Origin of the sequence: Saccharothrix sp. NRRL B-16348 (assembly GCF_001280085.1) — a bacterium.
Lineage (GTDB): Bacteria > Actinomycetota > Actinomycetes > Mycobacteriales > Pseudonocardiaceae > Actinosynnema.
In genome coordinates this window covers 1-55,706 of record NZ_LGED01000226.1, presented here as the reverse complement: position 1 = coordinate 55,706, position 55,706 = coordinate 1, and the positions used below count along the sequence as shown (strand labels likewise).

The window sequence follows — 55,706 nt, the reverse complement described above, 5'->3', positions numbered from 1 at the left end:
TGTTCGCCTACCCCGGTGAGACGCCGGTGCTGAACTTCTCCGCGCAGGCGGAGGACCCGGCCAACCGGGGGCTGGCGGTGAACGGCGCGTACTGGCACGTGCGGGGCATCGTGGTGGAGCGGGCCGGGGACAACGGCATCTTCGTCGGCGGCAGCAACAACGTCTTCGAGCGCACGGTCACGCGCTTCAACCGCGACACCGGCCTGCAGCTGTCGCGGATGCTGTCCACCACCCCGAAGGACCAGTGGCCGGCCAACAACCTGATCCTGAGCGCCGAGTCGCACGACAACGCCGACTCCGACGGCGAGGACGCCGACGGGTTCGCCGCGAAGCTCACCTCCGGGCCGGGCAACGTGTTCCGCTACGCGGTCGCGCACAACAACATCGACGACGGCTGGGACCTCTACACCAAGACCGACACCGGCCCGATCGGCGCGGTCACCATCGAGGACTCCCTCGCCTACGGGAACGGCACGCTGAGCAACGGCGGCCAGGCCGGCAACGGCGACCGCAACGGCTACAAGCTCGGCGGCGAGGACATCGGCGTCAACCACGTCATCCGCCGCAACATCGCCTACGACAACGGCAAGCACGGCTTCACCTACAACCGCAACCTCGGCACGATGACCGTGTCCGACAACGTCAGCATCGACAACACCGAACGCAACTTCAGCTTCGACGGCGGCTCCTCGGTCTTCCGCGGCAACACGTCCTGCCGCAGCGGCAGCGGCACCAACGACAAGACCGTCGGCAACGTCGACGGCACCAACCAGTTCTGGACCGGCACCAACGGCTCCCGCTGCGCCTCCTACAGCGGCGCCCTGCGCTGGTCCTACGCCTCCGACGGCCGCCTCGTCGTCACCTTCGGGTAGTAGGCCACGGGGTAACGGCACCGCAGCGTGGCGGTGTCGGGTGATCGGGCGGGCACACCGCAGTGCCCGCCCGATCACCCTCATGGACCACGCCTACCGTTGAGCGCTAGTCGCGGTCACCGGGACTGGTCCCAACGGTGACCGGACATGCTGGACGGATGTCGTTTCTCCGGTCAAGAGCGAGGATCCCGATGACACGGACTCTTGGTGTGCTCCTGGTGGTGTTGCTCGCGTCGGGCGTCTCCGCCGCGTGGTGGCCCGCCACGTCGGGGGCAGCCAGCCCACCGCCGGTCGCCGGCGGGCCTGACAGCCGGTGGTCCGCCGGCCACGGCGTCGACCGCACGGTCAGCGTCACCGACTCGACCCAGCTCCAAGCGGCCCTCGCCGACGCCAGGGCCGGGGACCGGATCGTGGTCGCCGACGGTCGTTACACGATAGGAGGGATGACCGGCAAGAACGGCACCGCGGCCAAGCCGATCACCGTCGTGGCGGCCCACCGCGGTCGTGCGGTGGTCGACGACGGGCAGTTGGAGGTGGCGAACTCGTCGTACGTGACCTTCGAGGGCTTGAGCTGGACGAACCGCTCGACCCTGCGGATCACCGGCTCGAACCACGTGCGGTTGACCCGCAACCACTTCCGGCTCGCCGAGGAGTCGAAGCTGAACTGGGTGCTCGTCGACGGCGCGAACAGCCACCACAACCGGATCGACCACAACCTGTTCGAGGAGAAGCGCCAACTGGGCAACTTCATCACCATCGAGGGGTCGGAGACCGAGCAGTCGCGGCACGACCGCGTCGACCACAACCACTTCCGCGACATCGGCCCGCGCGCGGTCAACGAGATGGAGGCCATCCGGGTGGGCCGGAGCACGATCTCCCGCTCCAGCGGGTTCACCGTCGTCGAGTCCAACCTGTTCGAGGACTGCGACGGCGACCCGGAGATCATCTCCGTGAAGAGCAACGACAACACCGTGCGCTACAACACGTTCCGGTCCTCGCAGGGGACGTTGTCGCACCGGCACGGCAACCGCGGCACCCTGCACGGCAACTTCTTCCTCGGCGAGGGGAAGCCGGGCACCGGCGGTATCCGGATCTACGGTGACGACCACAAGATCTACAACAACCACTTCGAGGGCCTGACCGGCTCCGGCTACGACGCCGCGCTCCAGCTCGACGGCGGCGACGTGGACATCTCGGGCGCGTTGAACGCGCACTGGCGCGTCTACCGGGCGACCGTCGTGCACAACACCTTCGTGAACAACGTGTCGAACATCGAGATCGGCGCCAACTACACGTTCCCGCCGATCGACTCCACCATCGCCGACAACGTGGTGACCGGCGCCCAGGGCAAGCTGTTCAACGAGCTGAAGACGCCGGTGAACCTGACGTACGCCGGGAACGTCGCGTGGCCGACCGGAACCGCGACCGTCGGCGTCGACCAGCCCGCCGAGGCGATCCGCGCGGTCGACCCGCTGCTGCGCCGCGAAGGACCGGTCTACCGGATCGGCGCGGGCAGCCCGGCGATCGACCGCGCCGCCGGCCGCCACGCGTTCGTCACCGACGACATGGACGGCCAGCCGCGGGCCGGTGTCGCCGACGTCGGTGCGGACGAGAGGTCGACTGCCGCAGTGGTCCGGCGACCGCTCTGCGCGACCGATGTCGGTCCGAACTCCCGGTAGCACGACGACGTGCCACAACGGGGCCAGCGGGTGCGGGTTCGCGCTCGCCGGCCCCCGGCACGGTCAGGAGGGCAGCTTCGCGGCGGCCACCGCCGCCAGGCGCGTGGCCCGGTCGCAGTACTCCTGACCCGGCCGATCGCCGCTCACGGTCAGCACCATCATGTCGATCTGCTCCCGCGGCGGCACGTTCGCCGGCCGGTGCGGCACGTTCACGGTGCAGCTCGTGCCCGTGTCCAGCTGGAGGTACCCCGGGCGGCCGTCCAGCTCGACCAGCTCGCCCGCGACCACCTGCCCCGCCGGGTGCTGGTCGAAGCGCAGGTTGATCCCGGGCCCGCCGACCGTGCTGAACCACTTGCACGCCCAGTTCCCGAACACGTTCACGGCCGAGTCGCCGTTGACCGCGGCCAGCGTGACGAGCGTCTGGTCGTCCAGCAGCGCGCAGGCGTCGACGTGGGCGAGCGAACCGGCGGGGAACGGGGTGGCGCGCCGGGGGACGGGACCGCTGCGGAGCACGTCCAGCACGGTGTCCGTGGCGACCTCGGCCACGGCGCAGAGGTCCAACGGCGGGTTCTGCAGCTTCGCGGCCACCCGGACGGCGTACTTGTCGTCCACGACCACGGTGCGGTCGCACTCGCCGCTCTGCAGGGCGCCCTCGACCACGTCGAACGGTTGTCCCTGGACCGTGCGCGAGGCGCGGGTGATCAGCTGGACCTCGACGTCCACCGGTGCTTTCGCGCCGACGTCGACCACGACGTCACAGCGGTTGAAGTTGCCGTAGGTGGTGACCAGCCGCGTCGGACCGAATCGGCTCAGCTCCTCCTCGTCGAACAGCGCGCACGGGTCGGCGCTGCGCTCGTCGCCGACGAGACCTGCCGGTGGCGGCTGCTGCGCCGCGGGCGCCTGGTGCTGCCAGGTGAACACCACCGCGCTGATCGCCACGACGAACGCGACCCCCGCGGCCACCCGGAGTGACGCACGGCGCCGTGCCGTGACGCGGGCGGGGCGTGGGACCGGCGCCGGTGGCGGCTCCCAGTCGCCGACGATTTCCTTGAGCCGTAATCGGACCTCATCGGCGGTCGGTCTCCGCTGGGGGTGCCGTCGCAGCATCTCGGCCAGCAGCGGGGCGAGCGGACCCGCCTGGCGCACCGGCAGGGTCTCGCCGCGCCGGACGCGCTCCAGCACCTCGTGCGGTTGGCCGTTGCCGAACGGCGGCGTGCCCTCGACCGCGGCGAACAGCGTGGCGCCGAGCGAGAAGACGTCCGAGGCGCGGCTCGCCGGGTGCCCGCCGGCGACCTCGGGCGAGGTGTACGCGGGTGTGCCGGTGACCTTGCCGTCGTCGGTCCGGGTCACGTCCCGCCAGATGGAGATGCCGAAGTCGGTCAGCTTGGCCAGGTCGTCGTCGGTGACCAGGACGTTGCCCGGCTTCACGTCGCGGTGCACGATGTTCTTCGCGTGGACGGCGGCCAGCGCGCCCGCGATCTGCACGCCGATCCTCGCCACCCGCTCGGGCGGCAGCGGCCCGCTCGCCGCCAGCGTCTTGTCCAGGCTCTCCGCCGGCATGTACTCCATGACGAGCCAGCAGTCGTCGGCGTCGACGGTGTCGAAGATCGAGACGGCGTTCGGGTGCTGCACCTGCGCGGCGGTCTCGGCCTCGCGGCGGAACCGCGTCCGGTCGGTGTGGTCCGCCGCCGCGTGGGGCCGCTTGAGCGCCACCCGCCGCTTCAACTTCCGGTCGAACGCGCCCCAGACGACGCCGCCGGAGCCGGAGCCGCGGGCGTCCTCCAGCTCGTACCGCCCGCCAACCACATCCCCCGTGCGCACGGTGCGTAGTGTAGTGACCACGGTTGCGCGCCGTCATGGGCTTCGCCGGGCCGAGGCGCCGTGAGCTGGCCGATGCCCCGGACTTTCACCCGATAGGCGGCCGGTCAGGACAGCGCGTCCAGCAGTGCCAGGTCCGGCGGCACGAGGGTGGTCGACAGGACGAGTTCGCGCAGCAGGTTGTCGTTGAGCGCGTTGCCGACGGGCTCGCCGACCTCCTCGCGCAGCAGGCCGTGCACACCCGCCGCGGACAGCCTGGCCCGGACGTCGGCGACCATGTGCTCGACCCGCTTGACGCCCCAGCCCGCGTCCGGCTGGAGCTCGTCGAGCACCTCGGCGACGTGCTGGCGCGACACCGGCTGCGGGTTGGCCTCGTGCAGCAGGTAGCGCTGCCCCAGCACGACCAGCATCAGGTGCTCGTCCGGCGTGAGCCGCCACCGCTTGGGCGGCTGGGTCACGGCGGCGTGGCGGGTCGCCGGGTGGCCGCCGTCCTCGCCGGCGACGTACAGCTCGAGCAGGTGCTCGCGCTCGTGCGAGCCGCGGATGAACAGCGGCGTGTAGCCGTCGGCCAGCGGCACCGGGTCCTCGTCGCGGAACAGCCACCGGGTCTTGGGCAGGCGGATGGGCAGCCGCCCGGTGTTGGTGACCCACCACCGGCCGGCGTGGCGGGTCAGCAGGCCGTGCTGGCGGCTCACCCGCGGGTCGGTCTCGCCGACGCACACGTCGACGTCCGGCCGGTTGCGGCCGAACCTCACCCGGCGTCCCTCGACGGGGGTGACGCTGATCTTCCCGCTCAGCGCCAGTGCGACGACGGCTCCCGGCGCGGCGCGCGGCACGTCGCGCGCCAGGCTCTCGGTGTTCATGCCGGCCTCCTCGTGTTGTCGCGCAGTGTCGCCGGACCGGCCCGGGACCCCTCCCGGCCCTCAGGATTCGATGGTAGGGACCGATCTCGTCACGAGGGGCGATGCCAACCGGACCGGACTGCGGCGTTCGCCGCGAGTGAGGCGGGAGGGGTCCCCGGCGGCTCCCGCCACGCTGCGTCCATGGGCGATTTCGAAGTGACCATCGACACTCTCCAAGAGGTGGTCGGCAGGCACGGCAAGGTGCGTGACGAGCTGTCCGCGACCAACCAGCAGAGCCAACTGCTCGCACAGATCCAGCCTCCGATGCAGGACCCGGCGACCACCGCCTTCACCACCGCGGCCTCCCAGGCGGGCCAAGCGCACCTCGACTCGGTCTCGGCGATCGAGCGGGAGCTGCAGACGCGGATCGAGGAGCTGAAGGCGTCGGTCGAGCAGTACGCGAAGACCGATCAGGGCATCGAGGGCGGAGTGGCGGTGAAAGGCCGATGACAGGGCTCAGCGGATATGAGATCTACCAGATGGTGTCGCAGGGCGCGGGCCCCGAGGGGCTGAACCAGGCGGCGGATGTCTCGAAGGACGCGCGCACGCGCATCCAGGCCCTCGGTGACGAACTGCGTCGGCTCACCGCCGAGCTGCAAGCCGCGTGGCAGGGCAAGGCGTCGGAGCGGGCGGCGCAGGCCGTGCAGCCGATCGAGCAGGCCCTCCAGCGCGCGCAGGAGACGCTGGACAAGGCCGACGCCTCGCTGCGGACCCAAGCGCAGAGCTACGGCCAGTTCAGGCAGCGGGTGATGCCGATGGCGACGCCGCAGCCGCCGGAGCTGACCCTCTTCGACGAGCTGACGCCGTGGGACACCGACAACGAGATCGCGCGCAAGGAGTGGTTCGAGGCCGACGCGAACAACCGCCGCGTCTACGCGGAGTACGCCACGGCGACGGGCCAGAACCAGGCGACGTTGCCGCAGATGCCCCAGGGGGCCGGCGGCGTGCTGGCCGCGGACACCGCGGTGCAGGCCGTGAGCGGACCCGGCGTGCAGGCCGCGCCGTCCGCGCCGCCGCAGGTGGGGGACGCGGGTGCGACTTCGCCGTCGTCGGCGGCGGGAGCGGCGGGCGGTGACAAGACCTCCGCACCGCCGTCGGTGGGCGGTGGTGGCGGCGGCAAGACTTCGGCCAGCGGCGCCGTCGGCGGTGGCGAGGGCGACCTCGGCGGGCGAGCGCCCGCCGTTCAAGGGCCCGCCGCACCGAGGCAGCCGGGCGACCGGACGGCGGTCGCCGACTGGTCCACCGGTGTGCCCGGCGGCCTGCCGATCGCGTCGCGCCCGCCGTCGGCCAGGGACACCGCGCACACGTCGAACCTCCCGAAGGGCGACCACCTGTCCGGTGTCGCCCCGGTGCTCCCGGGCGGGATCGGCATCGGCGACCCCACCGGCACCAGGGGGCAGCGGGGCGCCCTCGACGCGGGCGACCGCTCCGGCGTCCTGGGTCGGACGCCGCCGCCCAACGTGCCTGCCGCGGCCGGTGCCCGTGGCGTGGCGGGCAGGGTCGGTGTGGCGGGCATGGGCGGCTTCGCCCCGCACGCGCCGCACATGCGCGAGGAGGAGGACCGGGAGCACCGGCGCACCGTGTACCTGGAGGAAGAAGCGGACGCGCTCGTCGGCCCGATGCCCGACAGCGTGACGCCCGTGATCGGGGAGGACTGATGCTGCGAGAACCGGTGGTCTTGTCCGACACGGAGTTCGACGTGCTGTGGCACCACGACGACCTCGGCGAGCACCACACCGTGCTGCACGTGCCGCCCGCCGAGGCCAACACCCTGGAGGTCGAGCACGCGCTGTACCGCGAGGGCGTGCGCGTCGACGAGGCGCTGGAGGCGTTGCGGCTGCTCGCGTTCGCGGACTTCGAGTGCTTCGGCTGGATCGCGTTCAACCGCGAGGTGACGCTGCCGGTCGTCGCCGCCACGGCCGGTCGGCACGGCGTCTTCGCGTTGCGGGACAACGGTCACGTGCGGATCGACGCGTTGCACGGTGACCCGTCGGACCGGCTCGTCGCGTGCCTGCCGGAGCTGCGGCCGGGCCGGGGTTCGTCGATCAACGCCCGTGCCGAGGAGGCGTCGACGTCACGGCCGCTGGTCGAGCTGATGCAGCGTTCGCGCACGGGCGTCGCGAAGCTCTACGCGGCCAAGCGCGACCGGTACGGGCGGCGCCGGCGCTCGGAGTCGTTCCTCACCACGATCGACTGCCCGGACGGCCGCTGGCTGGTGGTCCGCTACGTCGACAACCGGGGCCAGGGCTGGGTGCACGCCACGCCGGCGGCACGTCCGATCATCAGGGAGTGGCTTGGCCGCATCGGCGACTGACCGGGACCGTGGAGCGGCAGGCCGCCGGTGAAGCCGGCCTGCCGCTCCTTGCGTTGCGATCCGAACGGAGGTTCCGCCCTGCCCGAGGACACCGGCCGGGCGTTCGCCACAGGTCACGGCGCAGTTGCCTGTGGTGGTGCGGTGAGCCGTGGGTTGTCCGGGGCGGGGACCACGGAGTCGGCCCGCAGCGGCAGCAGTCGGCCGGCGACCACGTGCCGAGGGGTGAAGTGGACGCGCCGCCCGGTGTGGTCGTCGTCGCCGGGGGCGCCCGGACGGGTCCACTCCACCTCGGCCCGGCCGGACAGGTGCAGGGTGTGGCCGGTGGTGAAGTCGCAGAAGAGCAGCGCGGCATCGGGGTCGGCGTGGATGTTGCCGAGCGTGGTGAACATGTTGTTGCCCGAGTAGTCGGGCCACCACAGCCCTCCGCCCTCGACGCGCACGAACCCGGGGGCTCCGCCGCGGTGCGAGGCGTCGTTGCCGCGGGTGGGGTGGGTGGTGCCGACCAGGAACGTGTCGGAGCGGCGGATCAGGTCGACGTCGTCCGGCGCGAGGCTCGTCCCGCGTCGGACCGGCGCGGCGCTCCGGAGCGCGGCGGGTGTGCCGCGCAGGCGCCGTGCCTGGATGTACTGGGGGCAGTTGCCGAACGCCTGGTGCACGTCGACGCGTAGCCCGTCGTCCCCGGAGTCGGCCAGGGTGCCGTTGACGCGCAGGCGCCTGCGGAGGGCGAACTCGACCGCGATCAGCCCCACCGGCTGGTCCGCGGGCAGGTCGTGGAGCGGATCGCCCTCGGCCGGCGACGTCCGCGCCGTGAGGGAGGCCGGGGAGTCGACGTGGAGGAACCCCGGCGGGCCGGTGAGCGGGGAGAGCCACAGCGTGCCGTCGGTGTCGCGTGCGGTGATCGCGGCGAAGGTCCGCTCCGCGAGGAACCGCGCCGCCCCCGCACCCAGTCGGGCGGGGGCGACCATGGCCGAGAGCCGGGCGGCGTCCCTGGAGACGCCCGCCCGGCGCTGCACGGCCAGCTCGCCCGCGTGGAAGCCCGCGGTGTCGACGCGTGCCGGGTCGGTCATCGTGGATCAGGCCGTCCCGCGCGGGGTGACCACGGGCCAGTCGTTGTCGACCCGGGCGAGGATGTTGAAGTAGTTGGTCAGCACGTTCAAGGCCAGGTGGCCGACGACCTCGCCGATCTCGGCGTCGGTGGCGCCGGCGTCACGCGCGGCCTGGAGGACCCCCTCCTCGACCCGTCCGCGACCGCGGGCGACGGCGTCGGACAGGGCCAGCAGCGCCCCGGTGCGCGGGTCGGACGACTTGGCGTCCCGGGCCGCCTCCAACTCGTCGGCGTCGACCTTGGCGATGTGCGCGCCGATGTAGGTGTGGGCCGACAGGCAGTACCCGCAGCCGTTGTACTCGGCGGTGGCCAGCGCCAGGCGTTCGCGGACCGGAGCGGGCAGCACACCGCCTGCCAGTGCACCGGACAGGGCCAGGTAGCCCTGGAGCAGCGCGGGGCTGTTGGCCATCACCTTGGTCATGTTCGGCGTCACGCCGAGGGCTTTCTGCACGTCGGCGAGCAGCTCGGCCGCCGTGCCGGTCGCGGTGGCGGGGTCGACGGGGGTGAAACCGGTCATGCGGGCAGCACTCCTTCGGGCGGTGGTTCTGACGCTTAGGTGGGTCAGTAACCGTTAGAAGGACCATGGCACGCGCCCGCGTTCGTTGTCAAACGGATGAAGGCTGCTTCAACCGTCAGAAGTGCGCTAGCCTCGACCGCATGGACACGGATGCGCCGCTGTTGGGCGAACCGCTGCCGGTGGAGTTGATGAACACCGTCTGGGCCGACCGGGACGGCGTGCACGACGCGCTGCGCGATCGCGACCACACCCGGGCCTGGCTGCACGCCGTGTGCGCCCGGACGGACCTGCTGACCCCCGGCGACCTGGACGGGCTCACCGCGTCCGACCTCGACGGCCTCGGCCAACGCCTGGTCGGCCTGCGTGACGCCCTGCGCCGGCTGGCCGCCGAGGCCACCGAGGACCGGCGCCCGGCGGCGGCCTCCGGGGTGCGCGACCTCGAAGCGGCCGTGACCGCGCTCAACCGGGCCGCCGGTGACACGCCGCGCTGGTCGGTGCTGTCCTGGACGCCGGGCCAGGCGCCCTCACGTCACGTGCGCACCAGCGGGCAGGCCGCGTCCGCCGCCGTCTCCGCCATCGCCGAGGACGCCGTCGCGCTCTTCAGCCGGGACGACCGGCTCCAGCTGCGCGCCTGCTTCGGGCCGGGCTGCGTCCTGTACTTCGTCAAGAACCACCCCCGCCGGGAGTGGTGCTCGGCAGGCTGCGGCAACCGCGCCCGCTCCGCCCGCCACTACCAGCGCCACCGCGGCACGACGGCCTGACCGTCGCGCCGCGGCGGCCGGCGTTCAGCGGCCCATGGCGGCCAGTAGGTGCTGCAACTTGTCGTGCAGCAGGTCCACGGCCTCGTGGTAGGTCGCCGCGTTCGCGTCGGCGTTCACCGGCGTCCCGTTGACGTCCAGCGACGCGTGCGCCACCACCAGCCGCGGCCCGTCGGTGCTCAGCCGCACCTTGGCGTAGGAGATGTCGGCGGGGGAGTACTTGGCGATGGCGGTGACCTTGGTCCGGGCGTACTCCGCGGCTTCCCCGGGCAGCCCGGTGGCCAGGTCGACCCGGATGTTGGCGATCTCGTGCACGTGGCTCATGCCTCCACCCTCCTCCTCGCCGTGCCGGTCGGCAGTGCCCGAGGCCCGCACGTGGACCGGCTCGGCCGTCGGTGCCATGTTGTAGAGTTGAAGAACTCTTCAAGTCTTCAACTCGCCGGAGGCCGTCGTGCCCCTTCCGCTGCACCAGGCCAAGGCGGAGTTCTTCCGGATGCTCGGGCACCCGGTGCGCATCAGGGTGCTCGAACTGCTCCAGGACGGCCCCAAGCCGGTGCGCGACCTGCTGGCCGACATCGGGATCGAGGCGTCCAGCCTCTCGGCCCAGCTGGCGGTGCTGCGCCGCTCGGGGATCGTCACGGCGACCCGTGACGGCACGACCGTGGTCTACGCGCTGACCAGCGACGACGTGGCCGAGCTGCTCCGCGTCGCGCGCCGGGTCCTCGCCGGCCTGCTGGCCGGGCAGAACGAGCTGCTGGCGATGCTGCGCGAGGAGGAGCGGGCGTGACGGTGTTCCTGCCCGCCAGAGCCGACTGGGCCGGCGCGACGCGTCGAGACCTCGTGGCCGGGGTGACGGTCGCGATCGTGGCCCTGCCGCTCGCCCTCGGGTTCGGCGTCGCCTCCGGGCTCGGCGCGGCGTCCGGTCTCGTCACGGCCGTCGTGGCGGGTGCGCTGGCCGCGGTGTTCGGCGGCTCCAGCCTCCAGGTGTCCGGCCCCACCGGTGCGATGACGGTCGTGCTCGTGCCGATCGTCGCGCGCTACGGCGTGGACGGTGTGCTCACCGTGGGGCTGCTGGCCGGGATCCTGCTGGTGCTGCTCGCGGTCGCCCGCGCGGGCCGCTACATGCGGTACGTGCCCGTGCCGGTGGTGGAGGGCTTCACGATCGGCATCGCGGCGGTGATCGCGCTGCAGCAGGTGCCCGCGGCTTTGGGGGTGGCCGCACCGGACGAGGACCACGTGGTGCTCGGCGCCGTCGAGGCCTTCGCGGACTTCGCCGCCGCGCCGCGCTGGGAGGCCGTCGCGCTCGCGGCCGGCGTCGTCGTGGTGATGCTCTTGGGCGCCCGGTGGCGTCCGGGTGTGCCGTTCTCGTTGCCCGCGGTCGTCGTGGCGACGGTCGTCGCGCAGTCGGCGGCGCTGCCCGTGGCCACGATCGGGGCGCTGCCGGCGGCGCTGCCCGCACCGTCGCTGGGGTTCCTGGACTTCGGCGCGCTGTGGTCGCTGCTGCCGTCGGCGGTGGCGGTGGCCGCGCTCGCCGCGCTGGAGAGCCTGCTGTCGGCCGCGGTGGCCGACGGGATGAGCGTCAACCAGCGGCACGACCCGGATCGCGAGCTGTTCGGCCAGGGCTTGGCGAACCTGGTCGCGCCGCTGTTCGGCGGTGTGCCCGCCACGGCGGCCATCGCGCGCACGGCGGTCAACGTCCGCTCCGGCGCGACGTCCCGGCTCGCCGCCCTCACCCACGCCGTGGTGCTCCTGCTGATCGTCGTGGTCGCCGCGCCGTGGGTGGCCGGTGTCCCGCTCGCGGTGCTCGCCGGCGTGCTGCTGGCCACGGCGATCCGCATGGTCGAGGTCGGCTCGGTGCGCGCGCTGGCTCGCGCCGGCCGCTCCGACACCGCTGTGCTCGCGCTGACCGCCGTGGCCACGCTCGTGCTGGACCTCGTCACCGCCGTCATCGTCGGCCTCGTGCTCGCCGGCGTGTTCGCCCTGCGCGCGGTGTCGCGGACCGCACGCCTGGAGGAGGTCCCCCTGGAACCGGGCGACCACCGCGAGGAGGAACGGGCGCTGCTCGCCCAGCACATCGTCGCCTACCGCCTCGACGGCCCGCTGCTGTTCGCCGCCGCCCACCGCTTCCTGCTGGAGCTGACGGAGATCGCCCCGGTGGCGGTGGTGATCCTGCGGATGTCGCGGTTGTCCGCCGTCGACGCCACCGGGGTGCAGGTGCTGCGCGATGCCGTGCGGCGCCTGGAACACCGCGGCATCACCGTCCTGGTCTCCGGTGTGCGCGACGAGCACCGGCGCGCACTGGACACACTGGACCTGCGCGTGTTCGACCACACGCCCGACGCCATCGACCACGCCCGCGCCCTCCTGCGAGAGCGGGACCTCCTGCCCTGATCCGCGGCGAAGGCGTCCTCGGTCGCGAACTTCACCACGATGTGTCATGGGTCCATGTCACACGATCGGGTTGTCACACGTTCGAGGTAACTCCATTCGGGGATGCCCAAAGGTCCGCCCGGAGTCGGAGGATAGGACCCCTTCACCGTGCTGTTCTCATCCACGACTCGAACGCACATGCCCAGGGGGTAGTCATGACGGCAGAACGCGTGGTCGTTTCCATCGAGGAGGAGGGCGCGCCGCGGGCCGGGGGAAGCCGCGTCGCCACCGGCTGGCTGGTCGAACCGACCCGGGTCGTGGTGCCCGACCCGCCGCCCGGCCTGCTGGACGGCAGCCTCGCCGTCGCGATCGTGCTCGCCGGGGAGGACGAGAGCCCGATCGAACGCATCCCGATGGCCGGGGTGAACGCCGTGCGGCTCGCGGGAGCGGAGTTCGCCGTCCTCGACCTCGCCACGGCGTCGCGGCACGCGCCGAACGCGGTGATGCCCGAGCCGGTCGTGCTGGAGGCCGCGATCGCCGCCCACGGCGGTGACGTGCGCGCGGCGTTCGAAGCCACCGGCGGGCCGGTGCCCCCTGGCGACCGGGCGTGCGCGAAGCACAACATCGTCAACTGCGCTCGTTGCCCATGACGCGGAGCGCCGTCGGACGGGTCGCCGCGGACACCGGGCTCGCCCTGGCGGCGGGCGCCATGGACGTGGTGCTCTACTCGCACGTCCCGCTGCGGCCGGAAGAACCGCGGTTCTGGTTCACCCTGGGGTACCTGGGGGTGATCTTCGTCGTGCTCCTGACGCGCCGCCGGCACCCGCCGGCGGTGTTCGTCGTGGTGCTGGCGCTGGCCGCGTTGGCCGCGCCCGTCAGCGGCTTCGAGTTCCGCCCCGAGATCGTCGTGTACCTCGCCCTGTTCACCGTCGCCGAGCGGTGCCGGGTGCGGGTGGCCGGCGTGGCACTGGCCGGCGCGCTGCTCTACGCGTTCCTCAGCTCCAGCCCCGACTTCGACCTCAGCCGACCGGAAGACTTCGTGGTCGACGTCGCGGCCGCCGCGTACCTGACCCTGCTGCCCCTGTCGGTGTGGGCGACCGGCCGGTGGGTCCGGACCAGCCGGGAGCACACCAGGTCGTTGGAGGCCCGGCGGCAGTTGGAGGCACGCCAGGCCGTCGTCGAGGAGCGTGGCCGGATCGCGCGGGAACTGCACGACGTGGTCTCCCACGCGGTCACCGTGATGGTGCTGCAGGCCGCGGGCGGGCGACGCGTCCTCGACCACGACCCCACCCGCGCCGCGGGCGCGTTCGACACGATCCAGCGCCTGGGCGAGAACGCGATGGGGGAGCTGCGCCGGATGCTGGAGGTCCTGCGCGCCGACGGCGACCCGGCCGAGCCGCAGCCCGGCGCCGCCGACCTCCCGACCCTGCTGGACTCGTTCCGTGCGGCCGGGCCGCACGTCGATCTGCGCGTCACCGGCGATCCGCCGGCGGTCGCGCCCGCCGTGGACCTCGCGGTGTACCGGGTGGTGCAGGAAGCGCTGACCAACGTCACCAAGCACGCGGGCACGGGCGCGTCCGCCGAGGTGCTGCTGACCTGGACCGCCGACCACGTCGAGATCGAGGTGTCCGACGACGGCGGCCACGACGCCACCCACCACCGCGCGCTGTCCACCGGACACGGCCTGTCCGGCCTGCGCGAACGGCTCGCCGCTCTCGGCGGCAGCCTGACCACCGCCCGGACGCCCACCGGCGGTTTCCGGCTCGTCGCCGTGCTGCCGCTCGCGGACTCCGTCGACCCGGTGGCGTACCGGAGATCGACGCAGCCGAGCGGAATCCCCTGACACCGGACGCTCCGCGCACCACCACGACCGAACTCTCTTGCCCCGCAACGGTTCCGGCAGGCGGAACCCTCCACTGAGGAGCTAGGCGACGTGCTGGCGGTGACGCAGGCCGTTGATCAGCGCGGCCAGGGTGTCGGGGTCCTCGCAGCCCACGGTGAACTTGCTGCCGTCGGCGAACACCAGTCGCACGGCCGGGCCCGGGGTGGGCGCCATCGTGGTGCCGTAGCCGTTGAGCATCCCGGCCGTCAGCCAGTCGGCGGTGGACAGGGCGGAACTCGTGGCGTGCTCGACGGCGGTCAGGGGGAATTCGCGTCGGAACAGCCCGATGGCCACGCGCACGGCGTGCTCGTCCACCGACAGCCGGTACCGGCTGCCCGCCAGCGTCACCACCGCGGTGAGCACGGCGACCAGACCGACGGGCGCGAACTCGCCACCCAGCCAGAGCCCGACCACCACCGCCGTGACGACGCCGACCAGCGCCTGCGCCGCGGCGGCCCAGATCACGAGGCGCAGCACGCGTTGTTCGCTCCACAGCACGCGTTCCCCGTCGGCCAGCGGGAGCCGGACGACGCCCGCGGGCGGCGAACCGGCCACGGGCAGACCGGAGGAACGCCGCCCCGCCAACGCGAAGGCGAGCGCGCCGACCGCCAGCACCACCACCGGCAGCCCGACCGCGAGGGGCAGCGGCGGCGATCGCACCTCCTCGGGGCTCCGCGCGTCCAGGGCCGAGGCCAGGACGAGGAGCAGCGCACCGCACAGCGCGGTGACCAGGATCGCCACCACGAGTTGCGTCACGGTGCGCGCCCAGTGCACGGCCGGGGCGGGCAGCAGCCGGGCCAGGAAGAACGCCACCACCCCCAGCAGCCACAGCCCGGCGATCACGCTCAGCCCGACCGTGATCAACGGCTCGGTGGCCAGCGTGCTGACCACCGGCCTGCCGCCACCGCCCTTGTTGGGGATCCGTTCCGGCAGTCTGCCCACCCAGCCCGACACCACCACAGCGGTGGCGGCCAGCACGGCGCCGGGCAGGACGACGAGACCGGTCAGCCACCTCAACACCTGGTTCACGTGAACGCCTTCCTGATCAGGACGACGACCTCGTCGGCGTCCATGCCGATTCGCCGGGCCGCCGCCGCGACCTCCCGCACCGCGTCGGCCAGCCGTGCCCGCTCGTCCGGCGCGGCCGAGGTGACCACCGCGCCACGTCCTCGCCGCAGCTCGATCAGCCCCTCGTCCCGCAGGGTCGCGTAGGCCCGCAGCACGGTGTGCATGTTCACCCCCAGCGAGGACGCGAGCTCCCGGGCGGGCGGCAAGCGCTCACCCGGGCTGAGGGTGGCCCCGATCAGGGCGTTGCGGACGCAGGCGGCGATCTGGTCCCCCAGCGGGGTGCTGCTGGTGGGGTCGACCCGGAAGAGCATGTTCTAATTCTTATAGAACAACTCCTGATTGGTCAACCGGCTTCACGTCCTTCGGCAGGGGGATCAGTCACCGGGGTCGGCGACCAGCAGCACGGGCCGGTGCGCGGCCTTCGGCAGGGTGCGGCTGACCGAGCGGCGCGTCATCCGGCGCAGCGACCGGTGCCGGTGCGTCCCCACCACGATCATCAAGGCGTCCTGCTCGTCGGCCACGGTGACCAGCAGCCGCACCGGATCGCCGTTCGACGCGTGGTAGGTCCAGTTCCCCGGGTGGTCGGCCAGTGCTCCGCGGACCTGGACGTCCAGGTGTCCGAGCGCCTCGCGCGCGTGGCCTTCCCAGACCTCGACCGCGACGTCCGGGTCGATCGGGTAGTCGCGCACGTCGACGCCGTGCACCACGTGGAGGTTCGCGCCGAGGCGACGCGCGAGATCCGCCGCCGTGCGCAACGCGGCCAGGCTCGCCGTCTGGCCGTCGAAGCCGACCACCAGGACCGGTGCCGCACCGCGCCTGGCGGGATCCGCCGCACTCACCACACCACGATCGCGCCGGAAGCTCACGATCGCAGCACGGAACCGCGTCGGGACGCCGCGGCGCTGATATCGTGATCCGACATCGCAGGCCGATATCGCGAACGCCCAGCGAGCGGACGGCCGATGGATCGCGTGGGGGTGGACGCCCGTGAACCAGAAGGCCGCGTGGTGGAAAGCGGATGGTCCCGCCGCGGTGATCCTGATCCGGCTGGCCGTGGGCGCGGTGTTCCTGTCGGAGGGCATCGGCAAGTTCCTGTACCCGGACCAGCAGGCCGCGGGGCGGTTCGCGAAGATCGGCATCCCGGCGGCGGAGTTCTTCGGCCCGTTGTCCGCCATCGCGGAAACGGCCTGCGGGGCGCTGTTGCTGGTCGGTCTGCTCACCCGCCTGGCCGCGTTGCCGATGCTGGTCAACATGGCGTTGGCGCTGGCGTTGACGAAGGTGCCCATCCTGTGGGGCGGCTCGACCGACAAGCCCCAGGCGGACGGTCTGTGGGATATGGCGCACGAGTCGCGCACCGACTGGGCGATGCTGCTCGGCTTGGCGTTCCTGCTCGTCGTGGGGCCGGGCCGGTGGTCGCTGGACGCCTTGGCTGCCCGCCGGTCGACCGTGAGCCGCTGACACCACAGCCGGCCTTATTCCATCCCGGTGGCGATATCGTGTCGCGACATGGACGTGGTGCGGGAATTCCTCCGCGGCGCGGTGCCGGCGCACGTGCTGCACCACGCCGCCGGCCAAGAGGTGTACGGGGCGTGGATGGCCGAGGAACTGGCCCACCACGGCTACCGGATCTCACCGGGCACCCTCTACCCGCTGCTGCACCGGATGGAGACCGCGGGCCTGTTGACGTCACGGGAGCACGTGGTGGACGGCCGGGTCCGCCGGGTCTACACCGCCACCGAGACCGGCCGTGACACCTTGGCGCAGTTGCGGACCGTGGTCGCCGAGGTGGCCGGCGAAGTCCTCGTGCACGACGAGTAGGCGCCTCACGCCTCGCTGATCCGCCGGCCGACCTCCGCCGCCACCTCGCGCAACCAGAGGTGGCCGGGGTCCTGGGTGTGCACCGGGTGCCACCACAACGCCTCCTGCACCGGCACGGCGGCGAACGGGCACGGCAGCGCGCGCACGCCGGGGGCGGGGAAGCGCTCGACCAAGCGCTGCTGCGCCAGGGCGACGCGTCGCGTGCCGGCGACGAGCGGGGGCAGCAGGTGGAACGACGACACGGACACGTCGACCCGGGGGCTGATGCCGAGCATGCTCAGCTGGCGCGTGACCGGTGCGTCGTACGCGCGTTGGTACACCGCCCAGGGCAGGCGCGCGAGGTCGTCGAGGGTGAGGTCGTCCCCGACCTCGGGGTTGTCGTCGGCGACCAGGCACACCCAGCTGTCGCTGAACAGCTCGACGGCGGGGAAGCCGTCGATGACGCCGTGCGGCAGCAACAACCCGTCCACGGTGCTCAGCAGGGTGCCCAGGTTCTCGAGCATCAGCGGCGACGTCTGCCGGAACGTCAGGTGCACGCCGGGCGCGACGTCGTGCAGCTCGCGGGCCAGGGCGACGCCGAACACCGCCGCGCCGTAGTCGGACGAGATGAGCGTGAACTCGCGGTCGTCGGTGCGCGGGTCGAAGTCGGCCTGGCTGCTGAACACCCGTTCCAGCACGTCGCACGCGGTGGCGGCGCGGTCGCGCAGCACCGTGCCCAGCGGCGTCAGCTCGTAGTGGGAGCCGGTGCGGGACAGCAGCGGGTCGTCGAAGTGGCGGCGCAGCCGGGCCAGGGTCGCGCTCATCGCGGGCTGCGTCACGCCGATCCGCTGCCCCGCCCTGGTGACGTTGCGCTCCTCCAGCAGCGCCCGCAGCGCGACGACGAGGTTCAGGTCGAGGCTGGACAGGTTCACCCCCGGGTACCTCCCACTATCCACGCCGTGGATGGAAAGCATCACGAACATTCATTTCCGTGATTCTTTGACGCCGGTCACAGTAGTCCTCACGACACGGGAGGACACCTGATGGGAACACCGCCGCAACCGGTCCGGTTCGCGCTCGGCACCTTCTCCGAGCCGGGGAGCCCGCCGTTCCCCGGCCTGGTGGTGGACGACCGGGTGGTCGACCTCGGTCCCGCCCTGGAGTGGGGGCCGACGTCGACTTTGGACGTCCTGGACCGGTGGGCCGAGGCGCTGCCCGCGTTGCACGGCGTGGCGCGCGACGGCGCGGTGGAGTGGCGTGCGCTGGACGGGTTGCGGGTGCACGCGCCGGTCGCGCCGCGGCAGGTGTTCCAGTCCGGCGCGAACTACCGGCAGCACGTCATCGACCTGGTGGTGGCCCATCGCCCGGCGGACTCCGCCGAGAGCGAGGAGCGGGCGCGGGCGCGCGCCGCCGAGCTGATGGACCGCCGGGCCCGCGAGGACCAGCCGTACGTGTTCATCGGCCTGCCGTCGGCGATCACCGGCCCGTACGACGACGTGGTGCTGCCGTCGTGGTGCGAGCAGCCGGACTGGGAGCTGGAGCTGACCGCGGTGATCGGCACGCCCGCGCACCGCGTGTCGCCCGAGGAGGCGTTGCGGCACGTCGCCGGCTACACGATCGCCAACGACCTCACCGCCCGTGACCTGGTCTTCCGCCCCGACATGCGGGAGATCGGCACGGACTGGCTGCGCGCGAAGAACGCACCCGGTTTCACCCCACTCGGCCCGTACCTGGTGCCCGCGGAGTTCGTGCCGGACCCGATGGACCTGCGACTGACGCTGAAGCTCAACGGCGAGACCATGCAGGACGAGTCCACCAAGGACATGATCTTCGACGTCGCCCGCATGGTCTCCTACGTCTCGCAGACGACCACCCTCTTGCCGGGGGACCTCGTGCTGACCGGTTCCCCGGCGGGCAACGGGATGCACCACGGCCGCCTGCTGCGCGACGGCGACGTCATGGAGTCCACCATCACCGGCCTGGGCGTCCAGCGCACCCGGTGCGTCGCGGAGGGGCGAACGTGAACCGCGCCGACCCCGAGGGCGCCGTCGCCGACGCCGCGGAGGCGTGCTCGAACTGGGGCCGCTGGGGCGCCGACGACGTGCTCGGCACGCTGAACTTCCTCACCGAGGCCAAGCGCCGTGAAGGCGCCGCGCTGATCCGCCGGGGCGCCAGTTTCTCGCTGTCGCAGCGGTTCGACGCGAACGGTCCGCAGAAGGGCTGGCGGCGGCGCACCAACCCGGTGCACACCATGCTGGACACCGGGACCGACGCGGCGGCCGGGCTCCAGGGCTTCCCGCACGGCATCGGCGGCGCGGACGACGTGATCGCGATGCCGTTGCAGTGCTCGACCCAGTGGGACGGCCTCGGGCACATCTTCGACCACGGCAAGGCGTGGAACGGTCGCGACGCGGCCACCACCGTCACGTCCGAGGGCGACCTGGTCACCGGCATCGAGCACCTGGCCGCCCACGTCGCCGGTCGCGGCGTGCTGCTCGACGTCGGCCGGGTCGTCGGCGGCGGCGAACTGCCCGACGGCTTCGCCATCACCGAAACCCACCTCACGGCCACCGCCGAGGCCCACGGCGTGCAGGTCGGCCGGGGCGACATCGTGCTGGTCCGCACCGGGCAGCTGGCCCGTGCCAAGCGGGACGGCTGGGGCGACTACGCGGGCGGACCGGCGCCCGGACTGTCGTTCACCACCGCGTCCTGGCTGCACCGCACGGAGATCGCCGCGATCGCCACCGACACGTGGGGCTTCGAGGTGCGGCCCAACGAGTTCGACCACGCCTTCCAACCCCTGCACCAGGTCGTCATCCCGCACATCGGGCTGCTGGTGGGGGAGATGTGGGACCTGGACGCGCTGGCGGAGGACTGCGCCGCCCACGGCGTGCACGAGTTCTGGCTCACCGCCGCGCCGCTGCCGATCACCGGCGCCGTCGGCTCGCCGGTGAACCCCGTCGCCGTCAAGTAACCGCGAGGAGAAGCGATGACCCGCACCGTGCTCGTCCTCGGCGGTGGCACCGCCGGCAACGCCCTGACCGTCCTGCTGCGCCGCGCCGGCCACGCCGTCGACCTCGTGGAGGCCAAGCCCGACTGGAACGCCACCGCCGGGTCCGGCATCACGTTGCAGGGCAACGCCCTGCGCGTGCTGCGCGAGGTCGGCGTCATCGACCGGGTGCTGCGCGACGGGTTCCCGTTCGACGCGTTGGGCCTCCTCGCCCCGTCCGGCGAGGTGCTGACCGTGCAGCCCGCGGCCCGCACCGGCGGTGACGACCTGCCCGGCACCGTCGGCATGCGACGGCCGGGACTCCAGCAGATCCTCATCGACGCCGTGCGCGCGTCCGGCGCGTCGGTCCGGCTCGGCGTCACCGCCACCGAGGTGGAGTGCGACAGCGGGGAGGTCGCCTTCTCCGACGGCACGACCGGGCGGTACGACCTGGTCGTCGGTGCGGACGGCCTCAACTCCGCCACCCGCCGGCTCATCGGCGTCGAGGAGCGGCCCGTGCCCACCGGCATGGCCATCTGGCGCGCTCCCGTGCCGCGCCCGACCGGTCTGGAGCACACCCAGATGATCTACGGCGGGTCGTGCTTCATCGCCGGCTGCTGCCCCACGGGCCCGGACACCGCCTACGCCTACCTGGTCGAGCGCAACCGCGACCGCGACACGATCGACCCGTCGACCTACGCCGACGAGATGGCGCGGCTGGCCCGGGGCTACGGCGGACCGTGGCCGGAGATCCAGGCCGCGCTGACCGACCCGACGGTGATCAACTACACGTGGTTCGACCGGCTGCTGGTCGAGGGCCCGTGGCACCGGGGCCGGGTCGTGCTCGTCGGCGACGCCGCCCACGCCTGCCCGCCGACCCTCGCCCAGGGCGCGGCGATGTCGTTGGAGGACGCGCTGGTCCTCGCCGAGCTGCTGTCCACTTCGGACAGCTGGGGTGACGGGGTGCTCACCGAGTACCGGGACCGGCGCCACCCGCGCGTCCGCGAGGTCGTGGACGCCTCGGTCCAGTTGGGGCAGTGGCTGCTCGGCGGCGCGCGCGACGCCGACGTGCCGGGGCTGATGGGCCGCATGACGGCGTTGTTGGCGAGGCGCCCGTGACCGGCCCGACTTCGATGGCTCCGACCGTCGACGTGCACGCGCACGTCCTGCTGCCCGAAGTGGACCGGCTCGTCGTCGACGACCCGGGTCACGCCGCCGCACGCCACCTGGACGCCCGCCGCAACGGTCCCGACGCGCTGGCCGTCAGCGGCGCGATGGTCCGCGATCGGCTCGGGTTGCTGACCGACGTCGCGCAACGGCTGGCCGCGATGGACGGCGCGGGCGTGGACGTGCAGCTGGTGAGCCCGTCGCCGTCGCACTACCACTACTGGGCCGATCGCGACCTCGCCCGCGCGGTGTGGGAGACGGCGAACACCGCGACCGCCGAGCACTGCGCGCACGCCCCGGAAAGGCTGCGCGGCCTGGGGTTGGCGCCCCTCCAGCACCCCGACCTGGCCGTGCGGGCCCTCGACCACGCGTTGGGTGAAGGGCTCGTCGGCGTGGAGATCGGCAGCCACGCACCCGGCCGCGACCTGTCGGACCCGGCCTACGAGCCGTTCTGGGCACTGGCCGCCGAGACCGGCGCGATCGTTTTCCTGCACCCCTTCGGGTGCACCCTGGACGAGCGGCTGGACCGCTGGTACCTGTCCAACAGCGTCGGCCAGCCGACCGAGAACGCCGTCGCCCTGTCCCACCTGATCTTCTCCGGTGTCCTGGACCGCCACCCCGGCCTGCGGGTCGTGGCCGCGCACGGCGGCGGCTACCTGCCCACCCACCTCGGGCGCGCCGACCACGCCTGGCGGGTGCGCCCCGACGCGCGGGGCTGCGCCCACCCGCCGAGCCGTTACCTGCGCCGGCTGTGGTTCGACTCCCTGGTCCACGACCCGGACGTGCTGCGCGCGTTGACCCGTGCCGCGGGCCCGGACCGCGTGCTCCTCGGCTCCGACTTCCCGTTCGACATGGGCGCCGACGACCCGGTGGCCGCCCTGCGCGCCGCCGCCCTGCCCGAACCCGACTTCCACGCCGTCCGAGGCGGCAACGCCGCCGCACTGCTCAACCTGGAGGTGTCCCGGTGACCAAGCGATTGCTCACCCACCTGCGGCACGTGGACCTCGCCGTGCCCGACTACGACAAGCAACGGGAGTTCTACGCCGGCGTCTGGGGCCTCACCGAGGTCGCCAACGACTCGGGCCTGAGCTTCCTGGCCGCCGAGGGCTCACCCGAGCAGTACGTGGTGCGGCTGCGCAAGGCCGCGGAGAAGCGCCTGGACCTGGTCGCGTTCGGCGCGGCCACCCCCGCCGACGTGGACGCGCTCGCCGACCGGCTCATCGCCGCCGGCGTCACGCTCATCAGCACCCCGGACCGGCTGGGCACGCTCGGCGGCGGCTACGGCTTCCGGTTCTTCGACGTCGACGGCCGCACGGTCGAGGTCTCCGCCGACGTGGAGGTCCGGCGGCACCGCCGCGTCGAGGAGAAGGAGGCCATCCCGGTCCGGCTCTCGCACGTGGTGCTCAACTCGCCCGACCTCGACCGGACCAGGGCCTGGTACGAGCGGCACCTGTCGTTCGCGCTCTCGGACACCCTCACCTCGCCGCACATGGGTGAGCTCATGCACTTCCTGCGCGTCAACCCCCAGCACCACAGCCTCGCGCTGGCCAAGGGGCCGCACACCGCGCTGCACCACATCTCGTTCGAGCTGCGCGGCGTGGACGAGTACATGCGCGGCACCGGCCGCCTGCTGCGCGCGGGCGTGCGCAAGATCTGGGGACCGGGCCGCCACCTCGCGGGCGACAACACGTTCTCCTACTTCCTCGACCCGCACGGCAACACCGTCGAGTACACCACCGAGCTGGAGTTGCTGGACGAGGACACCTGGCACCCGCACGTCTACGACCTCTCCCGGCCCGAGGTCTCCGACCAGTGGGGCACCGCCAACCCGATGAACGAGCTGGTGGCGCGCGAGTCGTTCAACGACCCCGACCGCGGCTGCTTCGTCGCGCCGCCGGTCTGAGCCATGCGGTTCGCCACCTACCACCACGACGGGCGGCAGCGGGTCGGCGTGCTCGATGACGACGACCTGCTGCACCCGGTCGACGCGGCCACGCTGGTGGACGTGCTCGGCGACCTGCCCGCCGCCGGTGCCGACGCGCTCGCCCGCCCGGCCGGACCGCACGTCTCGGCGGTGCGGCTCCTGGCCCCGCTCCAGCCGCCCACCGTGCGCGACTTCGTCACCTTCGAGGAGCACGTCGAGGGCATGCGCGCGGGAGCCGGGGTGCCCGAGCAGTGGCACGCCGCGCCGACGTTCTACTTCGGCAACCCCCACGCCGTCCTCGGTCCGCACGACGACGTGCCCGTGCCGCCGGGATGTGCCCGGTTCGACTTCGAGCTGGAGGTCGCCGCCGTCATCGGGCGCGAGGGCCGCGACCTGACCGCCGGGCAGGCGGGTGACCACATCGCCGGCTACACGATCTTCAACGACTGGTCCGCGCGCGACCTCCAGGCCGCCGAGATGACCGTGGGGTTGGGACCGTGCAAGGGCAAGGACACCGCCACCACCCTCGGGCCGTGGCTGGTCACCCCGGACGAGCTGGAGCCTTGCCGCGATGCCGACGGCCTGCTGCGACTGGCGCTGACCGCACTCGTGAACGGCGAAGTCGTCGGCTCCGACCTGCTGTCCAACATGAGCTGGACGTTCGAGGAGATGGTCGCCTACGCCTCCCGCGGCACTCTCGTGAGGCCCGGCGACGTGCTCGGCTCCGGCACCTGCGGCAACGGCGGCTGCCTGGCCGAGCTGTGGGGCAGGGGAGCCGAGCGCCGCCCGCTGCGACCGGGCGACACCGTGACCCTGATCGTGGAGGGCATCGGCCGGCTCAGCACCACCGTGGTCACCGGAGCCGGGATCACGCCGCTGCCCCGTGCCCGCCGCCGGTCGCGGACCAGGCCGTGACCGGGTCACGCCGTGCCCGCTGAAGCGCCCGCGGTGCGCAGGAACCTGATGGCGGCCTCGGTGACGCCGACGAGAACGCGGGGGGCCACGATCAGCTCCAGCGCCGGCAACCACAGCGGCGCCGTGCCGAAGAACCCGTACGCGACCAGCGCGACCACCAGCAGGCGTTTGCGTCCCTTGCGTTCCAGGAGACGACCCGCGATCGGCGCCGTCAGACCGATCATCAACGCAAGCGCGGAAATCACTTGTGCTGACCTCGGTTATCAGTCCCGTCGATGGTCGGGGTCGCCGAACGGAAGCCTTGTAACGGGCCGGTGGGATCTCGGCAACCATGTGGTGTGAGCGAGACATTGGCAGACGCGGTGGCGGACCACGTGGAGCCACTCCAGCACCCCCCGCCCCGGGAACGGACAGGCGCCGCCGCCGAGTTCGAGAAGGTCTACCGGGCGCACGTCGGCATGATCACCGCCTACTTCGCGCGGCGCAGCGCCGATCCGCAGACGGTGGCCGACCTGACCGCGGACACCTTCGTCCGGGCGATCACCTCGTTCGGCACCTTCGACCCGGCCAAGGGCAGCCCCCGCGCCTGGCTGATCGGCATCGCGAGCCGGGTGTTCGCGAAGCACTGCGAGGCGCACAGCCAGCGCAGTGACAGCGCGCGGCGCATCGCCGGCCAGCGGCCGCTCGACGCCGACGTCCTGGACGACCTGGTCGATCGGATCGACGCCGAGCAGGCGGCGGGCGCGCTGCTCGCGAGACTGGCCGAACTGCCCCGGCTCGACCGCGAGGTCGTGGAGCTGGTGGATCTTGACGGCCTAAGCCCGAAGGAAGCCGCCGAGGCCTTGGGCGTCTCGGCGGGCGCGGTGCGCATCCGACTGTTCCGGGCCCGAACGAAACTCCGGAAGACGACAGGGATGGAACGATGATGGCCAAGTTCGAGGATCAGCTCTTCGACGATCTGATGCGCAGCCACGGGTCCGCGCTGGACACCGTGCCGGACCGGGTGGCGACCGGGCGGCGCGGGGTCGGCCGCGCACTGGGCATCGGCGGCACGGTGCTGGGCGTGACGGGCGTGATCGCGTTGACCGGCACGGTGCTGTCCGGTGGGGCACCCGCCTACGCGGTCAGCAAGGGAGCCGACGGCGTGGTGAGCGTGTCGATCCGCGACATCACCGGCGTGACGGGCGCGAACGAGGAACTGCGCAGGCTGGGTGTGCGGGCGGTCGCGGTCCCGATCCGCGACGGGTGCGTCGACCTGACGAGCCTGCGGACCGAGCCCTACCAGGGCTCCGGGATCCCCACGTCGGTGGACTCGGTGGACGGGGGCGACGGCACGTTGACGTTCGACGCCGACGCCATCCCCGAGGGCGTCACGATGCTGCTGGGTGCGGCGCAGTCGGCCACCCACGTCACCCTGCTCTCTTCGGTGATCACGGGTGCCGCGCCGGACTGCGTGAGCCTGCCCGAGCCGCTCGTCACCCCGGTGGATCCGTCGACGGGCCAGGGAGTCCCGTCGGGCACGCCCGAGCAGGGCGCGGTCCGGCAGGGCGGCAACTGACAGCGCCGAACCGCCCTGGGAGCGCGTCGTCGCTCCCAGGGCGGTTCGTCGTGGATCAGCCTGCCGGGGATCAGGAAACCCGCGCCTGACGCTTCACTTCAGGTGCCGGGCGAAGAACCGGTTCGCGGCATCCCCCTCGAACCGCGGGACGCCGGTGTGCCCGCCCATGTTGGCGTGCAACGTCTTCTCCTCGGAGCCGAAGGCGTCGAACAGGTCCAAGGCCAACTGCCGGTCGTTCCCCTCGTCGTCCCACTGCAGCAGGACCTGCAGCGGGATGGTGACCTGCCGGGCCTCCGCGAACATGGCGCGGGGCACGAAACTGCCGGCGAACAGCAGCGCCGCCGCGATGCGCGGTTCGACCACCGCCAGCCGGAGGCCGATGGCGATCACCCCTCCCGAGTAGCCGACCGGGCCGCCGATCCCGGGCAGCGACAGGAGGGCGTCCAGGGCGTCCCGCCATTCCGGGACCGCCTGGTCGACCAGCGGGAGGACGAGCCGGTCGACGATCCCGTCGTCGACCGGCTCGCCGGCATCCAGCGCCCGGCGCAGGTCGGCGCGGGCCTCCTCGGCGGCGGCGGAACGGGGCCGGTCACCGCTCCAGGGCAGCTCGATGGTGGCCGCGGCGAAGCCCTCCGCCGCGGCGTGCCGGGCCCGGGCCGCCAGTCGTGGGTACATCGTGGGCAGTCCGCCGGGGTGGCCGACCAGGATCAGCGGGGCCGGTGCGGACGCGGATCCGGGCGTCCACAGGATGCCGGGGATCTCGCCGAGGGTGAACTTGCGCTCGAGGACGCCGTCGTCGAAGCGCTGTTCGGAGGTGAATCGCACGGTGGTGCCTTTCGGGAGTGCTCGTGAACGGCGCTCCCGGACGACCTATCGCCCGACCGTGACCCCGGAGGGAAGCACCCATGTCGACATGTTCACGGGTACCACCTCCTCGATCTCTCGCACGGCCGCCGCGAAGCTACCAGTGGTCGCCGTGGTCCTCAAACAGGTTTGCGGAGGCGCCCGCGGCACGGTGGATCAGGCGTCGGCTGTCGGCAGGGGTTCCGCCAGAACACGCGGTCAGCCGTGGACGTGGACCGGCGGGACGTCGGATTCGGCGAGTGGCGCGAGCCAGGCCGCCAACGCCTCTACCTCGACGGCCCGGCCGGTCGTGCCGCGCACCCGTGCGCTGACGGCCCGCACCAGTTCCGGACGCTGCAACAGACCCCTAGCCGTGTCGTGATCACTCCGCCGGCGCGCCACGAGACCGAGCACGACCCAGGACTGCCGACGGTCGAGCGCGTCCAAGCACATGCGGCGCGCCGCGGCGAGATCGCCGGTCACGTACGCGCGCTGCGCCGCGGACAGCGCGGTGTCGCCGTCGAGCCGCGCCGAGCGGAGGAAGCCCAACTTGCCGTCGAGGCTTCCCGTCCCGATGCCGGTCACCGACGCGGCGCCAGCCGGCTGCTCCCCGGCGATCCACAGCTCCGCCAAAGCGCTCACGTCGTCGTCGTGTGGCAGGAGGTGGGCCAGCCGCCAGTCCGCCCGGTGGTCGATGACCGCTTCGAGAGCGGCCGACCGCACGTCGGGCGGCGCGTCGTCGGTGCACGCCTCCAAGCGATCGACGACGCCGCGCACGAAAGCGCGACCGGCTGGTGTGAGCTCCGGTCGGTCGGTGACCGCCGTCGCGATGTCGTGGGCCTGCCGTCGCCAGTAGGCGAGTTCGAACCACGCCTCGGGGGAAGCCGCGATCCGACACCGCTTCCGCCAGAACTCGGCCACCGCGGAGAAGGCGTAGAGCCCGTGCAGGACGCCGGGCAGCGGACGGGGGTCGTCGCGCCACGCCGTGTAGAGCAGTGCCCCGCGGTCTTCGTGGAGCAGGTCGACCAGATCCAGCAGCCCGGACAGCTTGGTGTGGTGGAACTCGTGCACGAGCGTCTCCGCCAACCGCTCCGACCGGGTGGGACGCGCGAGCATGACCGAGCCGAAGGCCTCCTCGGCGGTGGCACTGGTGAAGCCCGACTCCCGGCGCGTCGACCACGGCACCACCACCGTCATGGTGGCCGCGATCGCCCTCGCCTGGACGGGGTCGTCGTGGACCAGCACGCTCCACGCACCACGCCAGGTCTCGTTCCACAGCTCGACGTCCCTCTTCGCGGGCTGCGTCGGCGCACGGTAGGGCCGCGTCCGCTCGATCCCGCGGAACGGGTCGTGGGAGTCCAACCGGGCCACGGCTCCCGGCGCGGTGAGCACGGGGATCGGGTGCCAGCCCGGCGCAGTCGTGGCGAGGTCGTGCGGCACCCGTACCGCCGCGCCGCGGAACCACATGTCGGAACCCGGCCGGAACACGGCGTGACCGGATTCGGCCGCCGGGAACGCGACGAACCCGATGCCCGGCACCACGGACGTCCCGTCGCGAACCGGCACGGGCACCTCGACGTCCACGCCCGCGACGACCTTCGCCGCGGCGAGCAGGCTCCACAGGTGACCCGCGTCCTGCCACAACGGCGGCGACCCGGTCCCGGTGCCGTGCAGTCGACGCACCAGGCAGCCCAACCACCGGCCCACCTGCGGGTAGAGCAGGACCGAGCGGACCGCTTCGGGCGCGTCGTCGTGCAGTTCGGTGAGCTCGTCCCACGCCCGGTCGGCCGGCGGCAGGGGCCCGGCGGCGTCCCGCCGGTCGCGCAGCAGGCGGACGACCTCGTCGATCAGCAGCACCCGAGGTCCCCACCGGCTCGCGCCCAGCAGCGCGAGCGCCCGGTCGTCACCCGAGCCGAACGCCCGCAGGTCCGTCGACGTCAGCCCGGTCACCCCGGCTCTCCCTCGCTCGGCGGTGCACCGTCCGTGACGTCTTCGTCGTCCTGCGGCTCCGGTTCCCGCTCCACGTGCTCGGAGGTGAAAAGCCTTTCCATGGAACGGAAATCCGGCGGCGGGTTCGACTGGGACTCCGTGCTGGAGTAGTCGTACCCGCCGCCGCCGTCGTGGCCGCCCATGCTGGACGTGGTGGCCTGCGTACGCCGGACCACCCGCCGGGTGAACCGGTCGGTGGTCTCCCGGTCGAGTGACCGGATGTCCTTGATGGACAGGTCGTCGAGTTCCCGCGGGTCCGAACCGTTCACGAGTCAGACCTGTTCTTCCCGGTTGACGAGGGCGACGTGGTCAGGAGGTCGAGCACGCGTGCGCGGTACCACCGGCTCTCCTCGGTCTGCGGGTGCTCCGCGCCCAGCACCGCCTGGCGGGCGGCGGCCACGGCGTCGAACAAGGCGAAGGACTCGTCCAGCGCCTCCAGGTCCAGCAGCACGCACGCCATGTTGTGGCGCGCCGTCAACGTGTCGGGGTGCGTCTCGCCGAGGGTGTCCGAGTTCACCCTCCACACGTCCGTGAACTCCGCCAGGGCTTCGGCGTAGTGGCCTCGCCGATGGAGGACGGTGGCGCGTTCGTGCCGGGTGGCCACCGTGATCGGGTGGTCCTCCCGCAGCCGATCGCCGGTGACGTCGAGGATGGCGGCGAGCGCGCGCTCCGCCCGGTCGAGGTGGCCCAGGTCGCGGAGGTCGCGCGCCCACTCGTACTGCGCCGCGAGGAGCGCCAGGTGCTCCGGGGCGAAGGTGCCCGACGAGGCCTCGATGGCGGTCCGCAGTTCCGCTTCGGCTTCCTCGATCCGTCCCTGGCCGCGCAGTGTCCTGGCGATGTGGTGCCGAATGTCGAGCGCGTTCTGACCGGGGACTCCTTGGTCCGGCACGAGCAGGTTCCTCAGCTCCCGCTCCGCCTCCGCGTGCTTGCCGAGGTTCACCAGCACGAGCGCGCGGAGGTACCGGCTCGCGACGGTCTCCGGGTCGTCTTCGGCCCGGCCTGCCTCGACCAGGGTGCGGAAGAGGTCGTCGAGCACCGCTTCCGCGTCGGTGAAGCGGCCGACCGCCATGAGCGCGCGGCCCAGCCCGCGACGCGCGGACAGCAGGTGCGGGTCGTTCCGGTCGAAGAGCGGCAGGCTCAGTTCCAGGACGTGCTCGTACTCCACGAGCGCGGTCCGGAACTGGCCGTTCTCCAGCAGTGCGCGCGCGTGGTGGCGCCTGCCGTGCAGGGTCTCGGGGTGCGCGGGACCGAAGCGCTGCTCGCGCAGGCTCACCACCGACCGGAGCACGGCCACGCTCTCCTCGAAGTAACCGGCGGTGTAGTGGTGACGGGCGGCCCGGACGCCCAACGCGGTGGTGGTCAGTACCTGGTCGTCGCTCGCTCCCGCCGTGTCGACGAGGAGGCGCACCGCCGCGGTGCAGTGCGACGCCAGCAGGCTCCAGTGCGACCACGTGCCGGGATCGTCCGGGGACAGGCTCGCGGTGGCGCGTTCCAGCAGCGCGGTGACCAGGAACAGGTAGTCGGCGCCCCGGCCGGAGCGGATGCCGGCTCGCACCACCGGGTGCATGTCGAGCGTCCGCCCCGCCTCGCCGGGGCTGATCGTGATCAGCCGCAGCCCCGCGAGCCCCTGCAACGCGTCGCGGAGGCGGCGGTGGGTCAGGCTCGTGAAGCGGTCGTCCGCGCGCAGCACCTCCGGGTCGAGCACCAGCTGGTACGGCAACGAGGTCTCGGCGAAGCAGGAGAGCAGCCGCAACAGCGGCCGGGCGATGTCGTGGCCCTGGGCCACGAGCAGGTCCAGCGACAGCTCCCAGGTGGCGAAGATGTCCCGGCGGGCCTGCTCGGAGCCGTTCGGCCGACCACCCGTGTCCACGGCCACGTCGGGCAGCCGGTGGGCGAACGCGGCGCGGTACGCGGCGAACGTGACGGGTTCGTCCTCGTCGGGCCACACCGCCCTGGCCGTCGTCGCCAGGTAGGAACCGGCGAGGTCGAGTGCCAGCGGCAGGCCGCCGAGCTCCGCGGCCAGCAGCTCGGCTTCCCGCGCGTCACCCGCGTCGGGCGCCAGGTCGAGCAGCACGCGGGCGGCGTCGGGCACGGCGAGCGGATCCACTTCGTGGCACGTCACCCACGGTCCCCAGCGTTCGCGGCGGGTCTCCCGGCTGGTGACGAGAACCGTCCCGTGAGGCGTGCGTGGCGCCCGGAGCCAGCCGGTGCCGTCCGCCGTGGCGCGCCCGGCGGCGGACGCGGTGTCGGGGTCGTCGAGGTTGTCCAGCACCAGCAGCCACGGGTCGGGCAGCACGTCCAGCCTCCGCCACAGGACGTCCGCCGGGTGCAGGTGGTCGAACTCGACGGGAGCCGCGCCCGCGTCCGTCGCCACCGCCCGCAACGCCGCCATCAGACCGGTCGGGTCCGAGGCCGACACCCACCACGTGTACCGGTGGTCGGCCTCGAGCCGGTGGGCGACTTCCAGGGCGATCGTGGTCTTCCCGGTGCCCCCGAGACCGCACAGCGCCCACACGCGCGGCGCGTCGGTCGAGTTCGCCCTGCTCCGCATGCCTTCGATCAGGGCCGCCACGAACGCGTCGCGCCCGTGCAGCCGGTCGGAGGCGACCCGGCGGTGCGGCACGGCCAAGGGCGCGGACGGCGGAACCGGGACCTGCGGCGTGACGGCGAAGTCCGCGACATCACCGGTGGGGTGCACGTGGACGCCACCAGTGATGTCGCGCGCCTGGACCACGACCCGGGCGGAGCCGCTCAGGTCGTTGACGGTGGCATCGGCACGCCGCTCCGGGTCACCGATCAACCGAACCTCATCCCGCGCGCCACCCGGAGCCTCGCGCTGATGATCCCGGACCTCGCTGGATCGCTCTCCGCAGTCCTGCGGAGACCGGACGGACGACCGCCGGGGGCACCGAGGGCGACGCCGAAGCGACCGTCGGCGGCGAATCCGGCCTGCCCGGCGTGGCCTCCACCGGAACCGATCACATCGAAGGGCGCGAGTACTAATCTCACCCGACCTGGTTGCGCGGCGTGGAGGTATTGGGTGCGGGCGTGGTTGGCACGGGCGGGCAAGGCGGGGGAGCGCGAGCAGTGGGCGGTGGCCACCGGGCACACCGGCGGCGGATTCGGTGGTGTGGCCGACCTGAGCGACGCCACCACCCGTGACGAGGTGCTCGCCGCAGTGGTCGTCGCCGAACCTGACGCCAAGGACCAGGCCGCCAGGAACTTCACCGCGCAGCTGTGGGCGCTGCGCGGGCGGATCGGGATCGGCGGCACGTCCGGCCGGTGCACTGGCTGGTGACCGACCTGCCGAGGACGGTGATCAAGCAGGACTTGCTGTACTCGCTCGGGGCCTTCTCCACGATCTGCGAGCTGTCCCGCAACGACGCGGCTTGGCGGATCGAGCAGTTGGTCGGCGGGGGCCGTGATCCAGGCTCGCGCACTCCGACGACGCCGGGCAAGGCCGGCCGGGCGACCAGCGGCGACGGCGAGGCGGCCGACGAGGCCACCGATTCCGCGCAGCTGGGTGTGGACGTCGGGCAGTACGCCACCGACCGGATCGCCAGCCGGCTGATCGAGACCTTCGCGGGCCACCGCCTCGCCGACCTGACCGCCGCGGTGCTGACCGCTGACGGCTTCACCTGCGAGGTGTCCCCGGAAGGCACCGACCAAGGTGTCGACATCATCGCGGGTACCGGGACGCTCGGGTTGGGCGAGCCCAGGCTCGTGGTGCAGGTCAAGTCCGAGGCCGGACCGGTCGGCCTGCCGGTGGTGCAGCAGTTGCAGGGCGCGATGGCCGCCCACGGCGCGATCGGCCTGCTCGTCGCCTGGGGCGGCATCACCCGGCAGGCTCGCCAGTACCTGTCCACGCAGCGTTTCGCCATCAAGGTCTGGGACTCGGAAGACCTGCTGACCCGGGTGTTCCAGCACTACGCCGCGCTGCCCGCGGACGTGCGGGCCGATCTGCCCCTCAAGCAGGTGTGGACCCTGGTGGAGGAAACAGGCTGACCTCTGCGGGGCCGACGGCTCTGGCGACGGTTGGCCGTCGCAGGAGCCGTCGGCCCGGTTCGGTCACAGAGCCAGTCGTGGCCAGGATTCCGTGTCGCGCAACAGTTGCCGGTCGTGTGTGGCGATCACCACGGCGGCCGGGGTGGAGGCGAGGGCGGCGGTCAGTTCGTCGACCAGCGCGGCCGACAGGTGGTTGGTCGGCTCGTCCAGCAGCAACACGTGGGGACGGGTCGCCAGCACCAGCGCCAGGTCCAGCCGCCTGCGCGCGCCGACCGACAGGTCGTCCACCGGTCGACGCCGGTCGTAGCCGTCGAGCAGGCCCAACTCGCCGAGACCCGGCCCCGTGACGCCCGACCGCGCGAGCTGCACGTCGTACAGCTCCGCCGCCGTGCGCCGACCGTGCGGGTCGGACTCCTGGCCCAACCGCCCGACCCGCACCGCCTCGGCACGGGCGACCGTTCCCGCGGTCGGCTCCAGGTGTCCGGCCAGCACGGCCAGCAACGTCGACTTGCCCGCGCCGTTGGGCCCGGTGACCACCAGCCGGTCGCCCGAGTCCAGCGCCAAGTCCACCGGGCGGGTGAGCCTCCCGGCCACGGTGACGCCGTCCGCCCGCAGCAGGGTCGCACCGCGGTGCTCGGGCAGCTCCGGCATGGCGAACCTGGTGGGCGGCGGCGGGACCTCCACCACGTGCGCGCTCAGCTCCTCCTGCCGTCGGTGCACGGCACGCACGAGCCCCGGCGCACGGGTCGCACGCGTGTGCTTGCCGTGCCCCTTGGCGGGCCGCCAGTTGTCGCGCAGCCGGTTCTGCGCCGCGGACAGGTCGTCGGCCAGCCGCTGCCGCTCGGCGACCTGCTCCTCGTGCAACGCCTCCCACCGGGCCCGCTCCGCCTGCCGTGCCTCGACGTAGGCGGTGTAGCCGCCGCCGTACACCCGCGGCCGGCCGTCGCTGGACGGGTCGAGGTCGACCACCGTCGTGGCCACGTCGGCGAGCAGCGCCCGGTCGTGGCTGACCAGCACGACCACGCCCGGGTGGGCGCGCAGCCGTTCGGTGAGGTGGTCGAGCCCGGCCGCGTCGAGGTGGTTGGTCGGCTCGTCCAGCAGCAGCACGGCGTGCCCGGCGCCGAGCAGGCACGCGAGCCGCACGCGGTGCCGCTGGCCGACCGACAGGGCGCCGAGCGGGCGGGTCCGGTCGGCCACGGCGTTCAGCGCGGCCAGCGAGACCTCGACGCGCCGGTCGGCGTCCCACGCGTCGAGCGCCTCCGCCTCGGCGAGAGCGGTGGCGTAGGCGTCGTCCGCGCCGGGACGGTTGTCGGCGAGCGCGTCGGTGGCGCGCTCCAGGCGGCCCAGGACATCGCGCACGGCGGCCAGTTCGAGGTCGATCAGGTCGCCGACGGTGTCGGCGGCGCCGAGCGGGAGCTGCTGGTCGGCGACGCCGATCGAGCCCGCGCGGCGCACTTCGCCGCGGTCGGCGGGCAGGTCGCCGGCGAGCACCCGGAGCAGGGAGGTCTTGCCGCGACCGTTCTCGCCGACCACGGCGACCCGGTCACCGGCGGCGGCGACGAGGTCGACCCCGGCGAGCACGGGCCGTCCGCCGAAGGAGAGGTGCACGTCGGACGCGCGGACGTGCGCCGCGCGCACGAGCGCGGGCGAAAGCTGGGACGACATGAAGGAACTGCCTCCGATGAAGGTGATGAGCAGGAAGGACGACATCCGGTAGCGCGAACCCGCGGTACCGGTGGAGGCGTCGTCCCTCAGAGGAAGAACAGGTGCTGCATCACGTCGACCAGGGTAGGACAAGGCCGGGGCCCGCCGCACGGGGATTTCGCGGGGGAGTGCCTGTGGCCTTGCCGACACGAAGACGAGGTCTCAGGCAAGCCGGGAGGCACGTGCACGGCCGGCCCGTTCCCCGGCGTGGTGGAAGGCCTCGACGACCGCCTGCACCCGCAGTGCGGTAGGGAAGTCGGCCAGGCAGCGCGGGTTCCCGCCGCGCACGGCGTCCGCGAACAGCGACAGCCGGGTCGCCTCGGAACCCCGCGGTCCCGGCACGGCCACCGGCTCCCAGTCGCCGCCGTCGGAGCTGAGCAACTCGCCCCAGTCCCGCAGCAGGTACGAGCGGCGGGTGCCCCACAGCGCCCACTCGTAGCGTTCGGGGCCCGCGACACCGGAGAACGCCGACACGTGCACGGGAACCCGGCCCGCGCGGAGGAACCCACGTGCGGCGACCTCGCTCGCGCGTGGATCGTCGACCGGGATGTCGACACCGACGTCGACCGGGTCCAGCGGCCCCAGCAGGCGATCGGTCAGGTAGAGGAAGTGGGACAGCACCTCGCGGACGAACCCGCCCTGCTCCCGGCCCGCCAGCCAGGCCGCGTCCGCTTGGAACTCCCGCGGCCACCGGGGGAACGACAGCCGGATGTCGATCCCGCCGACCTCGCCGACCTCGCCCACGGCCAGGCTCCGCTCCACTTCGAGCACGGCGGCGCGGTCCGACAGCGCGAAGTTCACCGCGCCGGCGACGCCGTGCTCGGCCGCCGCCCGGACCATCCGACGCCCGTCGGCCAGGCTGACTGCCAGCGGCTTCTCGCAGAACACGGCCTTGCCCGCGCGCATCGCGGCGATCGCGAGATCCGCGTGGAACGACGGCGGGGTGGCGATGTACACGGCGTCGACGTCCGGCGATTCGACAACGTCCCGCGCGTCGGTCGTGAACGCGACGGCCGGGTACGGGGCCCGCACGCGGTCGACGGCGGCCGGGTCGATGTCGGACGCCCGGACCACGGTGAACGCGGGGTGGGCGGCGGCTGCGGCGAGCATCTCGACGCCCATCGCGCCGAGCGCGACGATGCCGAGGCGGAGGGGGTCGGTCCGAGATCGCATGCGCCAAGCCTCGGCGCGGCGAACGGTAACGTCAATCTACAATATCCACATGCGACCGTTAAGCGTTGACTTCATGGACGACCTGCGGCGGTTGCGGGTGCTCCGGGAGTTCCGCGAACGCGGGAGCGTCACGGCCACCGCGGCGGCCTTGCACCTCACCCCGTCGGCGATCTCGCAGCAGTTGGCGAGGACCGCGCGCGACGTCGGCTTCGAGGTGCTCCAGCACGTCGGGCGGCGGGTGGTGCTCACCCCGCGGGCGCACGCGCTGCTCGCCCACGCCGACCGGATCTTCGCCGAGGTCGAACGCGCCCGCCACGAGTTGGACTCGTGGGACGACGGCGTGCGCGGCACCGTCACGCTCGGCGCGTTCCCCACCGCGATCACCGGGCTGCTGCCGGACGTGCTCGACCGGGCCCGCGCCGAACTCCCGAACGTCAGGATCACGGTGACCGAGGCGGAGCCGCCCGCCCTGTTCGACGAACTCGACGCGGGCCGCCACGACATCGCGCTGGCGGTCGCCTTCACCGGCTCGCCCGCCGCGGGCGACCCGCGCTACCACCGCGTCGACCTGGGTTTCGACGAGCTCGACGTGGCGCTGCCGCCCGACCACCCGCTGCTGGAGCGGAAAGCGGTGGCGCTCAAGGACTTCGAACGCGACCCGTGGATCGTCGGCGACGACAAGGGCTGCTGCGGCGCCATCACCACCACGGCGTGCGCCGCGGCCGGCTTCACCCCGGACGTCGCGCACCGGACCAACGACTGGCAGGCCCTCGCCCAACTGGTCGCCCACGGCCACGGCGTCGCGTTGATCCCACGACTCGCCCAACGCGACCTGCCCGCCGCGGTCACCCTGCGCCGGATCACCCCGTCCCGACCGCGGCGGTGGGTGTTCGCCGCGGTGCTCGAAGGCGCCCAGCACTCGCCGCTGATCACCAGGGCACTCGACCTGCTCGCGTCCGTGCGGGAAGAGCAACTTCGCGATTAGCGAGCGCACCGCGCGCCGAACGAACGGATCCGGTCCCCGCCGGACGGCGTCGACTTGGCTGGTTGCCCTTCCCGCGTCCGCACGGTTGGCTTGGCGCGCCGGAGGACGATCTTGGGGGTGGCCGTGCAGCGGCAGGCGTGGGTGGCCGGTGTGGTGACCGTGGTCAGCATCGGTGTCGCGGTCACGGTCAACCTGCTGACCTCGGGCTGGAGCTGGCTGGTCTTCGCCGTCCTGGCCCTGCTGGCGGGGGTGTGGGTGGCGCTGGAGGTCTGGCGCGCCGCACCGCGGCGAGAGGTGCGCGGAGGGGCGGTCGTCCCGGCGGGCGTGGACGGTTTCGTGCCGCGGCCGGAGCTGACCGACCAGATCGTCCGGGCCCTGCTGTCCGGCGGCAAGGGCCGGGTCGGGATCACCACGACGCTCGCCGGCGCGGGCGGTTTCGGCAAGACCACGCTCGCCGCGTGGGTGCTGCGCGTGCCGGAAGTCGAGGAGGCGTTCCCGGACCGGTACTGGGTGACGGTGGGGCAGGAGATGCGGGGCGCCGCGCTCGCCGACGCGGTGAACGACGTCATCGGGCAGGTCACCGGCAACCGGCCCGGTTTCACCAGCCCCGAGCAGGCGGGGCTGCACCTGGGCGTGCTGCTCGCGGACCGCCGGCCCGCGCCGTTGCTGGTCGTGGACGACGTGTGGACCACCGAGCAGCTGCGGCCGTTCCTCGACGCCGCCCGCAGCTGCACGCTGCTGGTCACCACCCGCGTGCCTGACCTCCTCGCCGCCGCCGACGCCCAGGCGATCCGGGTCGACCAGATGAACCCGACCCAGGCCCGCGACCTGCTCGGCGACGGCTTGGCCGGGCTGTCCGACGACCTGCGCGAACGGCTGCTGGACAGCACCGGCCGCTGGCCGCTCGCCCTGCGGCTGGCCAACTCCGCCCTGCGCCGCACCGCCCGCGACGGCGGCGACCTCGCCGAGGCCGCCGAGCGCCTGGTCCGCCGCCTCGACGACCTGGGCCCGACCGCGCTGGACGTCGCCGACCCGGCGGGCCGGGAACGCACGGTGGCCGCCACCCTGGAGTCGTCGTTGGGCGCGCTCGGCGACCGCCGCGAACGCGCCCTGGAGCTGGCGATCTTCCCCGAGGACACCGAGGTCCCGTCGGACGTCGTGGCCCAGCTGTGGCGCGCCACCGCGGGCTTGTCGCCCGACGACAGCGAACGGCTGTGCCAGGAACTGGTCGAGCTGTCCCTGGTCGAGCGCGGCGGCGCCAAGATCCGCCTGCACGACGTGATCCGCACCTACCTGCGCCACGAATGCGGCCCCGACCGCCTGACCTCCCTGCACCGGGGACTGCTGGACCAGGCGGCCACCGCGCTCCCCGCACCGGGCGGTCCCGTGCCGTGGTGGACGCTGCCGCCGTCCTCGGGGTACCTGTGGCGCTGGCTCTCCTACCACCTCAACGGCGCCGGTCGCGGCGCGGAACTGGCGGAGCTGGCCACCACCCCCGGCTGGGTGCTCGGCAAGCTGCGCAGGCTGGGCCCGGTCGCCGTCGCCGAGGACCTGGCCCTGGTGGCCACGGACCTGGCCCGCGAACTGGCCCGCGTCCTCGACCAGATCGGCCACCTCCTGGTGCCGGGTGAACTCGACCACGCCGTGGTCAACGCGCTGGCCCACCGGCTGCCCGACTTCCCGGCGTTCGACGAGCTGCGCACGGCCGCGCTGGCGGAGGTCGCGGACCACCCCCGGCTCACCCCGTGGCGCCCGCTGCCCGACCTCCCCGACCCGGCGCTGAACCGCGTCCTGGTCGGCCACGACCACGTGGACCGGATCTTCTTCGCGCCCGACGCGACGTGGCTCGCGACGGTGGGCGGCGACGGCATCCGGGTGTGGCGGCCGTCGACCGGGCAGCTGCTGCGGGTCGTGCCGGCGGCCGGCTCGCGCTACTACAGCTCGTCCTGCGCCCTGTCACGGGACGGGCGGACGCTGGCGGTCAGCACCCTGAGCGGTGTGATCCGCTTCCTGGACACCACTACTTGGGAGTACCTGGACACCCGCCTCGACAAGGGCTCCCACTGGCCGGAGGTCTGCGGCTTCGTCGACGACGGCAGGTCGCTCGTCACCGAAGGCGACAAGGACCGGCTGGTCGTGTGGGACGTCGCCTCGGGCAGGCGGAGCCGGGTGGTGAAGCCGAAGGCGACGCCCCGGGGTTGCGCCGACCTCGGCGGAGGCCGCGTGCTCGTGGTCCACGACGAAGGGCTGGAGGTGCGCGACCCCGACGGCGCCGTGGTGGCCTCCGCTCCCACGTCCTGGGGTTCGGTCGGGCAGCCGGTGGTCAGCCCGGACCGCCGGTGGGCCGTCGTGCCGAGCGAGGACGGCCTGCTCGTGTGGGACCTGGCGAACACCGACCACCCCCCGATCACCCGCCACGACCACGTGAACCTGTCGGCCGCGGCGTTCTTCCCCGGCGGGGGCAGGCTCGCGACCGGCGACGACACCGGCCTGATCGTCCTGTGGGACACCGCGGGCTGGCGCCCGGTGGCGTGGATCCCCACGCACGCGGGCGAGGTCGGCGACCTCGCCGTGTCCGCCGACGGAGTCCTGGCGTCGCTGGGCAGCGACTCGACGGTGCGGCTGTGGAACCCGGACCGCGCGGGCGAGGGCGACCCGCCCAGCCGGACCTCGGCCATCCCGGACTTGTGCGCCGCCGCGCCCGACGGCTCGTGGATCGCGTTCGGCCTGGGCAACCGGCTGCACGTCGCGAACCCGAGGACGTGGGCGCCGCTCTTCACGCGCGACCTGCCCGGAGAGGCCGACGGCATGGCGGCGTCGCCCGACGGCACCCGGCTGGTGGTCGCGCTCGGCGGGACCCTGCACGCGGTGGACGCCAAGACCTGGGAGATCGACACCGCGTTCGACCGCGCCCGGTGGGTGGAGTCGTTGCAGGACCTCGTGTGGTCGCCCGACGGCACGATGCTGGCCACGGTCGCGGACGACCGCGTGCTGCGGGTCCACGACAGCCGGGACGGACGCGTGCTGGCCGAGTTCCGGCTCGACGGGCAGCTGAAAGCCGTCACCTGGGTGGCGGCGGACCGGCTGGTGGTGGTCGGCAGCCGCGGGGTGTGCTGGTTCGCCTACACCCCGAGGACGGCCTGAAGTCCGCCTGGACCGGGATGCCTGTGCGGCAAGCCGACCGGCCCGCTACGACGACTCGCCGGCGGGGGAGCGGTGGACGTCGGCGTGCTGCCGCCACGGCTGAAATGGTGATGCGCGGAACCGGACGTTGTGGGCACGATCTACCGGTGTCGAACCTCGACGGAGAACTGATCGAGCTGCGCCGGGCGATCCACCGCCGCCCCGAACTCGCGGGCGAGGAGCGGGAGACGGCCGGGTTGGTCGCGGAGCAGTTGCGCGCGGCCGGGCTCGAGGTGACGACCGGCGTCGGCGGGCACGGGGTCGTTGCGGTGCTCGACGGTTCCGCGGACGGTCCGACGCTCGCGTTCCGGGCGGACATGGACGCCGTCGACGCGCGGAGGAACGTGCTGCCCATCCCGCACTCGGGCCGGGTCTTCGACGAGGGCTTCGCCTCGCGCGTCCCCGGCGTCGCGCACCTCTGCGGGCACGACCTGCACACCGCGATCGGCGTCGGCGTCGCCCGTGCGCTGGCCCAGGGCTCCGAGCCGGTGCGCGGCCGGCTGGTGTTCGTCTTCCAACCGGCCGAGGAACCCTTGCGGGGTGCGCGCGCGATGCTCAGGACCGGCCTGGTGCAGGGGCTCGCGCCGCGCGAGTTCTACGCGCTGCACTGCAGCCCGTTCCCCACCGGCACCATCGTGGTGTCCCCGGGCCACGGCCTGCCCGGGCTCGACCACGTCCGGATCGTGCTGCCGGGCGGCGACGAAGCAGCCGCCGCCGCGCTCGCGGCCGAGGTGGCGGACCTCGGCACGGTCGCGTTCCCGCGCAGCGTCGCCGACTACAACGCGCGCTTCAACGCGTTGCTGGAGCCCGAGATCGCCGCGTCGATCCAGGAATCCGTGTCCGTCTCCCAGTGGACCGAGCAGACGCCCGACGCGCAGCCCGCCGTCAACGCGCTGCTGCGCGTCTGGCCGCAGGAGCGGTACCCGGAGCTGCGCGCGCAGGTCGAGCGGCTCGCGGCGGCCGCCGGCGGACGTGTCGAGTTCGCCGGCGATCCGTTCCCCGCCATGGTGAACTCGGTGGAGCTCGGCACGGCGGCCGGCCGGCACCTGAACGCGGCGCTGGGGCCGGAGTCCGTCCTGTGGGGCCGGGCGTCCTGGCCGTTCAACTGCGAGGACTTCGCGCTGTTCCTCGACGAGGCGCCGGGCGCGCTGTTCTACCTCGGCGTCGCGGACGCGGAGTCGGGGATGAACGGCGCGCCGCACACCCCCGACTTCGCCGCCGACGAACGCGCGATCGGCCACGGCGTGCGCGCGATGGCCGGACTGCTGACCGATCGGCTGGCCGCCGGGTCGACCGGCGACACCGCCGCGCACGGCTGACCTCTCGTAGGTCCGAAGTGGACTGTCGGCGTCCCTGTCACGCCGGCACGGGAAGCGCGGGCCGGTGGTCGGCCTGCGCGGTTCGGGCCATCCGGGCGGCGATGACGATGACGAGCACGAACGCGGCGAGCGCGGTGAGGGTGCGCACGACGTTGAAGGTCTCCCACCGCTGGAGCTGCGTCGCGTAGTCGGCCGGTGGTGTGGTGACGGCCCACACCTTGATCCGGCCGTTGATCGGCACGTTGCCGAAGCGGGTGATCAGGAAGGAGGCCACGGCCAGCGCGCCGGCCGCACCGGCGAGGTGCCGGTGCGTGCCGCGGGCGAGGACGGCCAGGGCGACCGAGCTCAGCGCGGCCAGCCCCATCGTGGTCTGCATGACCGGGCCGTTCATCTGCATGAGCGCCGAGTGGAAGGTCAGGCGCACGTCGAGCGGGACCACGTTGAACGTGGTCGCCACGTTGACCGCGCCGTAGCCGAACGCGCCCGCGAGCAGGCCGGTGGACAGCAGGGCGAGCCCGGTGACCAGTCGGATGGGCATGAGGAGCTCCTTGGTTGTGCGACAACGACTTCGGGGATCTTCAGGACGTGGTGGGCTCGGCCGCCGCGGCGGCGATGTCGGCGAGCATGCGGGCGCGGTGGTCCGGGGAGATGACGCGGCCACGGGTGAGCACGGTGTGGATGCGGGTGGTGTTGCGGATGTCGGCCAGCGGGTCGGCGTCCAGCACGACCAGGTCGGCGAACTTGCCGGGCGTCACCGTGCCCAGCACGTCGTCCAGGCCGAGCATGCGCGCCGGTTCGACGGTCGCCGCTCGCAACGCCTGGAGCGGGGAGAGCCCGGCACGCACCAGCGCGGCGAGTTCGTCGTGCAGGCTGAACCCGGGGATGACGAACGGCATGTCGCCGCCGTCGGTCCCGGCGACGACCGGCACGCCCGCTCGGGCCAGTTCGCCCACGAACGCCAGCCGGTGCTCGAGCAAGGCGTGGCGCTGGGCGGTTTCCTCCGGTGTCCAGCCGGCCTTGACGACGTTCTCCAGCGCCCAGCGCCAGCCCTCGACCACCGCCGCCGGCACGTACTTCAGCCGCTCGTCGCCCGCCACGACCTCGTCCGGCCGGTCCAGCACCCGGTACACCACGAGGGTGGGGACGATCCGGGTGCGGTTGCGGGCCAGCGTGGCGAACACCGCCGCGGCCTTCCTCGGGCTGTAGCCGCGGACCGCGTCCCACTCCAGGCGGTGGATCTCGTGCATCCAGGTGACGTAGTCGCCCCGGCCGATCGTCAGCCCGGCGATCCGGGCGCGCAGTTCCTCCTCCCGGTCGGACGTGTCGTACCAGGTCGAGTACAGGTGTTCGACGCTGCGCTGGCCCGCCGCACCGGCCGCGCCGAGCGGGACCGCGTCCGGGCAGTGCCCGGCGAACGGCATCCCCCGCCGGCGCGCCTCCTCGGCGATCACGCGGTACAGGTCGGCGGACAGCCGCGAGTACACCTTCACGAAGTCCGCGCCGTCCCGTTCGGCTTGCCGCACCGCCTCCCGTGCCTGCGCCTCGGTGGCGACCTCGACGAAGGACGCCGGGTCGCCGATGGTCGGTGCGCCGTCGACGATCCGGCCGGCGATGACCGACCGCGGCCCGAGCAACTCGCCGCGATCGACCCGGTCGCGCCACTCGTGCAGCAGCGCCGAGCCGGACATCTCCCGGACCGACGTGATGCCGTTGACCAGGTACAGCGGCGGGGAGATCCGCTCGGCGGGAATGCTGTGCACGTGCGCGTCCCACAAGCCGGGGATCACGAACTTCCCGGGCAGGTCCAACACCCGCGCACCGGCCGGCACCCGAACCGCGCCCCGGCGGCCGACCGCGACGATGCGCTCGTCGCGGACGAGCACGGTCATGTCGCGCCGGGGCGGGCGCCCGGTGGCGTCGACGACCGTCACGCCGGTCAGCGCCACGGCACCTTCGCCCGACGCCGCCGCGGCCCGCCCGGCGGGCACGGCCGCCGTCCCCGCGGCCACCATCACCACCCCGGCCCGCAGCACATCGCGACGACCAACCCCACCTCTTAAGTCTGACATGCTGTCCAACTTAACGGTCCTTGCTAATCTTGACAACGTGTCCGAGATAACGACTCCCCGGCGTCGGCGGCGCCGCTCCGACGCCGACCGCAGCGCGAACGCGATCCTGTCGGCCGCGAAGGCGGTTCTCGCCGCTCAGCCCCACGCGAGCGTCGAGGACGTCGCCGCCGCGGCGGGTGTGAGTCGGCAGACGATCTACGCCCACTTCAAGACCCGTGAGGCGCTCGTCGGCGCGGTGGTCGACGTGATCACCGGCGAGGCGGTCGCCGAGATGGACGCCGCACGCCTGGACGAGGGCTCCGCGGCCGACGCGTTGCTCCGCCTCCTCGACGCGAGTTGGCGAACGCTCCAGCGCTACCCACTGCTGCTGGGCACCGCCACCACCGCGGTCGACGCCGACGCCGACCACGCCCGGCACCAACCGGTCGTCGACCACCTCGACCGGCTGCTCACCCGGGGCCGGCTATCCGGCGAGTTCACCGACGACGTCCCCACGCCGTGGCTCGCGACCGCCGTCATCGCACTCGGGCACGCCGCCGGAGACGCGGTGAACGCCGGCCGGCTGTCACTGCCGGACGCCACCGAAGCGCTCGCCAGGAGCGTCCTGCGCGTCTGCGGCGTCGACCCGGCCACGATCGCCGACCACGTCCGCGGCCCGGAGAACTGAGCCCGGGTCAACGAATCCCCTCACGCACCTCCGGTCGCCGACACGGCCGCGCACAGCAAGGTCGCGTACTGCTCGTCGGTGAGGTCACCCCGTGCGTAGGCGAGCACGACCTCCTCGAACGACCCCGGCACGGTCGTCACCGGGTCGCCGGCCGGTGGCGCGGGCCAACTCCGCTCCCGAAAACGCCGCGCCACGGTGTCCAGGTCCAGCGCGCCCTCCCGCAACGCGGCGAGCAGGTCGGCGACCTCGCTCACGGCCCCTGGTCGACCAGGACGGGCGGCAGCTCGGTGGAGTCGTAGAAGTACCAACGGTCGTACCGCGGCTTGGTCGCCTCGAACGCCTTGCGGTTCACGCTGCCCCACTCCGCGTCGGCGTGCTTGCGGACGAACGCGGTGGGCACGTGCCGCCCCTCGCACCGCGCGCCGTTGCGGTACCGCTCGTAGCCGACGCGGTGCCGGTGGTCGACCCGCCGCACGCTCACCTCGATCGGCACCTCCAGGAACATCGCCGCGACCTCGTCGTACCCGGCGTCACGCAGCGGCGCGACGCGCTGGTCCACCGCCTCCACCGACGACATCGTGGTGTCCCAGATGACGTTCTTCCGCTCCCGGTACGCGCGGTCCGCGACCATCCGCGTGATGAGCGAGGCCTCCTTCTGGATGAGGTCCGCGGTCTCCATCGGCGCGAACCCCTCGAGGTCGGGGATCATCCCGCGCTCGCACATCACCTCCTTGGCGTCGTCGGAACTCAGCACCAGGTACTTCGACATGTCGATGAACGGGCTGCTCGTCAGCACGGTGGTCTTGCCCGCGCCCGGCAGCCCGCCGGTCAGCACGGCCAGGCCCTCGTCGGGCGCCTCGTCACCCTTGGCGTACAAGGCGTCGGCGGCGAGGCGCTGCTCGATCACCCGCGCCGGGAACCAGTGCACGCCGTCACCGTTCACGGTGTACAGCACATCGGTCGTCCGCCCGTCCCGCTTCGCCTGCTCCACGGCGGCGTCGAGGGCTTCGACGTGCGCCGCCCACTGCTCGTCGGTGAGGGGTTCGACGGCGGCGGACGCGACCGAGGGCGCGGCGACCAGCGCCGTCGCGGTCAGGACGGCGAGCAGGACCCGGAACGCACGATTCAGCACAGTCGACATGCTGGCCGCGGCCGGGCGACGGTCGCAGCGCGAACGGTCGGGACCACTCGTCCTGGTGACACGGGGCCCGCGCGGCCGGGTTCAGTCGCAGGGCACGGCCGGGCTGCCCAGCGTCGCCACCGGCGCGCCGGCGGCGAGGCCGGTCAGCGTGATCGGCACGCGCACGCAGTTGTCGCCCTCGTCGAGCTCGCGCAGCCGGTTGACGGGGTCGACGCGGGTGACGAGCGCGTACGTGCCGTCCGCCAGACCGCTGACCTCGATCATCTGGTCGGGCAGCGCCCACCAGTACTCGTCCGCCCAGCCCCGGGCGATGCCGTTCTTGAACGCGTCGACGCCGGGCGGCGAGTCCGGTTCGGGGTCCAGGCAGCGGGGCGCCGGGTAGGTCTGCGGCGCGTTGCCCTTCCGGTCCCACCACGCCAGTTCCGTGTCGGCCATGCAGAAGCCGTTTTTCTTCCCGGTGGCCGCGGGGGAGGTCCCGGTCGGGCGTCCGTCGGCGTCCACCGCCCACAGCTCGGACACGGAGAAGTCCTCGAAGTGGTAGTGGGAGTGGATCGCGTGGTAGTGCATGGCGCCCACGGACGGGACGTCGGTGAACGTGCCGTCGGAGCGGTGGACGCGCTGGGCGCCGGGCACCTCGTCCGGCCGCTGCCCGGCGGGCGTGCGGTAGCGGACGTCCACCGGGCCGTCGCCGGTGTTGGCCATGGCCTGACCGAACCGCAGGCACAGCCGCGCGTCCCGCTCCTCGACCTCGCTGCGGAAGCACGACGAGCCCGGCTCGGCCGCGTCGCCGAAGAACGGCGGCGGGGTGTCGAACGTCGCGAACCGCTGCGGCAACGCCTCCAGGTCGGGCAGCAGGTCGCGCGGCTCGGGCTCGGCGCGGGAGTCCTCGTTCTCGACCAGCCCCTCGTACCGGACGGTCCGGGACGCCAGCTCGGGCACGAACGGGTTCTGGAACACGTAGACGGTGTAGCGGGCGGTGGTCTTGGGCAGCCACACCGAGCGCGACGTGCCGATCTGCGCGTCGGCGAGGGCGACCCGGCGACCGCCCTGGTAGACGGCGAAGCCCAGGCTGTCGTCAGGCGTGGCGCCGACCGCGCGGATCGCCAGCTCGACCCCGCCGGGCCGGTCGCGCAACCGCGCGGGCAGCCGCACCGCGACGTCGGCCCGGTCGCACCCCACCGGCCGGCACTCGGGCACGTCCCGCACCCGCGGATCGTCCTGGACCACCCACCCGCGCCAGGACGCCGACCGATCCGAGTCGACCACCACGCCGGGACGGTCCGCGGCCGCGGGGACCGCGGCGGTCAACAGCGACACCAACACCGGCACGACCACGCCTGCACCCCTCATACCGGCCAGCTTCGCGTGGCCGTGCGGCGACTGTCAGCCCGTGCACCCCGATCGGGCGCGCCGCCGTTCGGGGAGACCACCTCATCCGGTCACTTCCTCCGCCACCTCCGATCGCCTTTGCTGAACCGGAAACTTCCGGTTCGGGGACGGCGTGGTGCCGACTACCGTCAGCGCACGTGAGCATTTGTGGGCGGGCGTGGCGATTACGAGTGGTGGCCGGTGTCGTCGGGCTGAGCGGGTGGCTCGTCGCGTGTTCGGGCTCCGCCCAGTCCGCGGACACAGCGGACACACCGGAGGCCGCGCTGGCCGCGCTGGCCCGGGCGACCAACGACCAGGACGACGACGCGATCAAGAAGCTGGTGTGCGCGGAGAAGTGGCGTGAGCAGTACACGTTCCGGAGCACGCTGGCGGAGTTGGCCGGGGTGGATCCGAGACTGGCCGACGTCGAGTACCGGGTCCAGGCGGGCGAGGTCCGCGACAAGACCGACACGACGGCCACCGGGGTACTCGAACGGCTGCCGACCAAGGGCATGCCGGACGACCTCTCCGCCGAGGCGGACGCCGCGCTGGACAGCATGGCCGCCCCGCTGCCGATCGGGCTCGTCCGGGCCGGTGACGTGATCAAGCTGATCGTGGAGAACGGCGCCTGGGTCGCCTGTTAGCCCGGGCCTCGGGCAAGTCGTCAGTGGGAGCCGGTGAGCTGCCCGGTGAGCTTGCTGTGCAGCTGCTCGCTGTGCGGGTTCAGCCCGACGATCTCGACTTCGACGCCGCGTGCGGCGAACTTGGCGGTGACGGCGTCGAGGGTGGCCACCGCGGAGCTGTCCCAGACGTGGGCGCCGGACAGGTCGACGACGACCTTGTCGACGTCCTCCGCGTAGTCGAACGAGTGCATGAGTTCGTTGGTGGAGGCGAAGAACAGCTCGCCGGTCAGCGCGTAGACGCGGATGCGGCCGTCGGGGTCCAGGACGCTGGAGACGTCGACCAGGTGGGCGACGCGGCGGGCGAAGAACACGGCGGCGAGGAGTGCGCCGGCGATGACGCCGAGGGCGAGGTTGTGGGTGGCCACCACGGTGCCGACGGTGACGACCATGACGGCGGTCTCGCTGCGTGGCGCGCGGCGCAGGCCGGAGGGCTTGACGCTGGACCAGTCGAACGTGCTGATCGACACGAAGACCATCACGGCGACGAGCGCCGCCATCGGGATCAGCGAGACGACCGGGCCGAGGGTGTAGACCAGGATCAGCAGGAACACGCCGGCCGACAGGGTCGACAGCCGGGTGCGGCCGCCGGACTTGGTGTTGATGATCGACTGGCCGATCATCGCGCAGCCGGCCATGCCGCCGAGGAAACCGGTGGCGACGTTGGCGATGCCCTGCCCGCGGACCTCCACCCCCTTGTCGGACGGGGTGTCGGTGAGGTCGTCGAGCAGTTGCGCGGTCAGCAGCGACTCGACCAGGCCGACGACGGCCAGCGTGAGGGCGTAGGGCGCGATGATCGTCAGCGTCTCGATCGTGAACGGCACCATCGGCAGGCCGAAGAACGGCAGCGCGTCGGGCAGGTCGCCCATGTCACCCACCGTGGGCACGCCGATGTGCAGGAACACCGTGAGCGAGGTGACCACCACGATCGCGACCAGCGGCGACGGGACGACCTTGGTGAGCTTCGGCAGCAGGTAGATGATCGCCAGGCCGAGCGCGGCCAGCGCGACGACGGGCCAGCCGCCGCCGGTGATGTGCGGGATCTGGGCGGTGAACAGCAGGATCGCCAGGGCGTTGACGAAGCCGACCATGACGGTCCGGGGCACGAAGCGCATGAGCTTGTGCACGCCGACCAGCCCGAACACGACCTGGAACGCGCCGGTCAGGATCGTGGCGGCGAACAGGTACTCCACGCCGTGGTCGCGCACCAGGGGCACCAGCACCAACGCCATCGCGCCGGTGGCGGCGGAGATCATGCCGGGCCGCCCGCCCGCGAAGGCGATGATGATCGCGATGGTGAACGAGGCGTAGAGGCCCACCTTCGGGTCGACGCCGGCGATGATCGAGAACGACAGCGCCTCGGGGATCAGCGCCAGGGCGACGACGAGGCCGGAGAGCAGGTCCGCGCGGGTGTTGGCGAACCAGTTCACGCGGACGCGCGAGAGCAGGGTGGGACGTGCGGGCGCCTCGTGCGAGGACAATCGACACCTCGGGGACTTGTCGCGAGCGGGCGAGGGCGGCTCGCGCGGTGAACAAGGGGGCAGCGCCCGACCGAGTGCCTGCCTCGTGGCGAGCCGGGGAGCGGGGTTCGTGACGGGCCGCGGCTTCTCCGGCGCAACCTCGGCAACCCTACCCTGACGTCACTGTTGGTCCCGGATCGGGCGGACCGGTCGTGAGGAAGCTCTCCGCACGTCACGGCCCGTCGACCTGGACGTGGTCCCCGCGCCGGACCAGGACGACTTCGACCGCATCCCCGGTCCGCCCCCGCCGCACGGACCGGGAGCGTGCCGCCGCGCACGCCGCCGTGCGGGAACGGCTGCGGGCGGGCGGCGGACGCCTCAGGCCTCGATGACCACCGGGATGACCACCGGCCGACGGCGGTGGGTCCGGTACGCCCAGTTCTGCACCTCGCGTGCGATGAGCCGTTCGAGTTCCTCGAAGTCGGTGACGCCGCGTTCGTTCGCGCCGACCAGCGCCTTCTCGATCGCGGGGATGGCGGGGGCGAAGGTGGAGGCGTCGTGCTCGAAGCCGTGGGCGATGAAGTCCGGCGGTTCGGCGAGCCGGCGGGAGTCGATGTCGACGATGGCGACGACGGTGATGACGCCTTCCTCGCCGAGGGTGCGGCGCTGGGCCAGCGAGGCCTCGGTGACGCCGCCGACGGTCTGCCCGTCGACGTAGATGTTGTGGATCTCGACCTTGCCGGTGACGCGGGCGCGGCCGTCCTGGAGGTCGATGACGTGGCCGTTGGCGGCGATCGGCACGCGGTCGCGGTCCACGCCGGTCTTGATGGCCAGTTCGGCGTTGGCGCGCAGGTGTCGTGCCTCGCCGTGCACGGGCAGGACGTTGGACGGCTGCACGATGTTGTAGCAGTAGACGAGTTCGCCGGCGCTGGCGTGGCCGGAGACGTGGACCTTCGCGTTGCCCTTGTGCACCACGTTCGCGCCGCGGTCGGTCAGGCCGTTGATGACCCGGTAGATGGCGTTCTCGTTGCCGGGGATCAGCGAGCTGGCCAGCAGGACGGTGTCGCCCTCCTCGACCTGGATCGAGTGGTCGCCGCCCGCCATGCGGGACAGGGCGGCCATCGGCTCGCCCTGGGAGCCGGTGCACACCAGGGTCACCAGGTGGGGAGGCATCCGGTCCATGCGCTTGATGTCCACGACCAGGCCGTCGGGCACCTTGAGGTAGCCGAGCTCGGTGGCCACGGCCATGTTGCGGACCATGGAGCGCCCCACGAAGGCGACCTTGCGGCCGTGGGCGTGGGCGGCGTCGAGGACCTGCTGGATGCGGTGCACGTGGCTGGCGAAGCTGGACACGATGACCCGGCGCGGCGTGGTGCGGAACACCTCGTCGATGGCGGGGGCCAGGTCCTTCTCGGCGGTGGTGAAGCCGGGCACGTCGGCGTTGGTGGAGTCGACCAGGAACAGGTCGACACCCTCCTCGCCGAGGCGGGCGAAGCCGCGCAGGTCGGTGATCCGGCCGTCCAGCGGGAACTGGTCCATCTTGAAGTCGCCGGTGTGCAGCACCAGGCCGGCGGCGGTGCGGATGGCGATGGCCAGGCCGTCCGGGATGGAGTGGTTGACCGCCAGGAACTCCAGGTCGAACGGGCCGCGTGCGAACCGCTGCCCCTCCTTGACCTCCACCGTGACCGGCGTGATGCGGTGCTCGACGAGCTTGGCGGCGAGCAGGCTCAACGTCAGGCGCGAGCCGATGACGGGGATGTCGGCGCGTTCGCGCAGCAGGTAGGGCACGCCGCCGATGTGGTCCTCGTGCCCGTGGGTCAGCACGACCGCGACCACGTCGTCCAGCCGGTCGCGCATCCAGGTCCAGTCGGGCAGGATCACGTCCACCCCGGGCTGGTGCTCCTCGGGGAACAGCACCCCGCAGTCGACGACGAGCAGCTTGCCCTCGTGCTCGAACACGGTCATGTTCCGGCCGATCTCACCGAGCCCGCCGAGGGCGATGACGCGCAGCGCGCCGGGGGTGAGGGCCGGGGGAGGGGTGGAGGTTCGAGCCATGGTCACACCCTCACGTTACGTGAGGGTGCTCGGGTCCGAACAGCCGGCCCGGGTTCGGGGCGCTCAGCCGCGGGGCAGGTGGGCCCGCAGGGTGCCCGCGAAGTCCTCGGCGATCCGCAACTGGGCGCGGAGTTCGTCGCAGCGCTCCTCGGCCGTCGTGTGGAACCGCGCGAGGCGGTCGAGGTGCTTGTCGCGGTCCTCGTCCTCGGGGGCGGAGAGGGCGTCGAGGATGGTCAGCAGCTCGCGCATCTCCTCCAGCTGGAAGCCGAGCGGCTTCATGCGCTTGATCACCTGGAGGCGGTCGACGTCGGGCTCGGTGTAGAGGCGGAACCCGCCCTGGCTGCGGGCGTTCGGCACGACCAGGCCGACTTCCTCGTAGTAGCGGATCGTGCGCAGCGACAGGCCGGTCCGGTCGGCCACCTCGCCGATCTGCATCTGCCCGCCCACAAGATCCCTTCCGACTCCGAATAGGTTCGACCATTGTGGCACCCGGTGCGGCACGACCGGAGGCTACCGTAACGTGAGGGTAGATTTTGTGGAATCCGCCGAGCCCAGGAGAACGCGAATGACCACCGCAGGTCCGGTGACGGCCTCACCCGCCGATGTGCTGCGGGAGGCGGATCGGCGGCGCACGTTCGCGGTGATCAGCCACCCGGACGCGGGCAAGTCCACGTTGACCGAGGCGCTCGCCCTGCACGCCAGGGTGATCTCCGAGGCGGGCGCGGTGCACGGCAAGTCCGGCCGGCGCGGCGTGGTGTCGGACTGGATGGAGATGGAGAAGGCGCGGGGCATCTCCATCACCTCGGCGGCGTTGCAGTTCGCCTACGGCGACGCGGTCGTCAACCTGCTCGACACGCCCGGCCACGCCGACTTCTCCGAGGACACCTACCGGGTGCTCGCGGCCGTCGACTCGGCCGTGATGCTGCTGGACGCCGCCAAGGGCCTGGAACCGCAGACGCTCAAGCTGTTCGACGTGTGCCGGCACCGCGGCATCCCGGTGATCACGTTCGTCAACAAGTGGGACCGGCCCGGTCGCGACGCGCTGGAGCTGTGCGACGAGCTCGTGGAGCGCATCGGGCTGCAACCGATGCCGTTGACGTGGCCGGTCGGCGAGGCAGGCCACTTCCGGGGCGTGCTGGACCGCCGTGACGGGCAGTTCATCCGCTACTCGCGCACGGCGGGCGGCGCCACGGCGGCCGGCCAGCAACGCCTCGACCCCGCCCGCGCGGAGGCCGAGGAAGGCGCCGACTGGACGCGTGCGGTCGAGGAGGTCGACCTGCTGTCCGCCTCCGGCGGTGACTTCGACCTGGGCCGCTTCCTGAACGCGTCCGCCACGCCGGTGCTGTTCGGCTCGGCCGTGCTCAACTTCGGCGTGAAGCACCTGCTGGACCTGCTGGTCGACCTCGCGCCGCGACCGACGCCGCGCCCGGACGTCGACGCGCGGCCACGCGGGCTCGACGCGCCGTTCTCCGCGTTCGTGTTCAAGGTCCAGACCGGCATGGACCCCTCCCACCGGGACCAGATCGCCTTCGCCCGCGTCTGCTCCGGGGTGTTCGAGCGGGGCATGGTGGTCACCAACGCGACCACCGGCAAGCCGTTCGCCACCAAGTACGTCCAGCAGGTCTTCGGGCAGCAGCGCTCCACGCTGGACACCGCGTTCCCGGGCGACGTGATCGGCCTCGTCAACGCCCACTCGCTGCGGGTGGGCGACACGCTCTACACCGACCGGCCCGCGGTGCGCTTCCCCGGGCTGCCCAGTTTCGCGCCCGTGCACTTCGCGGTGGTCCGCCCGGCGGACCTGAGCCGGTCCAAGCAGTTCCGCCGGGGCATCGAGCAGCTCGGGTCCGAAGGCGTCGTGCAGATCCTGCGCTCGGCGCGACGCGGTGACGGCGCGCCCGTGTTCGCCGCCGTCGGACCGATGCAGTTCGAGGTCGCCGCGCACCGGCTGGACGCGGAGTTCAAGTCGCCCGTCCGCCTGGAACGACTGCCGTACACGGTGGTGCGGCGTCTGCCCGACCCCGCCCACCGGGCCGTCGTCGACAGCCGCGGCCACGAGGTGCTCACCCGCGAGGACGGCACCCACCTGGCGCTGTTCACCGACTCGACCGCGTTGGCCGTCCTGCGGCGCCTGCACCCCGAGGTGTCGCTGGAACCCCTCGTCGCGGGCACGGACTGACCTGCGGTCCGGCAGGCGCGTCCGGCTAGCGGCGCGCCTGCCGCGCCGGGTCGGGGACCTGGGCGATCAGGTCCTCGGGCGCGGACAGGCGCCAGGCCTCGAAGACCAGCTCGGCCAGCTCGTCGGCCTCGATGCCGGCCAGCTGGACGACCACCCAGCCGAAACCGCCGGACGTGAACTGCTCCTCGAAGACGTCCGGCCGCTCGGCGACCAGCGCCTGCTGCTCGGACAGCAGCTGCTTCAGGCCGACGGTCTGCGTGCGCGGCCAGTAGTAGCCGAAGCGCTTGCCGCGCACGCTGAACGAGCTGTAGTCGCCGCCTTCCGCGCGCTGGACGTCGACGAGCGCGTCCACCACCCGGAAGAACTGGTCACTGCTCACTGCCACTGCGTCCCCCACGGAAGTCGTGGCCCACAGTGTAGGGCGGCACGGACTTGAGGGAGACCACCGCCGCGACCACGCCCAACGCGGCCAGCACGGTGAACACGGCCGGGTAGCCGCCCAGCGTCCCGGCGAGCGCGGTCGCGGCCCACGGCGCCACGGCGGCCGTGATCGTCAACGGCGCGTGGAGCACGCCGCTGAGCTGCCCGTAGTAGGTCGTGCCCCAGCGGTCGGTGACGGCGGTGGCGTGGATGAGCGTGAAGGCACCCCGGACCACACCCGCCAGCACCGCGGCGGCGATCAGGGCGAACGCCGGTCCCGGGACCAGTCCCAACAGGAGGGTGGTGGCGGCCGCCGCGAGCAGGGCACCGGCGGTCCTGGCCTTCACCCCGGATCTCGCGACCAGACGCCCGTAGGCGAGACGTCCGAGGACCTGTCCGACGCCGCCCAGGCCGAGCGCCCACGCGGCGGTGGTGGTGGAGAGGCCGCGTTCGGCGAACAACGGCACCATGGCGACCACGATCGCGTACACGGCCAGCGCGCCGATGCTCATCGACACGACGAGCAGCACGAACGGGCTGCTGCGCACGATCGTGGTCGGCCGACGGGTGTCCGAGGTGGCCGGGTGGTCGGGCCACGGCAGGCGGAGGCCGAACAGGTGCGCGGGCACCGTGAGCACGGCCAGCACGGCGCCGAGCACCAGGTAGGTCTGCCGCCAGTCCAGGTGCGCGGCCAGCAGGGCGGTGAGCGGGGCGAACACGGTGCTCGCCAGCCCGCCCGCCAACGTGACGACGGTCAGCGCGGCCACCCGGCGTTCCGGGCCGTGCCAGCGGGTCAGGGCGGCGAACGCCGGCTGGTACAGCACACCGGCCATGGCCACGCCGACCAGCACCCAGCCCGCGTAGAACCAGGGCAGCGACCGCGCCGACGCGACCACCGCCAGCGCGCCGACGGCCAGCAGCGACCCGATCGTCATCACCACGCGCGGCCCGTGCCGGTCGAGCAGCCTGCCGACCGGCACCCCGACCACCGCGCTGACCAGCTGCGCCACCGAGAACGCGCCGATGACCGCCGTGCCGGACCACCCCGCGTCCGCACCGATCGCCGGCGCGAGCACCGGGAAGCCGTAGAACAGCACGCCCCAGCCGGTGATCTGGGTCAGGCACAGCACCACCAGCACGCGGCGCGGCCCGGCGTGTCCCCTGAGCACGCCGGGCCGCGCGAGTTCAGCTCCGGGCACTCGGGGCGGTGAGCGTCAGTTCCGCCACCGGCGCGGCGCAGCAGCCGCCGCCGGAGGACGTCGGCTCGACGTCGAACACGCCGGACCCGCCGCAGACACCGGTCTCGGGCAGCGTCAGCTCGACCTCGGCGGCGGACTCGTGGTCGCCCGCGATCTCGGCGGCGACGCTGCGGACCTGTTCGTAGCCGGTCAGCGCGAGGAACGTGGGCGCGCGCCCGTAACTCTTCATGCCCACCAGGTACACGCCGGGCTCCGGGTGCCGCAATTCATTTGCGCCGTGCGGGTAGACCGAGCCGCAGGAGTGGACGTTCGGGTCGACCAGCGGCGCCAGCCTGGTGGGGGCCTGCAGCACGGGGTCCAGGTCCAGCCGCACCTCCGACAGCCACGAGTGGTCCGGCCGGAACCCGGTCAGCGACACGACCTCGTCCACCGCGTCGAGGCGGTGCCCGTCCTCCGACACCAGCACCAGGCGCTCGCCGTCACGCTCGACGGCCGCGGTGCGGAAACCGGTGACCACCTCGACGTGCCCGGCCTTCACCGCCGCCCGCGCCCGCAACCCCAACGCGCCACGCGCAGGCAGCTGGTCCGCCTCGCCGCCGCCGAACACTGCGCCGACCGTGCCGCGGCGGAGCAGCCAGGTCACGTGGGTGCCGGGGTGCTTGTCCGCCAGGTCCGTCAGTGCGATCAGGGCGGTGAGCGCGGAGTGCCCGCTGCCGGCCACGGCGATCCTCTTGCCCGCGTACCGGGCCTGCTCGCCCACGACGTCCGGCACGCGGTAGCCGATCCGGTCCGCCGCTTCCCGCTCTCCGGCGGCCGGCAGCCCGTCGCCGCCGAGCGGGTTCGGTTCGCCCCACGTTCCCGAGGCGTCGATGACGGCCCGTGCGGTGATCCGTTCGCCGTTGTCGATGTGGACGGTCAGGGGTTCGGTGTCGCGGCCGGAGTCCACGACGCGGTCCCGGCCGCGGCGGGCGACGCCGACCACGCGGGCCTTCACGCGGACGTGGTCGCCCAACGCCTCGGCCAGCGGCACCAGGTACTCGGCCGCCCACTGCTCGCCGGTCGGGTAGCCGTCGGTCGGGTAGCCGTCAGGGTCGGGCGCACGCCACCCGGTGGGCTCCAGCAGTCGGCGCGCGGCCGGGTCGACGAGCTCGGACCACTGCGAGAACAACCGCACGTGCCGCCACTGCGCCACCGCCGCGCCCGCCTGCGGGCCCGCTTCCAGCACCAACGGCCGCAAGCCGCGTTCCAGCAAGTGTGCCGCCGCCGCCAACCCGACCGGTCCCGCCCCGACCACGACCACAGGAAGCTCGTCCACCAGAAACCTCTTTCATCGGCGACCCTCGATCGAACAGTGGGCAATGTATCGAGTAGTCTCGATGGATGCAACCATCGGTACTTGTCGATACTCTGTGCCCCATGACGACGACGCTGCCCGCCGTGGGCCTCGCGCCCGAGGACGCCTCGACCTACGCCGAGTGGTTCGCCTGCCTGGCCGACCCGACCCGCGTGCGCCTGCTGCACACCGTCGCCACCCACCCCGGCGAGATCACCGTCGGCGCGTTGACCGAGGCCGTCGGGGTCAGCCAGTCCACCTGCTCGCACCACCTGCGCAAACTCGCCGACGTGGGCTTCGTC

At 72.9% G+C, this 55,706-nt stretch carries 55 protein-coding genes and 1 pseudogene; 29 read left to right on the top strand and 27 right to left on the bottom strand.

The genetic code is table 11. From position 1 onward, the window contains the following. Both ADK67_RS33620 and ADK67_RS33615 read left to right on the top strand, forming a co-directional pair. Positions 1 to 872: pseudogene (locus ADK67_RS33620) on the top strand (right-handed parallel beta-helix repeat-containing protein); the annotation flags it as partial. 191 nt (positions 873 to 1,063) lie between these two features. Then, positions 1,064 to 2,551 (top strand): polysaccharide lyase 6 family protein, encoded by a 1,488-nt coding sequence (locus ADK67_RS33615; protein ID WP_197289740.1) that lies wholly within the window; start codon positions 1,064 to 1,066, stop codon positions 2,549 to 2,551. Positions 2,552 to 2,614: 63 nt separating this feature from the next. Here the strand turns inward: ADK67_RS33615 and ADK67_RS33610 are convergent, their stop codons facing one another. Both ADK67_RS33610 and ADK67_RS33605 read right to left on the bottom strand, forming a co-directional pair. Beyond that, entirely contained in the window at positions 2,615 to 4,372 is a 1,758-nt protein-coding gene (locus ADK67_RS33610; protein ID WP_197289739.1) for a serine/threonine-protein kinase, read from the bottom strand. Between the two features lie 104 nt (positions 4,373 to 4,476). Beyond that, on the bottom strand, positions 4,477 to 5,232 hold the full coding sequence (locus ADK67_RS33605) for an FHA domain-containing protein (protein ID WP_053720584.1): 756 nt from the start codon (positions 5,230 to 5,232) through the stop codon (positions 4,477 to 4,479). 180 nt (positions 5,233 to 5,412) lie between these two features. Between ADK67_RS33605 and ADK67_RS33600 the strand changes: the two genes are divergently transcribed. From ADK67_RS33600 to ADK67_RS33590, 3 genes are read left to right on the top strand one after another with little or no spacing between them, the layout of a single operon-like run. Continuing rightward, positions 5,413 to 5,721 carry a hypothetical protein gene (locus ADK67_RS33600; protein WP_053720583.1) on the top strand — a complete coding sequence of 103 codons (309 nt, stop codon included), beginning with the start codon at positions 5,413 to 5,415 and terminating at the stop codon, positions 5,719 to 5,721. Next, positions 5,718 to 6,929 (top strand): WXG100 family type VII secretion target, encoded by a 1,212-nt coding sequence (locus ADK67_RS33595; RefSeq protein ID WP_082404223.1) that lies wholly within the window; start codon positions 5,718 to 5,720, stop codon positions 6,927 to 6,929. Before ADK67_RS33600 ends, ADK67_RS33595 begins: the two co-directional genes overlap by 4 nt. After that, entirely contained in the window at positions 6,929 to 7,585 is a 657-nt protein-coding gene (locus tag ADK67_RS33590; RefSeq protein WP_053720581.1) for an ESX secretion-associated protein EspG, read from the top strand. Before ADK67_RS33595 ends, ADK67_RS33590 begins: the two co-directional genes overlap by 1 nt. A 113-nt stretch (positions 7,586 to 7,698) precedes the next feature. Here the strand turns inward: ADK67_RS33590 and ADK67_RS33585 are convergent, their stop codons facing one another. Both ADK67_RS33585 and ADK67_RS33580 read right to left on the bottom strand, forming a co-directional pair. Then, positions 7,699 to 8,652 carry a pyridoxamine 5'-phosphate oxidase family protein gene (locus tag ADK67_RS33585; protein WP_053720580.1) on the bottom strand — a complete coding sequence of 318 codons (954 nt, stop codon included), beginning with the start codon at positions 8,650 to 8,652 and terminating at the stop codon, positions 7,699 to 7,701. Positions 8,653 to 8,658: 6 nt separating this feature from the next. Beyond that, positions 8,659 to 9,207 carry a carboxymuconolactone decarboxylase family protein gene (locus ADK67_RS33580; RefSeq protein WP_053720579.1) on the bottom strand — a complete coding sequence of 183 codons (549 nt, stop codon included), beginning with the start codon at positions 9,205 to 9,207 and terminating at the stop codon, positions 8,659 to 8,661. Between the two features lie 140 nt (positions 9,208 to 9,347). On the opposite strand from ADK67_RS33580, the gene ADK67_RS33575 reads away from it, so the two are divergent. Beyond that, positions 9,348 to 9,968 carry a CGNR zinc finger domain-containing protein gene (locus tag ADK67_RS33575; RefSeq protein ID WP_053720578.1) on the top strand — a complete coding sequence of 207 codons (621 nt, stop codon included), beginning with the start codon at positions 9,348 to 9,350 and terminating at the stop codon, positions 9,966 to 9,968. Between the two features lie 24 nt (positions 9,969 to 9,992). Here ADK67_RS33575 and ADK67_RS33570 read toward each other — a convergent pair whose 3' ends face one another. Continuing rightward, positions 9,993 to 10,367 (bottom strand): HPF/RaiA family ribosome-associated protein, encoded by a 375-nt coding sequence (locus tag ADK67_RS33570; protein ID WP_053720577.1) that lies wholly within the window; start codon positions 10,365 to 10,367, stop codon positions 9,993 to 9,995. A 49-nt stretch (positions 10,368 to 10,416) separates the two neighbouring features. Here ADK67_RS33570 and ADK67_RS33565 point away from each other — a divergent pair, with 49 nt between their 5' ends. The 4 genes from ADK67_RS33565 to ADK67_RS33550 all read left to right on the top strand — a co-directional run bounded on the left by ADK67_RS33565 (position 10,417) and on the right by ADK67_RS33550 (position 14,178). Continuing rightward, positions 10,417 to 10,752: an ArsR/SmtB family transcription factor gene (locus ADK67_RS33565; protein WP_053720576.1), complete on the top strand. Its 336-nt coding sequence runs from the start codon at positions 10,417 to 10,419 to the stop codon at positions 10,750 to 10,752. Further along, a complete protein-coding gene (locus ADK67_RS33560; protein ID WP_053720575.1) occupies positions 10,749 to 12,356 on the top strand; it encodes a SulP family inorganic anion transporter in 1,608 nt (535 codons plus the stop codon). Before ADK67_RS33565 ends, ADK67_RS33560 begins: the two co-directional genes overlap by 4 nt. A 194-nt stretch (positions 12,357 to 12,550) precedes the next feature. Further along, complete coding sequence (locus ADK67_RS33555; RefSeq protein WP_053720574.1) at positions 12,551 to 12,985, top strand: hypothetical protein; 435 nt, start codon at positions 12,551 to 12,553, stop codon at positions 12,983 to 12,985. Next, entirely contained in the window at positions 12,982 to 14,178 is a 1,197-nt protein-coding gene (locus ADK67_RS33550) for a sensor histidine kinase (RefSeq protein ID WP_053720573.1), read from the top strand. The genes ADK67_RS33555 and ADK67_RS33550 overlap by 4 nt, the downstream gene beginning before the upstream one ends. Positions 14,179 to 14,259: 81 nt before the next feature. On the opposite strand, the gene ADK67_RS33545 is transcribed toward ADK67_RS33550, so the two are convergent. The 3 genes from ADK67_RS33545 to ADK67_RS33535 form a co-directional block, all read right to left on the bottom strand. Further along, positions 14,260 to 15,246 carry a hypothetical protein gene (locus ADK67_RS33545; protein ID WP_053720572.1) on the bottom strand — a complete coding sequence of 329 codons (987 nt, stop codon included), beginning with the start codon at positions 15,244 to 15,246 and terminating at the stop codon, positions 14,260 to 14,262. Further along, on the bottom strand, positions 15,243 to 15,596 hold the full coding sequence (locus ADK67_RS33540) for a GntR family transcriptional regulator (RefSeq protein WP_053720571.1): 354 nt from the start codon (positions 15,594 to 15,596) through the stop codon (positions 15,243 to 15,245). Before ADK67_RS33540 ends, ADK67_RS33545 begins: the two co-directional genes overlap by 4 nt. A 63-nt stretch (positions 15,597 to 15,659) precedes the next feature. Further along, entirely contained in the window at positions 15,660 to 16,124 is a 465-nt protein-coding gene (locus tag ADK67_RS33535; protein ID WP_197289738.1) for a universal stress protein, read from the bottom strand. Positions 16,125 to 16,272: 148 nt separating this feature from the next. Between ADK67_RS33535 and ADK67_RS33530 the strand changes: the two genes are divergently transcribed. Both ADK67_RS33530 and ADK67_RS33525 read left to right on the top strand, forming a co-directional pair. Next, positions 16,273 to 16,743 carry a DoxX family protein gene (locus ADK67_RS33530; RefSeq protein ID WP_053720569.1) on the top strand — a complete coding sequence of 157 codons (471 nt, stop codon included), beginning with the start codon at positions 16,273 to 16,275 and terminating at the stop codon, positions 16,741 to 16,743. A gap of 48 nt (positions 16,744 to 16,791) precedes the next feature. Continuing rightward, on the top strand, positions 16,792 to 17,103 hold the full coding sequence (locus tag ADK67_RS33525) for a PadR family transcriptional regulator (protein ID WP_231648461.1): 312 nt from the start codon (positions 16,792 to 16,794) through the stop codon (positions 17,101 to 17,103). Between the two features lie 5 nt (positions 17,104 to 17,108). Here ADK67_RS33525 and ADK67_RS33520 read toward each other — a convergent pair whose 3' ends face one another. Beyond that, a complete protein-coding gene (locus ADK67_RS33520; RefSeq protein WP_231648460.1) occupies positions 17,109 to 18,038 on the bottom strand; it encodes a LysR family transcriptional regulator in 930 nt (309 codons plus the stop codon). A gap of 87 nt (positions 18,039 to 18,125) precedes the next feature. Here ADK67_RS33520 and ADK67_RS33515 point away from each other — a divergent pair, with 87 nt between their 5' ends. From ADK67_RS33515 to ADK67_RS33490, 6 genes are read left to right on the top strand one after another with little or no spacing between them, the layout of a single operon-like run. Further along, positions 18,126 to 19,106 (top strand): fumarylacetoacetate hydrolase family protein, encoded by a 981-nt coding sequence (locus ADK67_RS33515; protein WP_053720567.1) that lies wholly within the window; start codon positions 18,126 to 18,128, stop codon positions 19,104 to 19,106. Further along, complete coding sequence (locus ADK67_RS33510; protein ID WP_053720566.1) at positions 19,103 to 20,056, top strand: cyclase family protein; 954 nt, start codon at positions 19,103 to 19,105, stop codon at positions 20,054 to 20,056. Before ADK67_RS33515 ends, ADK67_RS33510 begins: the two co-directional genes overlap by 4 nt. A gap of 15 nt (positions 20,057 to 20,071) precedes the next feature. Beyond that, positions 20,072 to 21,190 (top strand): FAD-dependent oxidoreductase, encoded by a 1,119-nt coding sequence (locus ADK67_RS33505; RefSeq protein ID WP_053720565.1) that lies wholly within the window; start codon positions 20,072 to 20,074, stop codon positions 21,188 to 21,190. Next, positions 21,187 to 22,206 (top strand): amidohydrolase family protein, encoded by a 1,020-nt coding sequence (locus tag ADK67_RS33500; RefSeq protein WP_231648459.1) that lies wholly within the window; start codon positions 21,187 to 21,189, stop codon positions 22,204 to 22,206. Before ADK67_RS33505 ends, ADK67_RS33500 begins: the two co-directional genes overlap by 4 nt. Further along, on the top strand, positions 22,203 to 23,141 hold the full coding sequence (locus tag ADK67_RS33495; RefSeq protein ID WP_053720564.1) for a VOC family protein: 939 nt from the start codon (positions 22,203 to 22,205) through the stop codon (positions 23,139 to 23,141). Before ADK67_RS33500 ends, ADK67_RS33495 begins: the two co-directional genes overlap by 4 nt. Positions 23,142 to 23,144: 3 nt before the next feature. Continuing rightward, complete coding sequence (locus tag ADK67_RS33490; RefSeq protein ID WP_053720563.1) at positions 23,145 to 24,077, top strand: fumarylacetoacetate hydrolase family protein; 933 nt, start codon at positions 23,145 to 23,147, stop codon at positions 24,075 to 24,077. 5 nt (positions 24,078 to 24,082) lie between these two features. On the opposite strand, the gene ADK67_RS33485 is transcribed toward ADK67_RS33490, so the two are convergent. Next, positions 24,083 to 24,301: a hypothetical protein gene (locus tag ADK67_RS33485; RefSeq protein WP_053720562.1), complete on the bottom strand. Its 219-nt coding sequence runs from the start codon at positions 24,299 to 24,301 to the stop codon at positions 24,083 to 24,085. A 114-nt stretch (positions 24,302 to 24,415) separates the two neighbouring features. On the opposite strand from ADK67_RS33485, the gene ADK67_RS33480 reads away from it, so the two are divergent. Beyond that, on the top strand, positions 24,416 to 25,003 hold the full coding sequence (locus ADK67_RS33480) for an RNA polymerase sigma factor (protein WP_197289737.1): 588 nt from the start codon (positions 24,416 to 24,418) through the stop codon (positions 25,001 to 25,003). Next, the gene (locus tag ADK67_RS33475; protein WP_053720561.1) at positions 25,003 to 25,635 is read left to right on the top strand and encodes a hypothetical protein; all 633 of its coding nucleotides are present in this window, start codon (positions 25,003 to 25,005) and stop codon (positions 25,633 to 25,635) included. Before ADK67_RS33480 ends, ADK67_RS33475 begins: the two co-directional genes overlap by 1 nt. A gap of 93 nt (positions 25,636 to 25,728) precedes the next feature. On the opposite strand, the gene ADK67_RS33470 is transcribed toward ADK67_RS33475, so the two are convergent. The 4 genes from ADK67_RS33470 to ADK67_RS33455 form a co-directional block, all read right to left on the bottom strand. Next, a complete protein-coding gene (locus ADK67_RS33470) occupies positions 25,729 to 26,460 on the bottom strand; it encodes a hypothetical protein (RefSeq protein WP_053720560.1) in 732 nt (243 codons plus the stop codon). 237 nt (positions 26,461 to 26,697) lie between these two features. Continuing rightward, on the bottom strand, positions 26,698 to 28,428 hold the full coding sequence (locus tag ADK67_RS33465) for an HEXXH motif domain-containing protein (protein ID WP_053720559.1): 1,731 nt from the start codon (positions 28,426 to 28,428) through the stop codon (positions 26,698 to 26,700). After that, a complete protein-coding gene (locus ADK67_RS52875; RefSeq protein WP_053720558.1) occupies positions 28,425 to 28,736 on the bottom strand; it encodes a hypothetical protein in 312 nt (103 codons plus the stop codon). Before ADK67_RS52875 ends, ADK67_RS33465 begins: the two co-directional genes overlap by 4 nt. Then, positions 28,733 to 31,267 (bottom strand): tetratricopeptide repeat protein, encoded by a 2,535-nt coding sequence (locus tag ADK67_RS33455; protein WP_053720557.1) that lies wholly within the window; start codon positions 31,265 to 31,267, stop codon positions 28,733 to 28,735. Before ADK67_RS33455 ends, ADK67_RS52875 begins: the two co-directional genes overlap by 4 nt. A gap of 240 nt (positions 31,268 to 31,507) precedes the next feature. On the opposite strand from ADK67_RS33455, the gene ADK67_RS49635 reads away from it, so the two are divergent. Continuing rightward, positions 31,508 to 31,765: a hypothetical protein gene (locus ADK67_RS49635; RefSeq protein WP_053720556.1), complete on the top strand. Its 258-nt coding sequence runs from the start codon at positions 31,508 to 31,510 to the stop codon at positions 31,763 to 31,765. Further along, on the top strand, positions 31,750 to 32,472 hold the full coding sequence (locus ADK67_RS33445; RefSeq protein WP_053720555.1) for a restriction endonuclease: 723 nt from the start codon (positions 31,750 to 31,752) through the stop codon (positions 32,470 to 32,472). The genes ADK67_RS49635 and ADK67_RS33445 overlap by 16 nt, the downstream gene beginning before the upstream one ends. A gap of 63 nt (positions 32,473 to 32,535) precedes the next feature. Here the strand turns inward: ADK67_RS33445 and ADK67_RS33440 are convergent, their stop codons facing one another. Together ADK67_RS33440 and ADK67_RS33435 are read right to left on the bottom strand one after the other, a co-directional pair. Continuing rightward, on the bottom strand, positions 32,536 to 34,137 hold the full coding sequence (locus ADK67_RS33440) for an ABC-F family ATP-binding cassette domain-containing protein (RefSeq protein ID WP_053720593.1): 1,602 nt from the start codon (positions 34,135 to 34,137) through the stop codon (positions 32,536 to 32,538). Between the two features lie 201 nt (positions 34,138 to 34,338). Continuing rightward, positions 34,339 to 35,349, bottom strand: a complete 1,011-nt coding sequence (locus ADK67_RS33435) for a Gfo/Idh/MocA family protein (protein WP_053720554.1) — start codon at positions 35,347 to 35,349, stop codon at positions 34,339 to 34,341. A gap of 49 nt (positions 35,350 to 35,398) precedes the next feature. On the opposite strand from ADK67_RS33435, the gene ADK67_RS33430 reads away from it, so the two are divergent. From ADK67_RS33430 to ADK67_RS33420, 3 genes are all read left to right on the top strand, one after another. Beyond that, positions 35,399 to 36,334, top strand: a complete 936-nt coding sequence (locus ADK67_RS33430; RefSeq protein WP_053720553.1) for a LysR family transcriptional regulator — start codon at positions 35,399 to 35,401, stop codon at positions 36,332 to 36,334. A 117-nt stretch (positions 36,335 to 36,451) separates the two neighbouring features. Beyond that, positions 36,452 to 39,478: an NB-ARC domain-containing protein gene (locus ADK67_RS33425; protein WP_053720552.1), complete on the top strand. Its 3,027-nt coding sequence runs from the start codon at positions 36,452 to 36,454 to the stop codon at positions 39,476 to 39,478. A gap of 146 nt (positions 39,479 to 39,624) precedes the next feature. Beyond that, positions 39,625 to 40,836, top strand: coding sequence for a M20 metallopeptidase family protein (locus ADK67_RS33420; RefSeq protein ID WP_197289736.1), 1,212 nt, complete (start codon positions 39,625 to 39,627; stop codon positions 40,834 to 40,836). Positions 40,837 to 40,873: 37 nt separating this feature from the next. On the opposite strand, the gene ADK67_RS33415 is transcribed toward ADK67_RS33420, so the two are convergent. Beyond that, positions 40,874 to 41,374, bottom strand: a complete 501-nt coding sequence (locus ADK67_RS33415; protein ID WP_053720551.1) for a DUF1772 domain-containing protein — start codon at positions 41,372 to 41,374, stop codon at positions 40,874 to 40,876. A 40-nt stretch (positions 41,375 to 41,414) separates the two neighbouring features. Beyond that, positions 41,415 to 42,905: an amidohydrolase family protein gene (locus tag ADK67_RS33410; protein WP_053720550.1), complete on the bottom strand. Its 1,491-nt coding sequence runs from the start codon at positions 42,903 to 42,905 to the stop codon at positions 41,415 to 41,417. Positions 42,906 to 42,942: 37 nt separating this feature from the next. Between ADK67_RS33410 and ADK67_RS33405 the strand changes: the two genes are divergently transcribed. Then, complete coding sequence (locus ADK67_RS33405; RefSeq protein WP_269436087.1) at positions 42,943 to 43,572, top strand: TetR/AcrR family transcriptional regulator; 630 nt, start codon at positions 42,943 to 42,945, stop codon at positions 43,570 to 43,572. 20 nt (positions 43,573 to 43,592) lie between these two features. Here ADK67_RS33405 and ADK67_RS33400 read toward each other — a convergent pair whose 3' ends face one another. The 3 genes from ADK67_RS33400 to ADK67_RS33390 form a co-directional block, all read right to left on the bottom strand. Next, positions 43,593 to 43,826 carry a hypothetical protein gene (locus ADK67_RS33400; RefSeq protein WP_053720549.1) on the bottom strand — a complete coding sequence of 78 codons (234 nt, stop codon included), beginning with the start codon at positions 43,824 to 43,826 and terminating at the stop codon, positions 43,593 to 43,595. Beyond that, positions 43,823 to 44,704 carry a zeta toxin family protein gene (locus ADK67_RS33395; protein ID WP_053720548.1) on the bottom strand — a complete coding sequence of 294 codons (882 nt, stop codon included), beginning with the start codon at positions 44,702 to 44,704 and terminating at the stop codon, positions 43,823 to 43,825. Before ADK67_RS33395 ends, ADK67_RS33400 begins: the two co-directional genes overlap by 4 nt. Positions 44,705 to 44,794: 90 nt before the next feature. After that, positions 44,795 to 46,063 (bottom strand): lysyl oxidase family protein, encoded by a 1,269-nt coding sequence (locus ADK67_RS33390; RefSeq protein ID WP_082404213.1) that lies wholly within the window; start codon positions 46,061 to 46,063, stop codon positions 44,795 to 44,797. A 176-nt stretch (positions 46,064 to 46,239) separates the two neighbouring features. Here ADK67_RS33390 and ADK67_RS33385 point away from each other — a divergent pair, with 176 nt between their 5' ends. Beyond that, positions 46,240 to 46,725 carry a hypothetical protein gene (locus tag ADK67_RS33385; RefSeq protein WP_157621047.1) on the top strand — a complete coding sequence of 162 codons (486 nt, stop codon included), beginning with the start codon at positions 46,240 to 46,242 and terminating at the stop codon, positions 46,723 to 46,725. 20 nt (positions 46,726 to 46,745) lie between these two features. On the opposite strand, the gene ADK67_RS33380 is transcribed toward ADK67_RS33385, so the two are convergent. The 3 genes from ADK67_RS33380 to ADK67_RS33370 all read right to left on the bottom strand — a co-directional run bounded on the left by ADK67_RS33380 (position 46,746) and on the right by ADK67_RS33370 (position 50,711). Beyond that, positions 46,746 to 48,242, bottom strand: a complete 1,497-nt coding sequence (locus ADK67_RS33380; protein WP_082404211.1) for a SulP family inorganic anion transporter — start codon at positions 48,240 to 48,242, stop codon at positions 46,746 to 46,748. A 357-nt stretch (positions 48,243 to 48,599) separates the two neighbouring features. Beyond that, positions 48,600 to 50,276, bottom strand: coding sequence for a ribonuclease J (locus tag ADK67_RS33375; protein ID WP_053720589.1), 1,677 nt, complete (start codon positions 50,274 to 50,276; stop codon positions 48,600 to 48,602). 63 nt (positions 50,277 to 50,339) lie between these two features. Further along, a complete protein-coding gene (locus tag ADK67_RS33370; RefSeq protein WP_053720588.1) occupies positions 50,340 to 50,711 on the bottom strand; it encodes a MerR family transcriptional regulator in 372 nt (123 codons plus the stop codon). A 130-nt stretch (positions 50,712 to 50,841) separates the two neighbouring features. On the opposite strand from ADK67_RS33370, the gene ADK67_RS33365 reads away from it, so the two are divergent. Further along, positions 50,842 to 52,452, top strand: coding sequence for a peptide chain release factor 3 (locus tag ADK67_RS33365; RefSeq protein WP_053720545.1), 1,611 nt, complete (start codon positions 50,842 to 50,844; stop codon positions 52,450 to 52,452). Between the two features lie 25 nt (positions 52,453 to 52,477). Here the strand turns inward: ADK67_RS33365 and ADK67_RS33360 are convergent, their stop codons facing one another. The 3 genes from ADK67_RS33360 to ADK67_RS33350 are packed head-to-tail and all read right to left on the bottom strand — an operon-like array spanning position 52,478 to position 55,386. Then, entirely contained in the window at positions 52,478 to 52,837 is a 360-nt protein-coding gene (locus ADK67_RS33360; protein ID WP_053720587.1) for an MmcQ/YjbR family DNA-binding protein, read from the bottom strand. Continuing rightward, positions 52,821 to 54,071: an MFS transporter gene (locus ADK67_RS33355; RefSeq protein ID WP_231648458.1), complete on the bottom strand. Its 1,251-nt coding sequence runs from the start codon at positions 54,069 to 54,071 to the stop codon at positions 52,821 to 52,823. The genes ADK67_RS33360 and ADK67_RS33355 overlap by 17 nt, the downstream gene beginning before the upstream one ends. Continuing rightward, positions 54,058 to 55,386: an FAD-dependent oxidoreductase gene (locus tag ADK67_RS33350; protein ID WP_053720544.1), complete on the bottom strand. Its 1,329-nt coding sequence runs from the start codon at positions 55,384 to 55,386 to the stop codon at positions 54,058 to 54,060. The genes ADK67_RS33355 and ADK67_RS33350 overlap by 14 nt, the downstream gene beginning before the upstream one ends. 101 nt (positions 55,387 to 55,487) lie before the next feature. Here ADK67_RS33350 and ADK67_RS33345 point away from each other — a divergent pair. After that, on the top strand, positions 55,488 to 55,706 hold a 219-nt coding region (locus tag ADK67_RS33345; RefSeq protein ID WP_157621045.1), incomplete at its 3' end, for an ArsR/SmtB family transcription factor.

Bases quoted from the DNA above. Each gene is read 5' to 3' on its own strand.
- ADK67_RS33615 (WP_197289740.1), top strand. From the start codon at position 1,064: ATGACACGGACTCTTGGTGTGCTCCTGGTGGTGTTGCTCGCGTCGGGC.
- ADK67_RS33605 (WP_053720584.1), bottom strand. From the start codon at position 5,232: ATGAACACCGAGAGCCTGGCGCGCGACGTGCCGCGCGCCGCGCCGGGA.
- ADK67_RS33600 (WP_053720583.1), top strand. From the start codon at position 5,413: ATGGGCGATTTCGAAGTGACCATCGACACTCTCCAAGAGGTGGTCGGC.
- ADK67_RS33595 (WP_082404223.1), top strand. From the start codon at position 5,718: ATGACAGGGCTCAGCGGATATGAGATCTACCAGATGGTGTCGCAGGGC.
- ADK67_RS33590 (WP_053720581.1), top strand. From the start codon at position 6,929: ATGCTGCGAGAACCGGTGGTCTTGTCCGACACGGAGTTCGACGTGCTG.
- ADK67_RS33585 (WP_053720580.1), bottom strand. From the start codon at position 8,652: ATGACCGACCCGGCACGCGTCGACACCGCGGGCTTCCACGCGGGCGAG.
- ADK67_RS33580 (WP_053720579.1), bottom strand. From the start codon at position 9,207: ATGACCGGTTTCACCCCCGTCGACCCCGCCACCGCGACCGGCACGGCG.
- ADK67_RS33575 (WP_053720578.1), top strand. From the start codon at position 9,348: ATGGACACGGATGCGCCGCTGTTGGGCGAACCGCTGCCGGTGGAGTTG.
- ADK67_RS33570 (WP_053720577.1), bottom strand. From the start codon at position 10,367: ATGGCACCGACGGCCGAGCCGGTCCACGTGCGGGCCTCGGGCACTGCC.
- ADK67_RS33555 (WP_053720574.1), top strand. From the start codon at position 12,551: ATGACGGCAGAACGCGTGGTCGTTTCCATCGAGGAGGAGGGCGCGCCG.
- ADK67_RS33550 (WP_053720573.1), top strand. From the start codon at position 12,982: ATGACGCGGAGCGCCGTCGGACGGGTCGCCGCGGACACCGGGCTCGCC.
- ADK67_RS33540 (WP_053720571.1), bottom strand. From the start codon at position 15,596: ATGCTCTTCCGGGTCGACCCCACCAGCAGCACCCCGCTGGGGGACCAG.
- ADK67_RS33525 (WP_231648461.1), top strand. From the start codon at position 16,792: ATGGACGTGGTGCGGGAATTCCTCCGCGGCGCGGTGCCGGCGCACGTG.
- ADK67_RS33515 (WP_053720567.1), top strand. From the start codon at position 18,126: ATGGGAACACCGCCGCAACCGGTCCGGTTCGCGCTCGGCACCTTCTCC.
- ADK67_RS33505 (WP_053720565.1), top strand. From the start codon at position 20,072: ATGACCCGCACCGTGCTCGTCCTCGGCGGTGGCACCGCCGGCAACGCC.
- ADK67_RS33490 (WP_053720563.1), top strand. From the start codon at position 23,145: ATGCGGTTCGCCACCTACCACCACGACGGGCGGCAGCGGGTCGGCGTG.
- ADK67_RS33485 (WP_053720562.1), bottom strand. From the start codon at position 24,301: ATGATCGGTCTGACGGCGCCGATCGCGGGTCGTCTCCTGGAACGCAAG.
- ADK67_RS33475 (WP_053720561.1), top strand. From the start codon at position 25,003: ATGGCCAAGTTCGAGGATCAGCTCTTCGACGATCTGATGCGCAGCCAC.
- ADK67_RS33440 (WP_053720593.1), bottom strand. From the start codon at position 34,137: ATGTCGTCCCAGCTTTCGCCCGCGCTCGTGCGCGCGGCGCACGTCCGC.
- ADK67_RS33435 (WP_053720554.1), bottom strand. From the start codon at position 35,349: ATGCGATCTCGGACCGACCCCCTCCGCCTCGGCATCGTCGCGCTCGGC.
- ADK67_RS33430 (WP_053720553.1), top strand. From the start codon at position 35,399: ATGCGACCGTTAAGCGTTGACTTCATGGACGACCTGCGGCGGTTGCGG.
- ADK67_RS33415 (WP_053720551.1), bottom strand. From the start codon at position 41,374: ATGCCCATCCGACTGGTCACCGGGCTCGCCCTGCTGTCCACCGGCCTG.
- ADK67_RS33410 (WP_053720550.1), bottom strand. From the start codon at position 42,905: ATGTCAGACTTAAGAGGTGGGGTTGGTCGTCGCGATGTGCTGCGGGCC.
- ADK67_RS33390 (WP_082404213.1), bottom strand. From the start codon at position 46,063: ATGAGGGGTGCAGGCGTGGTCGTGCCGGTGTTGGTGTCGCTGTTGACC.
- ADK67_RS33375 (WP_053720589.1), bottom strand. From the start codon at position 50,276: ATGGCTCGAACCTCCACCCCTCCCCCGGCCCTCACCCCCGGCGCGCTG.
- ADK67_RS33370 (WP_053720588.1), bottom strand. From the start codon at position 50,711: ATGCAGATCGGCGAGGTGGCCGACCGGACCGGCCTGTCGCTGCGCACG.
- ADK67_RS33365 (WP_053720545.1), top strand. From the start codon at position 50,842: ATGACCACCGCAGGTCCGGTGACGGCCTCACCCGCCGATGTGCTGCGG.